Source organism: Streptomyces sp. NPDC001002 (genome assembly GCF_053599215.1).
In genome coordinates this window covers 1-56,283 of the sequence record NZ_JBSFLV010000042.1, presented here as the reverse complement: position 1 = coordinate 56,283, position 56,283 = coordinate 1, and the positions used below count along the sequence as shown (strand labels likewise).

The following is a 56,283-nucleotide window of genomic DNA, read 5'->3' as shown; positions in this document are numbered from 1 at the left end:
CCGGGGACACCGAGGAAAAGGAAGAGGATCTGGGCGTAGAGCGCGTCCTGGCGCGCGGAGTCGAGAGCCGCGCCGAGATTGTTCCCGACGAGCGCGCCGCCGGCCGACTTGGCCTCCACGTTGTGGGCGGCGCCGGTCACCGAGCTGAAGGCGGCGGCCGGATCGGACGGCAGCTGTGCGTTGCGGGCCACGTGGATCTGCGTGGTGACGCCGGTGGCTCCGCGTGTGAGGGCGGCGAACCGTGCTGCGGGCAGCAGGACGACATTGTCCGGAGGAGCGGTCGGCTGGGACTGGGTGGGCGCGCCGACCTTCTGGAACAGTGAGTCGGCCTGGGGCAGGTCGACCACGCCGTCCACCCGCAGCTGCCGCAGCCCGGCGCCGGGCAGCCGTACGCCGATGGTGTCGCCGGGAGCTGCGTGCAGGTTGGACGCGGCCTGCTGGGCGAGCAGGACGCCGGTGCCCGAGCCGGACAGGGTGCGCAGTTCGTCGGGGAACTGCCCGCGGTAGCCGGCCGGGAGGCCGAGCGCCACGCCTGGACCCGTGGTCTGCGTACTGCCCTGCACGGTGGCGGTGAAGCCGGTGGTGCGGGCGAACTCCACGGGCAGCGCGGTCTTGGTGCCTCCCGCTCCCTTCACCAGGGACAGCACGGCGTTCGGGTCGGCGCCCGGCTGGACCTCGACCTGCCAGTCCACAGCGACCGAGCGGACCGCCCGCTGAGTCATGGTCGCCTTGGACGCGGTGAGGAAGGATCCGAGCGCGGCGACCAGGGCGACCGCGAGGGCGATCCCGGCTGCGGCCGCGAGGAGCCGTCCGATGCGGTGGCGGGCCAGTCCGCGCACCCAAGCGGTGATCATGGCAGTTCCTTCGTCGCGCTCGGTACATCCGGGCTGTCGGGCGAGTGCGCTGGGTCCGGCGGGAGCAGTCGGCCGGCGCGCATGATCCGGCGAGTGGTGAGCCGGGTGGCCACCGCCGGGTCGTGGGTGGTGACGACGAGAGCGGCGCCCGTCCGGTCGGCCGCCGCCAGCAGGGCGTCCAGAACCCGGGCGCCGGTGGCGTGGTCGAGGCGGCCGGTGGGCTCGTCGGCGAGGATCAGCCGGGGCGCGTGCGCCAGAACCCGGGCCACGGCCACTCGTTGGGCCTGACCGCCGGAGATCTCGTCGGGCATCCGGTCGGCCAGCCCGGCAGCGCCGACCACGTCGAGCGCCTCGGCGACCGGGCCGCGGGTCTCCTTCTCCGGACGGCCCGCCAGCACCAGTGGCAGCGCGGTGTTCTCCGTGACGTCGAGAGCGGGGATTAGGCTGTCGGCCTGGAAGACCAGGCCGATGTCGCGCGACCCGTTCAGTCCGGGGCGGTCGATGCTGCCGCTGGTGTGGCGTTCGAGACCGGCCAGCAGATGCAGCAGGGACGACTTCCCCGACCCGGACGGGCCGACGATCGCCAGCCGGTCGCCCGAGCGGACGTCCAGGTCGGCGCCGTGGACGGCTACCACGGCGGTGGGCCCTTGGCCGAAGGCGAGCGCGACGCCCCGGCAGGAGACGAGCAGATCAGCGCAGGACATGACCGTGCTCCTTCGCCTCGGCGGAGCCCGGTTGTTCCTCATGGGCCCGCCCGTCGTCCAGCGTGACCACGCGGTCGGCGCCCCGCACCGCCTCCGCGCTGTGGGTCACGATCAGCACCGCACAACCCTCCGCGGCCCGGTCCCGCAGCATCCGCAGCACCAACTGCTCGGTGTCGCCGTCGAGTTCACCGGTCGGCTCGTCGGCCAGCAGCACGTCCGGGGAATTGGCCAGGGCCACGGCGAGCCCGGCGCGCGCCAGCTCACCGCCGGACAGCTGCCGGGGCAGCGCCCCCGCGCGCCGCTCCAGCCCCACCTGCCGCACCAGCGCCTGCGCGGTCGCGGCGGGTCGGCCGCGCACGGCACGCTGGGCGAGCCGGATGTTGTCCCGCACGGTCAGATGCGGCAACAGGTTGCGCGACTGGAGAAGGACGCCCACGTGCCGGGCGCGCAGCCGGGCGCGTTCGGTCTCGGGCCGGTGGCTGATCCGTACGCCCGCCACCCGTACCTCGCCGCCCGACGGCTCGTCGAGTCCGGCCAGGCATGCGAGCAGGGTCGACTTGCCCGCGCCCGAGGGGCCGACGACAGCAACTGTCTCGCCCGACCGGACCCGTAGCGACACCGCGCGCAGCGCGAGCGTCTCCTCCTCGCCGGCCCGGTAGAAGCGGTACAGCTCCCGGGCATCCAGCCTCACGTCGTCGTACGCGCTCCAGGCGGCCATCCCGCTCACCGCCACGCGAACGAGTCGCTGACGGTCCGCCACGGGTCGACGTTGTCGGCGCCCACCGGGCCGGACAGGGTCAGGTCCACCTCGTGCCCCTGCCGGTGGAAGGCGTACCGCTCGAACGCGTCCCGCACCACCTTGCCGGTGACCGGGTCGGTGGCCGAGTCGCCCTGGTAGGTGAGCAGCACGGTGGAGCCCGCGTGCCGGTCGACCCGCGAGACCTTCGGGGAGGTGAACTTGGTTGTCTGTGCCCGGAGTTGTGACACGACGGTGTTGGAGACCGAGGTGACGGTCGGAGCGGTGGAGGCGGCGGCGGTCGTGATGGTGACGCTGTTCAGCTTGTCCGTGAACACGGTCGTTCCGCCCTTGTCGGTCCGCGCCCGTCCCTCCGGAACCTTCACCTGGAACGGGCGGCCCTCTCGGGCGCCGTGCGCGTCAGCCCGGACTACGTGACCGGCGACCCCGTGGAACTGCCCGCGCCACCGGCCGGCGGACGCCTGGGCCTGTACGACCCCGCGCTGCACCTGCGGGCAGGCAGCGGTCCCCGCACGGGCGACGCAGCCGTGCGGCGGGCGCTGGGCGCGGAGGTGGTGCGCGGCCGGTCGGGCGGTGACCTGGTCGTCGCTGTGCCCGTCTCGCACGACGAGCGTGTGATCGGCGTCGTACGGGCCGCGTCGCCCGCATCCGACGTACGCGACCGCGTTCTGCTCGCCTGGCTGGTCCTCGCCGGTGTCTGCGCCCTCGCGCTCGCGGTGGCCGTGCTCGTCGCCCGCCGGCAGGCACGGGCGCTGGCCGCACCGCTGGAGGATCTCTCCCGGCACTGCCGGGCGGTCACGGCCGGCGACCTGAGCGCCCGGGCCGCGCCCAGCAGCGTCGCCGAGATCGACCAGGTCGCGCGCACCCACAACGAGATGCTGCACAGCCTGACCGAACTCCTGCGCCACGAAAGGGACTTCACCGCGAACGCCTCCCACCAGCTGCGCACCCCGCTGACCGGGCTGCAACTCGGCCTGGAGGCGGGCCTCGCCCAGGACGACGACGCGAGATTGCGGCCTGCTCTGGAGGAGGCCCTGACCACCACCCGCCGGTTGTACGGCACGGTGGAGGAGGTGCTGCGCCTGTCCCGCTCCCACGGTTTGCCGCGTCGGCCCGAACCGGACACATCGGTGCCGCGGTTGCTGCGCGAGACCGACGAGCGCTGGCACGGACTCTTCGCCCGCGAGGGCAGGCGCCTGGAGTGCGGAGGTCTTGAGGTGCCGGACGACGTCCGCGTTCCCGGCGCCCCCGTCACCGAGATTCTCGGCGTCCTGCTCGACAACGCACGCGTGCACGGCCACGGCTCGGTCCGCCTCACGGCCCGCGATCTGGGGGACGCCGTCGCCTTCGACGTCACCGACGAGGGAGCCGTCGACGGTGAGACGGACCGGCTGTTCGACCGTGGTCCTGCCGGGGCGGGACCGGGATCCGGTATCGGCCTGTCCCTGGCCCGTGACCTGGCTGTTTCCCTGGGCGGCAGGCTCTCCCTGACCGGTCGCCGCCCGGCCGCCTTCACCTTGCTCGTTCCGGTGCGCCAGGAGGAAGCGGGCTCGGCGGACGGCGGGTGACGATGCGGCTCGCCGCGGTCTTCTGCAGCAGCCCGTAGGCGAGGACCGGCAGCAGCAGGTGCGGTTTGTCGGGCAGCGACGTGGTGATCAGGACGGCGCTCGCGCTGCTGTTGTTCATGCCGCAGGCGAGCGTCAACGACGAGGAGGTTCCCGCCTCCAGGCGCAGCAGTCGGGCGGCGGTCCGGCCGAGCGCGAAGGAGAGCAGGCACCCCAGTGCGGCCACGGCCAAGGCAGCGGCGAACAGCAACGGGCGCGGCCGACTGAGGACGGAGCCGAGGGCACCGCTGGCGTTGATGTAGGTCAGCAGCACGGAGCCCATCAGGGCCGGCGGCGTCACCGCCAGTTGAAGGTGGTGCAGCCTGCGTGCGGGCAGGGCGAGCGCGCCCGCGAGGCCTGCGGCACAGGGCAGGACCACGGTGGTCAGGCCGAATCCGCTCTCAGCGAGGTGGCCGGTGGTGGCCAGGGTGTGCGCGTAGCCGCCACTGAGCAGGGGCGCCAGGGTCCGCAGCAGAAAGGGGGTGGTGAGCGGGCTCAGGAGGGTGGAGGCCAGGACGAGCCCCACCATCGTCGGCTGATCTCCCTCGCCCCTGTCGGTCCACACGGTGGCCCCCGCGGCGACGGGCATCGCCACGATCAGGATCAGTGCCGTGAGCAGTCCGCTGCCGCCGTCGCTGTCGGGCGTGTGCGACAGCAGGAAAGCGATGAACGGTACGACCGTCAGCGGGATGGCGAGATGCAGCACGATGCCGGCGAGCAGCGCCTTCGGGCGTCGCAGCAGGCGGCCCAGCGCGCGGGCGGGAACCTGGAGCCCGGCCGAGAACAGCACCAGGGACAGCAGGAGCGGCGCGATGTGCAGTGTCAGGTGCGCCGGCGGTAAGAGGAGAGGGCGGCGGAGCCACAGACCGGGTTGGGGTACGAACAGGGCGAGGACGTAGGACAGGATCACGGCGCGGCCGAGTCGGTGTCGCAGCCAGGACGCGGTACGGGAGTGCATGAGCCCAAAGTGATCAGGCCGGACTCGGTCGGGTGCGGTGCGCCGCGCGGCAGTCAGGATGCGTTCAGGCAACCCCTGGCAGCGTCACGCCCCATGACCCATGAACTCTCCGATACACCTGAGACCGAAGCGGGCACGGGGGCCGGCGCCCGGCCTTCCCACCGCCTGCGCTGGAACAAGGTTCCCGAGGTCACCGCCTACTTCTGGATCATCAAGGTCCTGTGCACGACCGTCGGCGAGACCGCGGCCGACCTCCTGAACGAGAAGGCAGGCCTGGGCCTGACGGGCGTGTCCGTGCTCATGAGCGCGCTGCTCGCCGTCGTCCTGGTCGTGCAGTTCCGTACGACCGCCTACCGCGCGGGCGTGTACTGGCTCGCCGTCGCCCTGATCAGCGTGGTCGGCACCCTCATCAGCGACAACCTCACCGACAACATGGGCGTACCGCTGGAGACGAGCACCACGGTGTTCGCGCTCCTCCTCGCGATCGTGTTCGTCGTCTGGTACCGGCGTGAGCGGACCCTGTCCATCCACAGCATCGACACCACGAGCCGTGAGTCGTTCTACTGGCTGGCCGTGCTGTTCACCTTCGCGCTCGGTACGGCCGCCGGTGACCTGGTGTCCGAGCGCATGAACCTCGGCTACTGGCTCTCCGCGGTGCTGTTCGGCCTGGCCATCGCCGCGGTCGCGCTCGCGCACTTCACGCTCGGGCTGGACGCGGTGTGGGGCTTCTGGATCGCGTACATCCTCACCCGCCCGCTCGGCGCCTCGATCGGCGACTACCTGTCCCAGCCGACCGGCGACGGGGGAGTGGGTCTGGGCACCGTCGTCACCAGCGTGCTGTTCCTCGCGGTCATCCTCGGCCTGGTCGTCCATCTGGCCGTGACCCGCAAGGACGTCGCGAGCGCGGCGCGCCAGGGGACTTGAGCTGATGGTCAGGCGGTCGGGGTGAGGCGGCGGTCGCGGACACTCAGACCAACCCGGCCAAGTCGGTTGACCTGCGGTGCTCGGACTTCAGGTGTTCCCGCAGCCACCGCTCGGTGCTGTTGACGTGCATGAGCGCGGCTGCCTGGCTGAGAGAGGCGTCGCCGACGGCCAACGCGTCGTAGATGGCTTCATGCTCGGCCAGCGTCCGTCCCGCCGCCTGGGAGTCGACAAGTCCGCGCCAGATGCGGGCACGCAGAGTACTGCCGGAGATCCCGTCCAGGATGGTCAGGAGCGTTTCGTTGGCGGTGGCCGAGGCGACAGCACGGTGGAAAGCCGCGTCATGGGCGTTCAGCAACTCGACGTCCTCACGGGCCTCGCGCATCGCGTCCAGGTGCTGCTTCACCTCGGCCAGCGCTTCGTCCGACATACGAACGGCGGCCAGCGCGGCGGCTGGAGGCTCGAGCAACCGCCGTACCTCCATGAGATCCAGCAGCGCACCCGAGTCGCTCTGGAGCAACTCCACTGCGCTGCCGAGGCCTTCGAGCAGGACGCCGGGCTGAAGGCTGGTGACGTAGGTGCCGTCGCCGCGTCGTACCTCCAACACCCGCGCTACGGCAAGGGCCTTGACCGCCTCGCGCGCCAGGTTGCGGGACAGTCCCAGCTGAGCGGCCAGATCCGGTTCCGGCGGCAGCTTCGACCCGGGAGGCAGCGCTCCTGTCCGGATCAGCTCCCGGATCTGCTCGATGGCTCTGTCCGACAGGGACAAAGCGAACTCCTTGCCTAGGCGGCGTCCCGGGAATTCCTCCGGCGGGTTCTGAAGAGGGCGACGTTGATGATAGCCGGGTGTTTGAACACGCCGACGGCCACGACTGTGTTGGTCACCCCCTGGGGAGATGGCGGCGCCTCGTCCAGGACAGCAGCGTGCATACATGGCATGTCTATCGGGGGATGAACAGAAGCATACATCGCCATCACGTCTAAAACGCCGTCACCTGGGCGGGATTCATCCCTGCAAAGCCGTTGACACCAGTGGGTCACATGCTCGAACTTCATGCGTAACACCTGGCGCTTGGGACCCGTGAGCGCGGCGCCTCAACGCCCGCTCGACCGTTGGGCTTTCCCTGCGCACTCTGCCCTGGCACGCACGGTCTCTTCCCCGCCATATGGAACTGGGAGTGTGATCATGTCTTCTGGAAGACTGCACCGGCGAACGCTGTTGGGCGCCGCAGGTGTCGCGGCGGCGGCGACCGCGCTGCCTGTGCTGCCGGCCTTATCGGGCCTGGTGGCCGAGGCGGTGGCGGCCGGCCCGCAGACCAATCTGAGCAACTTGGTGAACATGCGGTTCGGCATGTTCAACCACTTCAACATGGGCACGTTCACCAACGAGGAGTGGGCCGCGCCGAACCAGAACCCGAAGCTGTTCGCCCCGTCGGCGGTGGACTGTGCCCAGTGGGCGGCGACGGCCGCGGCGGCGAAGATGACCTACGGGGTGCTGACGACCAAGCACCACGACGGGTTCTGCCTGTGGCCGAGCGCGTACAACGACTACAACGTCGCCAACAGCTCCTACCCGCACGACATCGTCGCCCAGTACGTCACGGCGTTCCGGGCCAAAGGCCTGAAGGTGGGCCTGTACTTCTCGATCTGGGACCGCAGTTACACCGTGCAGGCCTACGACACCCGTCACGGCGTGGCCGCGGACCAGGTGATCCAGCCGACTGATCTGACGTACATCCTGAACCAGATCACCGAACTGCTCACCAACTACGGCGCCATCGACATGTTCGTCACCGACGGCTACGCCTGGCAGATGGGTCAGTCGGCCGTCTCGTACCAGCGCATCCGGGAGCACGTGAAGTCACTCCAGCCGGACATCGTCATGATCGACCACGGTGGGCTGTCGGTGCCCTTTCTCGGGGACGCGATCTACTTCGAGGAGCCGTTGGGCGTCACCTCCCCGGCCGGTAACACCTACGCGTCCCTGCAGGGCCAGACCGTCAGCGACGGATGGTTCTGGCACCCCTCCACGCCGACCACCGACCCGTTGAGCAAGTCGTCGATCCTGTCCCATCTGGCGGATCTGGAACCGAAGTACACCTCGTTCATCCTCAACTGCCCGCCCAACCGCGACGGTGTCCTGGACACGAACATCGTGACCCGGCTCTCCGAGGTCGGAGCAGCCTGGAGCCCCGACACCTCACGGCCGGCGCTCCCGACGCAGATGCTGCGCGCGGAGCACCCGGTGACCCCGGTCAGCGCGTACGCGACCGGCTTCCACACCGGCGAAGGGCCCATGAACGCGATCGACGGGCTGAGCGACAAGGGCTTCGAGACCTGCTGGTCGACCTGGAGCCTGTCGCTCCCGCAGGCGATCACCATCGACCTGGGCGGAGTGTGGAGCGACATCTCGACGCTGGAGTACCTGCCCAAGCAGTGGAGCCGTACCGGGACCACGGACGGGGACATCACTTCCTACACCGTCCACACCAGTACCGATGGCGTGACGTTCACACAGGTCGCGGCCGGTACGTGGACGGGCGACCGCGCCACCAAAGTGGCCGAGTGGCCGGCCGGGCCCGCGGGGTACGTGCGTATCCGGGCCGCCGCCGGCACCGGCGGCTACGCCAACGTCGGCGGGATCAGAATCGGCGGCAGGACCGCCAAGCCGGTCCTGCAGTCGCGAGTCCTGCCCGGCGACTCGACGGTCTACCGCCTGGTCAACCGCAAGAGCGGTCAGGTGGCCGACGTCTACAACTTCGGCACCGCGAACGGCAGCAACGTCCAGCAGTGGCCCTGGCTGAACAACACGGCACAGAAGTGGACCTTCATATCCACCGGCGACGGCTACTACAAGATCAAGAACGTCAACAGCGGGAAGCTGATGGAAGTCGCCGGCCTCTCCCGCGCCGACGGCGGCAACGTGGGTATCTGGTCGGACGACGGTGTGCCGCAACAGCACTGGGCCGTGACTCCCACCGGCGATGGCTACTACTACCTGACCAACCGCTTGAGCGGACTCTCGCTCAATGTGGACGGCGGGTCCACTGAGGACGGGGCCAACGTCGATCAGTGGACCTACGACCGAGCCTCCCAAGAACAGTGGCAGATCCTCGCCCTATAACGAGCCGGAGGCGGTGAGTTGATGTCAACCGAAGGGCGTCACTGGATGGTCCAGAGCTGGTTGGTCTGGTTCAGTGGTGTCCACTGGCCGAGCGCGGTTCCTGCGGTGGTCGAGTCGCCGGGAACCTCCAGGGCCTGTCGGCTCTCGAAGTTGCGGATGACGTATCCGCTGCTGGTCGGTTGGAAATACCAGAGCTGGTTGTTGCCACCGTTGTAGGTCATCTGGACCAGCGCCGCGCCCTTGGCGTGGGAGGCGTTGGAGATGCCGAGGGCCTTGGCGCTGTTCCGGTTGACGATCTTGTAGAGGTTGCCGCTGACCCGCAGGACGTTCCACTGCTGGTTGGCGCCCGAGTTGCTCTGCCACTGGACCACGCTCGCGTTGTCCGCGGTCGATCCTTGGTAAACGTCGGCCAGCAGGCCGCTGTTGACGTTCTTGATCGTGTAGTACGTCGACGCGTTGAAGGATGGAGTGGTGGGCGAGTTCTCCAGCGCGCCGCCGGCCTGCTGCACGCTGAAGTCGCCGATGTAGAAGTAGCCGCCGTCGGTCTTGGCGACGCGCACGTACCGGAACCTCTGTCGTGCGTCGATCTTGGCCGTCAGTGTCGCGTTGTACGGGAGGACCGTGGCGTCCTGCCGTCCCAGCACCGTGTAGTCGGCGAACGTGGGGTCGTTGGAGCCGCGTATCTCGAAGTTGCTCCGGGTCTCGGGCTGGTCGACGTCCTGGCGGGTGGTGAACGAGAACTGACCGAGTGTGTACGCACTGCCGAGGTCCACCTGCCACCAGGCCGAGGTGTCGCTTCCGGTGGGGGACCAACCGGTCGTCTGGTCGTTGTCATTGGCCTTGGGCGGTGCCCAGTTGGAGCTGTAGACGGAGGACGCGGTGGCTGTCCTGCCGTAGGCGAGATTGATCTTTGCCGGCAGTCCTTGATAGGCCGACTGAAGACCCGAGGCCTGGATCACGGCGGTGCCCGTGGTCGTGTTGTTGGAGAGGGTGACGTTGGGGCCGTTGACGTTCCGGATGATGAAGTCGTCCGTGTGCGACAGGACGTTGTTCGCCACGGTCATGTTGCTGGAGCCCTCGTCGAGGTAGATGCCGCCCGCGCCGGAGGAACACGCGGTGGGCGTGCGGACCACGTCGTGGATGTAGTTGTTGTTGATCACCGTTCCGGGGTCGTTGGAGAGGTGGTAGATGCCCGCCGTGTCGCACAGTTGGTTCACGACGTTGCCGATGCGGTTGTAGCTGACGGAGTTGTCGCCCTCCGCGTTGGCAGCGGACTGCCAGCCCCAGCCGAGGGAGATCCCGGCCCAGGGGGAGTCGGAGATGTCGTTGTGGTCGATGGTGGTGCCGTGCACGAAGCCCGCGTTGATGCCCGCGGTGCCGAGATAGTCCTGACCGGTGCGGTTGATCAGGTTGTTGGTGACGGTGACACCACTGACGACCTCACGCGCGTCCTCACCCGCGGGTGAGGTGGGCGGGTTGTACACGGTGTGGTACTCGACGTCGGGATCCGAGAACTTGCCCACCGTGATCCCGTTGCCGGCGATGTCCTGGACGACGTTTCCGGTGACCGCGGAGTTGTGGACGCCGTGGTGCAGGTCCAGGGCGGTCGAGCCCATCTTCGTGAAGGTGTTGCCGGCGAAGGACAGGTTGTCGGCGTTCGCGGCGTAGACCCCGGCCGGCGGGCGGTCGACGTACTGCTTGTTGCTGGGGTCGGCGGAGATGTTGTAGTTGCCGCCCTGACCGTTGAGGAGGCCGTTGTCACTGGCCTCGGTCCAGTTGGTCTGGGTGAAGGTGATGCCCGAGAACTCCAGGTTGTGGACGGGGGAGTTGAGGCTGTCTCCCTTGATGTCGAAGAGCGTCTGCAGAGTCGGGACCTGCACGGTGGCCGACGCCATGGTCTCGCCCGCCCGGGGGAGGTAGTAGAGCGTCTGCGCGTCCTTGTCGAGGTAGAACTCGCCGGGCTCGGTGAGGAATTCGTGGGCGTTCTCGAAGTGCAGGGGAGAGCCGTTGGACAGCAGTGGATACGGCCGTTGGAAGAGGATGCCGGCCTCGTGGTCCTGGATCGAGACGCTCGCCAGGCCGCCGCTCGTGGTGTACGACTTCAGCCGCAGGTAGTTCTCGGCCCACTGCAGTTGCAGCACCATCTCGACGCGGCTGAAGTGGTCCCAGTTCGCCATCTGGGAGCTGAGGACCTTCAGTACCTGGGCCGTCTTGTCGCTGCCCTGCAATTGGAAGTTGGAGCCGACGTCCGGGTAGCGGGCGCGCGTGGCCCGTACGCCGTTGACGTAGAGCTGCCGGAAGTCGAGGTTGCCGACCGATGCCTTGTACTGGCCGTTGCCGGCCGATGTCCAGCCGGTGATGGACTTTGCGCTGGAGACGACCGGGGTCTCCGAGCCGTACGCCTTGTAGATGACGTTGTGGCCGTTGGTTCCCGAGTCGGCGGTGGTGAAGTCGACCGGGCCGGTGAGGGGGTACGTGCCCCCGCGCAGATTCACGACGATGTCCCCGGACATGGCCGAGTTCACCGTGCGGACCATGTCGCGTGCCTTGGCGATCGTCTTGAAGGCCGCCGATGTGCTGGTTCCCGAGTTGCTGTCACTGCCGTTGGTGGGGTCCACATAGAAGCTGGTGTCTGCCGCGTGCGCCGCCTGTGCGGGCAGGACGACGGCCGTTGCCACCAGCAGGGTCTGCAGCAGTCCCACGATGAGCCGTGCGGGTCTCATGGTGTTGATCTCCTTACCTCGTTGCGCGGCGCAGCTCCGGAAGCCCGTACGCCGCCTGTGTCCTAGGAGGGGTTGTTGGTGCCTCGGTCGGGCCACGGTTCCTGGGCGACCCGTTTCACTCGCCGACCTCCCCGCTGGGAAGGTCGGCGCCGGACTCCATGGGTGCATCCGCGGAGAACGGCGTGCGGTAGGTGGGTGTCCGCGACCGCAGGCTCAGCCGGAGCGTGAGCCGTATGCGGGTGGAGGCAGGCAGCACAACGGTCAACAGGGAGCTGCCGACAGGCGCTTCCGCCTCGGTGACGGCCGGCTCACCGTGGCCGTAGTCGTACATGTCCCCGACCCACGAGTCGTCCTCGCATGTCGTGTAGCGCACCGAGGTGATCGTGTGTTCGGCGAAGGCACCGGCCTGGACGACGACCGTCCGAGCGCGGTCGGCGGAGAGGTTGACCAACTCGATGACCGTGGCCTCAGGGGCGATCGAGGTCACCAGGGCAGCCACCTCGGGCGGCAGTCCCGCGCGGCGCGCCTCGCCGTCGTAGTAGCGCACTCGTGCCTGCTGCAGACCACCGTTGTAGAGGACCTGGGGTCCGCCCCACGTCAGCTGTACCAGCGCCTCGGTGACCATCGGGTTCGACTGCTGCCATACGTGGATGTCCTCCTCGGCCACGTCCAGGTCGCGGTAGCGGTCCATGCGGGCGAGACGGTGGCGGACCTGGGCCTGGGCTGCGGCGAGGATCCGTTCCGGGTAGCCGGGATCGTCGCCGGCGAGGAAGGCGAACCACGCCTCCTCGTGCCCGGACTCCTCCTTGGCCCGGAAGGCTCGAACGTCACGCCAGTCGAGTCCGCCGGCATCGCGCAGTCCCTCCAGCCGGGCCCGGTCGGCAGCAGCGGCCGTGTGATGCCACAGCGCCACCGGGACGGCGGGGGTGACGGGGTTGTGGTCGAACCATCCGGAGTCGTTGTGGCGGAAGGGGATGTGCAGGGTGGGTGTGTGGATGTCCGGACCGAGTTGGGCGAGCCACTTGGCGGGAAGGCTGGAATCGGCCTCGGTGAAGGCCATCACCTTGCCGTGACCGATGAGCGTGTCGAGGCTGGTCGTGACCATGGAGAGGTAGTCGTCGTCACCGGTGACCGTCGCCGCCGCGAGTGCCGCCACGCAGGCCGCGTGGCCGACGCTGTGCCAGCCGTGCGGCCAGGACCAGCCGTAGTGCCCGCCGTACCAACGGCCTTCGAGGAGGCCGCCGACCGTGCCGTCCGGGCCGACGTTGTCGGGTATCACGCCCCCGTTGGCCTTCGCGCGCTCACGCCATGCGCCGACGTACTCGACGATCCAGTCGCGGTAGCGTGCCTCGCCGGACAGGATCCAGGCGTTGAGGACCAGCCCGGCCGCGGCGAGGTTCACCGCGGTGTCGCCGCTGCCCATGCGGTCGCGCATCTCGCTGCCGAGGCGCGGGTCCGTGGACAGCGGGGGTACGGGGCTGTCGGCCGACTGGATCCAGTCGAGCGGAAAGCCGTACAGCTCCGCTTCCTTGGGCAGCCAGGGGTAGGAGTCGCTGTCGGACAGACCGCGCCGTTCGGGGTCGCTGCCGTTGTGCGGGCGCTTGATGATGCGGTGCTCGGGGTCGTAGTTGCCCTTCGCCGGATCGACGTACAACTCGGCGAATCGCAGGGCGCGTTGCGACCAGCGCTCCGGGGCCGCCATGCACAGGAAGTACAGCAGCAGCAGACTCTCGCCCTGGTGGAACCAGTCGTAACCGCGCTCGAACTCGTCCTGGAGCATGCCCAGTTCGGTCAACTGGCGGGTGACGCCCTCCCAGTGCCTCTCGCTCGCAGGCAGCAGGTCGTCCGCGCCGCCGAGCAGATACAGCTGGGGCCAGTTGAAGAACGCCTCGTAGAAGTCGTCGACGCCGTCACGGGTGGAGAGCCGCCCGTTGTAGTTCAGGCGCCCGTCCGGGCCGGTGAACTCCCGCTCGAAACGGCGCCACGCGTGGTCGAGCAGGTCGAACAGCGCGCGCTGTGCCGGCGCCCAGCCGGGAGGTTCGAGCAAGGGCACACTGGCTCGCACTCCGGCGGAGGACACCGGGCCGTCGGAGGAGGCGGTGTCCTCGCCGGCAGTGCGATCGGCAGGACTGAAGGGCATGGGAACGTCTCCGTTCGGCAGAGGAACACAGGGGAAGCGCGCGGAGGTTGGCGGGACGACGGTCCGCTCCCTCATTCCTTGGTGGCGCCGGCGAGCATTCCGGTGACCAGGAAGCGCTGCGAGAAGAGGAAGACGACCAGGACCGGAGTGATCGCGACCAAGGTGGCCAGGGCGAGTTGAGGCCGCTCGATGGCGAGGGATCCGACCGTCGGGTTGAAGGAGGGCACGCTGCTGAGCAGGGTGCCGACACCCACCTGCACCGGCATCTGGTCGCTCTCGGGCAGCATCACGTAGGGCAGGAAGTAGTTGGTCCAGTTGGCCACGAAGCTGAAGAAGCCGACGAGCGCGACGACGGGCGACGCGAGGGGAAGGGCGATGTGCCGGAAGACCCCGAACTCGCCGCAGCCGTCGATGCGGGCGGCCGCCAGCAGATCACGGGGCACCGCGGTGGTGAAGTAGATGTACGTCAGATACACCCCGAACGGATAGAACGAGTACGGCAGGATGATCGACCACATCGTCCCGATGAGATGCACCGCGTTGAGCTCCAGGAACAGGGGAACCACCAGCGTCGCGTTCGGCATCAGCATCACGATCAGCGTGGCGACGAGCAGAGCGCGCCGGCCGCGGAACTCCGTCATCGCCAGCGCGTAACCGGCTGGCACGGCTACGCAGAGCGTGATGACCAGGGAAATGCCCGCGTAGATCGCAGAGTTGCGCAGCCACAGCAGGATCGCGTTGTCCTGGAAGGCGGTCAGCGCATGCCAGTTGGCCCTGAGCGCGTGCCAGGAGCCGAAGGAGAGCGGGTTGCCGTGCACGAGTTGGTGGTCCGTCTTCGTGGCGGCCAGGACGAGCCAGAGCACGGGCAGGACGAAGAACACCGTGAACGCGACCAGTACGACGGCCACCAGCGCCCGGGACGCGTAGCGCCGGGCGGGAGGGCGGCGGCGGGTACGCGCAGGCCTGCGTGGCGTGGGGCTCGCGCTGACTTCTCCGTGACGTGGACGCACACCGGGGTGCGTGGGAGTTTCACTCGGCATCGAAGAATCCCGACCGTGCGACGAAGAGGGCGGCGGCCGACAGACTCACGACCAGGAGCTCGACGGAGACGGCTGCGGCGCCGTTGATGTTGTTCATCTGGAAGGCGAAGTCGTACGACAGCTGGTTGAGCGAGTAGTCGCGTCCCGCCACTCCCACACTCGCCAGGGACAGCAGTTGGGGCTCGACGAAGAGTTGGGCGCCGCCGGCGAAGGCGAGGATCACCATGTAGACGATCCATTTGCGCAGCATGGGGATCTGCACCCGCCAGGCGGTCTGCCAGGCACCCGCCCCGTCGATGCGGGCGGCCTCCATCACGTCCTTGGGGATGTTGTTGAGCGCGCCGTAGATGACGACGATCCAGCCGCCCGCGCCGGTCCAGAACGCGATGACCGTGAACAGCAGAGGCAGGTGGCCGGGGGCGATGACCTCGCCGAACGTGTCGTATCCGAGGGCGCCCAGGAGTGAACTGACCGGGCTCACCGTGGGGTCGAGCATGAAGAGCCACACCAGCACGCTCGCGGCGCCCGCGAGGGCACCGGGAATGTAGAAGAGGAATCTCAGCGCCTTTCCGGTGCCGCCGGAGGCGAGCCGGTGCAGCAGCAACGCGAGGCCGACCACGATCACCACGAGCGAGACGAGCCAGAACAGCAGGTAGAGCCCCACGTGCCCGAGGGCCGGCACGAACCGGAAGTCCCGCATCGTGGTGACGAAGTTGTCGAAGCCGGTGAACGCGCCCTGTGCGTTGCTGAAAGCGAAGTAGACGGCGTAGGCGGTCGGGACGACACCGAACGCGATCAGCAGCACGAGGTAGGCGGCGACGAACGCGGCGCCCGCCCGGCCCTGCCGCCGGGCGCCCTGGGGACGCCGACGGACAGAGCCGACGGGGGAGTGGGTCGCGGTCACTTGGAGACCTTGTACCCGTTGGACTGGGCGTACTTGACGATGGAGTCCTGCCAGGCGGGCAGCAGCGAGACGATGGTCTTGCCCTGCGTCAGACCGGGCTTGACCGTCGCGGCCCAGATCGCCTCCTGGCTGAACTGGCCCGAGCCCCAGCCCGGCCAGACCTGGGTGGAGGCGTCCTTCAGCACGTGGAGGTCCCCCGCGAAGTAGCCGGATGCGTTCTGCTGCTTCAACCAGCTCTCCGCCGCCGGGGCGTAAGCGGGGAAGCCGGGTGCGACCTTGCCCTGGTAGGCGTCGTCCGTCGTGACCCAGGTGAGGAAGTCGGTGGCTGCCTTGATGCGTTCGGAGTGCTGGGACAGCAGCCAGGTACCGCCGCCCACGTTGCCGGTCGACGGTGACGTCTCACCGCTCCACTGGGGTATGGGCGCCGCCGCGATCTGCTTGGCCGGCGTCTTGAAGGTGTCCTTGAACACCGCGCCGCCGTACCAGGAGGGGCCGGGCATGATCAGCACCTTGTCGGCCTTGTTCTTGCCGAAGTCGGTGCTGAAGACCCCGCTGATGGACATGGACTTGTTCTTGATCAGTACGTCCATGAGCGCGGCCATCTTCGTGCACTCGGCGCTGGTGGTGTTCACGGAGACGGCCTTGGCACCGGTGATGTGGTTGGCACCGCATTTGCCGGCCCACAGGTAGATCTCCGGAGTGAAGGAGTCGCCGGCGTCGCCCACCAGGTACCCGGGGTGCTCGGCGGCCACCTTCTCGCCGAGCTGCTGGTACTCCTCCCAGGTCGTGGGCACCGTGTAGCCGAACTGCTTCATCAGCGGCGCGTTGTACCAGAGCACGGCCTGCGAGAGGTCGTTGCGCAGGCAGTAGACCGTGCCGCCCACCGTGCAGACGTCGTTGGCGCCCTCGGCGAACTTCCCGAGGGTCTGCGCAGGGACCAGCCCCTTGTTCAAGGGGGCCGCGAAGTTGGCGTCGACCGCCCAGGTCACCTCGTTGTTCTGCGAGCTGAAGACGACGTCCGGCCAGCCCTTGCCGGTGCGGTTGAAGAGCTGGACCTTCGTCTGCAGGTAGTTCGATCCGTTGGCGTCGCCGTCGTAGGTGACGATGTTGAGCTTCACGTCCGGGTGGAGCTTCTGGTAGAGCTTCGCGGCGGCCACCCGGGTCGAGTCCACCCACACGGTCAGGGTCCCGTCCTTCTGTGGCACCTGGTTGAAGCCGTCCTTGCTGTTCGTGCTTGTGGCGCCGCCACCGCAGGCCGTGGCCGCCGCGACCACGAGGGTCACGCACCCCGCGAGGAGAACCGATCGTCGTTTGGCCAGCGCCTTGCTTGGGACAACAGACTGCTTCATCGCGGTCATGGGTGACTCCATTACGTGGCGGGCGTCCAGGGGGTCGTCGCTCCGAAATTAGGCGCCTTATATGAGCTCTGGTCAAGGAGATGTGCAGGCCAAAAATTGGATTCACTGACCACTTGACCTGTCAGTTCGCACCAATTCTTAGAGTTTATGGCGAAATTTGCGGCGCGCGGTGTCGAGTAGTTGCCGGAGTCCCTGCAAGATAAGTACGATTCATTTGACCGAGCGAAGTGTTCAGTAGAGTGACCACGCAGGGGCGGGCTCGCTCTGTGAGACCAGCGACAGGGGTGACGGCTTTGGGTGGAGGGGCGGACACGGGGCGCGACTACCGTCCGGGCTATGAGCTCGTAGCGGAGCGGATCCTGGAGTTCATCGCCGAGTCGGGTCTGGCCCCCGGCGACCGGCTGCCGACAGAGAACGATCTGGCCGGGCGGTTGGGCACCAGCAGGGCGGTGGTGCGCGAGGCCGTCAAGATCCTTTCCGCCCTCGGGCGGATCCGGGCGCACAAGGGCCGTGGTCTCTTCGTCGCGGACGACGAAGGCATGCTGAGTGCCAGTCGCTGGGGCGGGTTCTTCCGGCCCACCGACCTGGACCACATCTTCATGCTGTTCCAGTTCCGCAGGATCCAGGAGATGGCCGCGGCCAGCATCGCGGCGACGAGTGCGACCCCTGCTGAACTCCGGGCGATGGAGGTGGCCGTGGAGACGTGCCGTCACGGTTTCGTCCACGGGCAGGTCGAGGTGTTCAACCAGGCCGACGACGACTTCCACGCCGCAGTCGCGGCAGCCTCCCACAACAGCTTCCTGGTGGACGCCGTGCGCGACGCACGTCGGCTGCAGAGACAGTCCAGTGCCCTCGGTATCCACGACACGCTCACTGCTCAGTCCGAGGCTGCCGTCGAGGAGCACGCCGCCATCTACGAAGCCGTACGTGACGGCCGGCCGGAAGCCGCGGCGCAGGCCACCGCCGTGCACCTCGACAGGACGCTTGAGGACTACCGCCAGGAAATCAAGCGGAGGGTCTTCGGGTAGGCGGAGGGTCTTCGGGCAAGGGGAGTGCGGGCCAAGTGCCGCCGGTCAGAACCCTGTTGACGCTGTCGTAGGCAACGCCTTGGGCGGGTAGCTGCGCAGGACGAGCGACGTGGTGACCGGTCCGTATCGGGCGAGGGAGTCGACGACCTGTTCAAGGCGTTCGGCGTGGGAACAGTGCACGTCGAGCAGCAGGCAGTCCTCGCCGGTCACCCGGAGGGTCGAGGTGACCTCGGGCGTCCGGGCGGCAAGGGCGAGGGCTTGGGACAACTGCGCGTGGGTGGTGCGCAGTCGGACGACGGCATGGATGTTCAGTCCGACCGCGGCCGGGGCGACGACGGCGCGGTAGCCGGTGATGATCCCGTTCTTCTCCAGGCGCTGGATGCGGGCGCCGGCCGCCGGTTGGGACAGCCCGACTCGGCGTCCGACCTCGGCTCCGGTGAGCCGGCCGTCGGTCTGGAGCAGTTCCAGGATGGCTCGGTCGATCTCGTCGAGTGATTCCATCGTTGTGACCGCCACTTTCTTTGAGATCACTTGCTGAGCTCGATCGTTGCCGCTGGTCCATCGAGACTCACCCCGGGGTGCCCCCGCGATGTGCGGAGGTCACGATGGGAAGAGGGGCAGGCGATGGTCGCGTACGTCATCATCCCTGGGATCGACGGTTCGGATGAGAAGCACTGGCAGACCTTGTGGGAGCAGCGATGGGGTCCCGCAGCGGTCCGGGTCGCGCCGGCCTCGTGGAGTGCGCCGGACCTGTCGGACTGGGTTGCCGCGATCCAGGCCGCCTACGGGATCGCCTCCCGGCGCGACCGGCAGGTGGTGTTGGTGGCTCACAGCCTGGGCTGCTGGGCAGCCGCGCACTGGCTGGAGCAGGCGCGAACCGGCACGGAGGCCGCGTTCCTGGTCGCCCCGCCCGATCCCCGGGGATCGGCGTTCCCACGTGAGGCCGCATCGACGTTCGTGGACCTGTCCGCTCGCCCGCTGCCGTGCCCGAGCCTGGTGGCGGCCAGCGACGACGACCCGTATTGCGACCCGACGACGTCCGCCCTTTTCGCGCGCGAGTGGCGGGCGCAATGGCATCTCATCGGAAGCCACGGCCACATCAACTCCGGTAGCGACGTGGGCGATTGGGAGACGGGCCTGGGACTCCTTCGCGGGCTCGTCGACGGTTGAGATGGTTGATCCGATACGGAGGCCCTCCGCGGCGACGTCGGCTCTCAACGGACCATCGCGGACCGCGGGTTCTCACCCGGCTCGACGGGCCCGCCGGCCGGCAGCCACAGCCCGCCTTGCGGTGTGCGACGAGCAGCAGCCGACCCCGCGTGTCGTCGAGGGCGACGAAGTAGCACACCAAGTGCATCGCGGGACCGCAACCATGCGCCCAGGTACCAGACGGCCACCGTCGACGCGGACGTCACCGCAGTGGTCAGCCGGCCCCTGTAGATGTCCGCGAGGCGGGAAACAATCTGGTACGTCAGCGGAGCCCCAAGGCATCGTTCCCCGGGGCCTCCTCGTGAGCCTGTGAGGTCGTGGACGGACTGCCGTTTCGCGTGTGCTCAGCAGCAGTCGAGCGTGGGGCTTAATCAGTTGACCGGGTGGCAACGGCTGGGCAGGCTCCAGCACGAGCCGCCTGCCTCTACCAGGAGAGCTACCGATGACTTCTCAGCTGCACGCGCTCTGCTTCGATGCGCACGACCCGCTCCGTCTCGCGCGCTTCTGGGCGGACTTTCTCCGCTGGGAGACCTCTGACGACACCTCCGACGGCATCACACTGCTTCCCAGCGATGACACCGGGTTCCGGCTCCGCTTCCTCCCGACCCAGGAGCGGAAGACGGGTCAGAACCACATGCACTTCGATCTGACGAGCACGTCCCTCGACGATCAGAAGCACGTGGTGGAGAGGGCGCTCCAACTTGGCGCCCGGCACATCGACATCGGCCAACGCCCGGAGGAGGGGCATGTCGTGCTCGCCGACCCCGAGGGCAATGAGTTCTGTGTCACCGAGCCGGGCAACAGTTTCCTCGCCGAGTGTGGATTCATCGGGGCGCTGGCGGGCGACGGTTCGCAAGAGACCGGGTACTTCTGGAGTCGAGCGCTGGGCTGGCCGCTGGTCTGGGACCAGGACGAGGAGACCGCGATCCGCTCACCGCAGGGTGGTCCGAAGGTCACGTGGGGTGGTCCACCCCTGATGCCGAAGACGGGGAAGGAACGGCTGCACTTCGACCTCGCTCCACCGGCCGGCAGTGACCAGCAGACGGAGGTCGACCGGCTCGTCTCCCTCGGGGCAACGCGGATCGACATAGGCCAAGGGGACGTCGACTGGGTGGTGATGGCCGACCCCGACGGTCACGAGTTCTGTGTGCTGAGCCCTGCCGACATCGCCGACCGGCAGTCCCCGTCAGCTGGGACCGCCGTGGTCAAAGGCGGAGGACAGACTGAGTAGTTGAAGAAGTGGGCCTGTATTCCGCCCGGAGCAGGGCCCGTTCGGGTGCCTTGTTGTCGCCTCGCGAGACGGTCCTTCGTCGCAGAGCGGGCTTTGTGCGCTGGCTGTCGACCTCCCGTGATCCGATTCGATGGAAGATCGACGGCAACCTTTTCGCCTCGCGCGGCTACTGAGCAGCGAAACACCGGCTCGCTCTTCCGAACGGATGCACATGCAGGGAACAAGACAGGCCGCGCGGCAGCGCAGACGCCGACGCGGACTGATGATGGGCACTACCGCGGTGTTGGTCGCCGCTGGACTTCTGGTCTGCCTGGTCGTGGCAATGAAACCCGACCGCAAGGCCGATGAGGGGCAGGCCTCGGCCACGGCCGTTGCCGAGTACAAGGGGACGGCTGCGCCGACGTCGCCAGGGCGGAAGCCGTCCACGCCGTCTCCGTCCGCTGCCTCACCGAGTGCTCGGACGAGCCCCGCGGCCACGCCGAAGACCTCTCCTACCGCCTCGCCGGCGCGGTCATCGGCTCGGCCACGGACGGGTCCCGTCACGACATCCTTGGCCGGGCGAATCCGGCCCAAGACCACGTACCAGGGAGTCGCCACGGTCTACAAGGCCGGGGTAGGGGACGGCGCCTGCTCGTACGGGCCGAGCGGCGACATGATGATCGCGGCGATGAATACCACCGACTACGAGACGTCCAGAGCCTGCGGGGCATACGTGCTCGTTCGGACGGCGAGCGGCGCCTCCGTCACGGTCCGGATCACCAACGAATGTCCGCTGCCCTGCGCGCCCGGTCAACTCGACCTCAGCGAACAGGCTTTCGCCAAACTGGTCCCTGTCTCGACGGGCCGGATCGCGATCACCTGGAGCCTGTTGAGCCCCGACACGGCGGGCACGATCTCGATCCGCTACAAGAACGGCTCCAGCCCCTACTGGTGCGGCATCCAGGCAATCGGCCACCGCAACCCGCTCGCTCGGCTGGAGGTCCGCGTCGGCGGTGGCTGGCGCCAACTTGCCCGCACCGACTACAACTACTTCCTTTCCCCCGACGGCAGCGGATGCGGCGGCGCGATCAGGCTCACCGACATCTACGGAGAACAACTGACCGTCAACGGGATCACGTTGCGGCCTGATGCCGTCCAGCCCACGCGGGTCCAGTTCGCCCGCCACTGACCTGCCCGCCGATCCCGTTGGCCTTCTGCGTGTCAACGGGATCGGCGGGGCGGACACGGGCTTGTCCTACCAGTCCAGCGCGAGCCTAGGCCGGTCATTCGTAGGCTCGGTGAGCCCGAGGGCTCCGGGTTTGGCAGTCAACTTGTCGCCGTTCGATGGCTGAGGAGACGCTCCCGGCGAACCTCCTGGTCGACCGCGGCCGAATCAGTGCCGTGATCGGTGCCGCCCTTGGACAGGCGTACGGCGGTGCGGACGACGCAACGCCGGAGCGGACGATGGCCTGTTCGATGGTGTCGATGCGTAGGTGGACCGCGTCGATGCGCGCGGCCAGCAGTCGCGCCAGGGTGGGCTTGCCTGTGCCGGGCAGTCCGCCGATCACGATGAGCGTGTGTTCATCCTGCCGGGTTCAGCGACCCAAGCCTCCACTGTCTCGTTAAACAGAACAGCTCGCTCGCTATAGAGGACAGGTTCGCGTTTTGGGGGTATCGTCATCGCTCGCACCAGCAGTCTGAGCGGACACTGTGGGCGCAACGCCGCTCCCTGCGCGTCTGCCGCCGGCCGTGCTCGCCATACCTCCGTGTGGAGATGTCCCATGCAAGAAGGCTTCTACCTGCAGCCGGCGCAGGAAGACTCAGGACCGAAACATTCATCCGGCGGGCACGGCGTTCCTCGCAGGAAATGGCACCTGGAGACCAGATATCTAGCTCCCAACATCGCACTCCTCGCGGTCGAGATCGTTTTCGGTACATCCGGGAATCTGTCAGGTATCCGTACGTTCGGCACTCCGGGCATCCCCTTGGGGATCCTCCTGTGTCTCACTCAGGTGGCGACCCTCCTGGCTACCTTGCATCACCTGGACAGAAGAAGCAGACGCGAGGAAACGACATGGTGAACAGTCTCGATTTCGTGCTGGCGGCAGACCTTCGGGAAAATTCTCCCATCATAGTCGTCTTTCTGCTGTTCATCGCGATCGTCCTCTTCCTTTCCGTCTTTTCCGGTCTTGAATCGGACACTCCGAAGGAATTCTATGTGGGAGGCGGCAAACGCTCGCCGCTGGTGGGCGGTCTGGCGATAGCGGGCAGTTTCGTGTCGGCGCCGTTGCTGCTGAACAGCACCGCGACGGTGGCAACGTTCGGGTTCGACGGAATGACGGACGTCACGAACGTCCTGCTGTCCTTCGGGCTGCTCATCGTGCTGGCCAGGCCCATCCGACTGCGTGACGCCCAGACTCTCGGAGACATCTTCTCGGTTCAGGCCCCTGGTGCCGCACCGCGAATTGCCGCCGCCGTGACCACCCTGGCCATCGCCGGCCCGTTTCTGGTCGTGCAGCTCATCGCGGCGGGCAGCGTGACCGCGGACCTGCTCGGGTTCCCGGGCACGGGAGCGCAACAGGTCTGCACTGTGGTCATCGGTGGTTTGATGGTGACCTGCGTGATGCTGAGCGGTATCAAGGGACTCACGGCTGTGCAGGTCCTCGCCGCAGTCGTGGTCCTGCTGGCCATGGCAGTGACCGCTCTCGCAGTTGTCGCCAAGTTCCACGGGAACCTCGGGTCCCTCCTTTCGCAGGCGGACTCCGGCAGTGCCAAGCCCGGTAGCTATTTCAGCTCGGGCACGATGAACGGGACAGGGACGGCAGCGCATCTCAATTGGCTTGGGGAGCGATTCATCCTCATCCTGGGCAGCGCATGTATGCCGCATGTCCTAGTCCGAATTCACGGTGCAAAAGATCCTGCTGCCGCGCGACGCTCAGTCAAGTACGCGACGTTTCTCATCGCCCTGCTGTCCTTGGCCATCGTCATTGTCGGCATGGCGGCTTCCGCCCTGGTGGGTACCGGAAGGATCTCGTCCGGGAACGGAGAGGGCGACGGGGCTCTGATGCTCCTGGCGCACAACCTGGACGGCGGGCGCACGTTGTTCACCGCAGTCGCCTGCGCGGTTTTCCTCAGCGTGCTCGCGGTCGTCGGTGGAAGTACCGTCGCCGCGGCTGGCGCGATAGCCAAGGACGTCTATGGCAATTTCGGAAGAGACGACGAGCAGCATTCCGGGAAAGAGATCCTGGCGGCTCGTGCCAGCGTCTTCGTCTTCGGCACTGCTGGAATTGTGATCGCCGTGATGTGGCAGGGTCACTCCGCGGTATTTCTGGGCGCCGTCAGCGCCGCGACAGCCGCATCCGCCGTGGCCCCAGCTCTTCTGTACAGCTTCTTCTGGAAGGGTTACAACCGCACCGGGCTGCTCTGGACACTGTATGGAGGGACAGGTCTCACGGTGTTCCTGTACATGATGTCCCCCTCATTTTCCGGAATCCCCGCAGCGCTCTTCCCTGGTGTCGATCTCACGCGTCTCGACCAGATCGGCCCGGCCATCATCGCCGTTCCCGGCACCTTCTTCCTGGGATGGGCTTCCAGCATGGCGGGACGCCGTCGCAGTGCCCGTCACTCGGAGGCAGCGCCCATGCAGCCCGTTTCCTGAAGGGCACGCCCATCACCTCGCCCGAGCGGAGGCTGAGAGCGTCGGAGTGTCGCTCTCACCCTCCGACGACGGTCAGGCGGTCAGTGATTCTCCCGGCCGTGGCCAGCACCTTCCGCGTCAGTTCCGCCTCCGCCTCGGGAAACACCCTGGAGGCGAGCGCGGCGACGCTCACCGCGGCGACCACCCTCTGCTCGGCGTCCCGGACCGGTGCCGCCACGCCCGTCACATCGGGGTCGAACTCACCGCGGGTGACGGAATACCCGGCGCGACGGATGTGCGCGAGCCGGTCCATGAGGGTGTCCACGTCGGTGAGCGTGGCCGGCGTGAAACGCCTCAGCTCGGCTGCCTCCAGCAGTCGGCGCGCCTCGTCCTGCGGGATCCAGGCCAGCAGGACGAGCGCGGAGGCGCCGGCGTTGAGCGGGAGGGTGCTGCCGCGCTCGTAGGAGATGCGTACTGCCCGTGTGGTGGCCTCCGTGCGGTCGACGCAGACGACCAGTTCCCCGGAACGGCGGGTCAACAGCACGGTCTCGGACACGTCCTCGGACAGTTCGGTCATCGCCGGAACGGCGATGTCGGAGAGTCCGTAACTGCGCCGTGCCAGCCGGCCGATCTCCAGCACGCGCAGCCCGAGCCGGAAGCCGCCACCCGGCGCCTCTTCCAGGAACCTGCTGCTCACCAGGGACTGCAGGTACCGGTAGGCGGTCGAACGGGCGACCCCCAGGCGCTCGGCGACGGCGCTACCGGAAATGACGAGATGGGCGTCGTCGAACATCATCAGGATGTCGAGGGCCCGGTCGGCCGTGGAGTTGCGTTCGCGATAGCTGGGGGACGCTGATCCTGACATAGGGGACACCATACCGTGCAGGTGTCTCCCGCCAGCCTCAGGTCACAACTGGTCCTTGACGACGGTGTTGCGCAGCTCGCCCACGCCCTCGACGAACGTGACCAGCTCCTGCCCGGGGCGCAGGAAGACCTTGGGGTCGCGTCCCGCCCCCACTCCGCCCGGTGTCCCGGTGGCTATCAGATCGCCGGGCACCAGCGTGATGATGGTGCTGATGTAGGCGATGATCGCGGCGACGTCGAAGAGCAGGTCGGACGTGTTGGACTTCTGCATGGTGTGGCCGTCCACGCTGCAGCCGACGGTCAATCCCGATGCGCCCGGGGGGAGTTCGTCCGGAGTCACGAGCGCAGGACCGACCGGGGTCGTCGCCTCGAACGTCTTCCCGGAGAGGAACTCCCGGGTGCGATGCTGCCAGTCCCGTACGGTCACGTCGTTGACCACGGTGTAGCCGCCCACGTGGGCGAGCGCGTCGTCCCGGGTGACGCGCCTGGCTCGGCGTCCGATCACGACACCGAGCTCCGCCTCCCAGTCGAGGTCGTCGCTGACGGACGGCATGTGGACATCGTCGTGGGCACCGACCAGCGCCCCGTCGAACTTGGCGAAGAGCGTGGGGTGAGTCGGGGTGGGGCGGCCCATCTCCTTGATGTGCGTGGCGTAGTTCAGGCCGAGGCACACGATCTTGTTGGGGTGCGGGACGACGGGAGCGAAGGACGCCCCGTCCAACCACATCCGTTCGCCGTCGGCCGCTGCGGCGCGATGGTGCCAGTCCTCTCCGCTCGCCAGCAGGGCGCCGATGTCCTCGTACGGCAGCAGGACCAGTTCGTCGCCGTCATGGCGGGCAGCAGCAGTGAGCGGCACGTCGGGATCGGGAGAGGGCAGACGGACGGTACTCAGTCTCATGAGGGTTCTCCTGAGGAAGCGGATGAGGCGGCGGCGAGGATCGGCGCCTCGGTCGATTGGGGGGCGCCGATCTCGCGGTACGGGCGCAGCAGTTCACGCACCAGAGCTGCGGCTGCGCACCGGGATCCCGGCGCCCGCGGCGTCCCGAGGACGCCACCGTCATTGAACCGGCTGGTAGGCGGCGCCACCGTCGGAGAGGAGGTGTTCGGCCTCGGCGAGCACGGCGGCGGGATCCTGGTCGAGGTCGATGGTCTTGCGGAACGGCTGGCGCACATCGCGTTCGATCCGCAGATACACCTCGTTGCGGTTGCCCTCGGGATCGAAGAAGTAGATGCCGATGGCGTTTCCGTGCGTGACCTCCTGCTGCACCTCGATGCCTTCGGCACGGAACCGGTGGTGGAAGTCGATGATCGTCTCCAGTGAGTCGACCCGCCACGACACCTGGTGGGTCAGCTTGGACCCCGGCGGTGCGGTCCGGCCCCGCTGGAGCACGAACTCGTGGTGCTCCTCGTCGGGCCGCGAGGAGAAGAACACGATGCCGAGCTCCGTGTCCTCGTCGGTCACGGTCAACCCCATGACACGGGTGTAGAAGTCACGCATCGTCTCCAGGTCGTCCACCCAGAATCCGGTGTGTCCCAGGCCGGTGATAGCCATGGACGTCTCCTTTCAAAACGTCGAACGCGCAGTGCGGTGGGCAGGTCAGTTCGCGTCGCCGCGGGCGGCCACGGCCTGGTCGAGCGTGGACTGGTCGGCCCAGTTGCCGTGGAAGCCGAAGGGCACGCGGCTGGGCAGCTTCACCCGGGCCAGCGGGGTGCGTCGCAGGTCGGCGGCGTCGTGGATGAGGAGTTCGCTCAGGCCGGTCTCGCGGTTCCACCACAGGGTGAGCAGGTAGCCGTCGTCCTCGGCGGTGGCGTTGTCGCGGGCGACGAAGACCGGCTCGCCCGGGTTGGTGAGGTGCTCCGGTCCCTCGACGATCGTGGTGCGGTCGCGCAGGTGGTCGTGCTTGGCGAGACCGTCGCTCATGGTGTCGTCGGCCAGGTAGCGGGTGGTGACGAAATATCCGTAGCGATGCGGGCGGCCCGTGTAGGCGTCGTTGATCCTCGGGAACTCTCCGGCGACGCCGCCGACCATCTCCTCCGTCGCCCGGCCGGTCGCCAGGTCCACGCGCCAGCGGTGGGGGAGCGCGGGAGGGAACCAGGAGTGGGACGTCACCGGAGTCTCCAGCCGGTCGGCCGGCGTGCCCAGGCGGGTGATGCGGTGCCCGTCGATGACGACCTGGCCGTTCTCCTCGTAGGCGTTGTAGAAGTGGGAGTTGGCCCACTGGCCGCCCACTTCGTGCCAACTGACGGCGTGTGTGCGCCGGTTCATGAGCACGATCTGCACGCCGTGCGGCAGTGACGCCTCGTCCCAGACCACGCCCGGCTCGCCCCGCATGATGTGGTCGAGGCGGAACTGGGCCGGTGTGACGAAGAAGATCGCGTAGTTGTCGCTGACGGCGAAGTCGTGCATCAGCACCGGCACCTTGATGTCGAAGCTGTGGCTGTCGACGACGTGCCCGGTCTTCACGTCCGCCCGGTACCAGGTGATGGTCGGTCCGGTGGCGGCGAAGAAGAGCATGTCGCCGCTGTCGGGGTCGATCTTGTAGTGGGCGGTGCACAGGACGTCGATGCCGCCGTGGAAGTCGTGGGTGCCGTACGTCTCCAGGGTTTCGGGGTGCATCGAGTACGGCAGGCCGCCCTCGAAGTAGACCAGCAGGTGGTCGTCGAAGATGCCGACGTTGGTGTTGGCGACGTTCTTCGCGGGCGGGGCGCCCTGGGGGAGCGGCGCCGTACTGCCGCCGTTGGCGAAGCCGCTGTAGACCGCCTCGCCCTGCTCGACCTCGAACTTCATGGAGTCCGTCAGCACCCAGCGGGTGCGGTAGGCGGCGCGCCCGTCGCGCAGGTAGATCCCGCAGACCATGCCGTCGCCCTCCCACCAGTGGTAGCGGTCGGGATCGCGCGGCGTGAAGCGGGGGTTGGCGGAGATACGGAACAGCGCACCGGCGAGGTCGCCCGGGATCTCGCCGTCCACGTCCAGGTCGTACGCGTTGCTCTCCTCCGTCCAGGGAGTGAAGGGTCCTTCCAGGAACTTGTTGCCGGGTGCCCAGCTGGCGGCGTCCTGGGCGAGTTGTGGGGTGGGCGGGTGTGCGGTGGCGCGCGGAGCGATCGTCATGGGATCGGGCAGGGACGGGCCTGGTCGCGGAGGAGGTGTCATCGGGATGCTCCAAGTGCGGGTGAAGCGGGGGTGGGGTGCCGGGACGGAGGATCGGCGCGGGGTCAGAAGGGGTAGTCGGGGATCTCGCCGCGGACGGTGACCCACTGCTGTTCGGTGAAGGCATCCAGATTGGCGACGCTCCCTCCGTGCCGGGAGCCGTTGCCGGACTCGCCGACACCGCCGAAGGGGACGGTCGCCTCGTCGTTCACGGTCTGGTCGTTGATGTGGACGAGCCCGGTGGGGATCCGGTCGGCCAGCGCCAGGCCCTTGGCCACGTCCCGAGTCAGGATGCCCAGCGACAGTCCGTACTCGGTGTCGGTGGCCAGCCGGACGGCTTCGTCGAGACCCTGGAAGGGCACGACCGGGGCGACCGGACCGAAGATCTCCTCCGTGTAGGCACGGGCTTCCAGCGGTACGTCGGCCAGCACCGTCGGCCGGTAGAACAAGCCCTCGTAGGTGCCGCCGGCGGCCAGCCGCGCACCGGTCGCCACGCTGTCGGTGACGATGGCGTGGGCCGCCTGCAACTGCCGGTCGTCGATCATCGGACCCAACGCGACCTGCCCGGTGGCCGGGTCCCCGACCGGGGCCGCGTTCGCGTGCTGGGCCAGCAGGTCGGCGTACTCGCCGGCGATCGAGGCGTGCACCAGGTGGCGGCTGGAGGCCATGCACACCTGCCCGGCGTGGTGGAACGAGCCGAACGCGCCGGCCGAGACGGCCTTCTCCAGGTCCGCGTCGTCCAGGACGACCAGCGCCGAGTTGCCGCCGAGTTCCAGGTGGACACGCTTCAACCGCTGCGCCGCCGAGGTGGCGATCGCCTTTCCGGCCCGCGTGGAGCCGGTGAAGGCGATGACGGGCACGCGCGGGTGGTCCACCAGCGCGGCGCCTACGTCCGCGCCGCCCGGCAGCATGTGCAGCACACCGGCGGGCAGGCCCGCCTCCTCGAAGACGCGGGCGATGGTGACGCCGCCGCAGACGGCGGTGCGCGGGTCGGGCTTGAGTATGACGGCGTTGCCCAGCGCCAGGGCGGGGGCGACGGCGCGCATGGCCAGCACCATCGGCGCGTTGAACGGGGAGATCACCCCGACCACGCCCACCGGTCGACGCCGCGACAACGACAGCCGGTCCTCGATGGACCGCAGCACCTCTCCGTACGGAGCGGCCGCCAGCGCTGCGGCCTCGTAGCACTCCTCGGCCGCTCCGTTGGCGGTCTGGAAGTCGGCGAACGGCCGCAGGGCACCGGACTCCCGCACGATCCATTCCGCGATCTCGGCGTGGTGCTCCTCGAACAGGCGCGCCGCCCGCCGCAGCACCTGGGCCCGCTCGACGTAGGGCCGCGCCGCCCAGTCGCGCTGAGCATGCACGGCGCGTTCCACGGTGCGCTCCAGGTCGTAGGGCGTGGCGGCGGCGACTCGGCCCAGGGTCTTGCCGGTCGCCGGCTCGGTGGAGTCGTACGACTCCCCGGTCGCCTTGGTCCACTCTCCCGAGAAGATCCGCTCCTGCCAGACGTCGGCATCCAGAAAAGTCATGAGGTCCCCTTCTCCGCAGGACGCCTGCCAGCGTCCTGTATTTCCGAACAGATGAGTCAACTTCTAGGACACTCCCGCTCGCGAGGGGAAGTGTCGAGGCTCAGGTTGACTTGAACTGTACGGTACAGTTTAGTTGCTCGTATGGCTACATCACTCGAGCAACAGCCACGGATCAACAAGCTTCTGGTCGGCCGGTTCCTCACCGATGTCTTCGGCGCGAGAAACGCCGACGCGGTTACCGACTACGTCGCTCCGGACCTGGTTCAGCACGGTGCCGACGTGCCTGATGGGGCGCAGGCGTTCGCCGAGTTCCTGCGCCACGAGTTCGGCCGTGAAACGACGGCGGATCAGGGTGTGGCCGATGCCGCCGAGCCGCGGGACCCGGTGTTCGTCATCGGGGAGAACGACCTGGTCTGTGTCTGCCACTACCTGCCGCAACCGGACCCGGACGCCCCTGGCACCACCTTCGATTACTACGCGTTCACCACCTACCGGGTCCGCGACGGCCGTATCACCGAGCGGTGGCCGTCCCTCAACAAGATCGCCCCACCGCGGCCCCCAGCACCGGGTACGGCGACGCGAACGACCACCGTCTCGTCATCCCCCTCGCTGGACATCGAGGCGAACAAGCGCCTGGTCGTGGACTTCTACCGCTGCGTCTTCGACGCTCAGAACCCGGATGCGGTCAAGGAGTTCGTCGCCGCCGACTACCTCCAGCACGTCTCCCACTATCCGCCCGGCAGGGCGGGACTGGAGGAGTTCGTGCGCAGCCGATTCCCGAACGGCCCTCTCCCGCCGCCCGCCGAGCCCCTCATCCCGCCGGCGCTGATCGTCGCCGAGGGCGACATCGTCGTCATCGCCGCACTGCTTCCCCAGGTCGAACCGGACGGAAGCGGCGCGCTCTACCCGTACTACATGTACGACGCCTACCGCGTGCGCGGGCAACAGCTCGTCGAGCACTGGAGCGGCATCAACAAGTCCGCCCCGCCCATGCCTCCCGGCCCTCCGCCCGCCGGCCGACCCTGACCGGTCGTCGGCTCCCTAGGCCTGTTCGTACTCGAACACGGACACCCTCAGAAAGGCTCAACCATGCCGAAGTTGCACGTTGTTGTCGGAAGCACCCGTCCCGGCCGACTGGGACTGCCCGTCGGGCAGTGGGCGGCCCAGACGGCGAAGGAGCACGGGGGCTTCGACGTCGAACTCGTCGATCTCGCCGAGATCGGCCTGCCGCTCCTGGACGAACCCGGTCATCCGCGTGCGGGTCTGTACGCCCATGAGCACACGCGCAGGTGGAGCGCGACGGTGGACGAGGCCGACGCTTTCGTGTTCGTCACCCCCGAATACAACTCCGGCCCTCCTGCCGCGCTGTTGAACGCCCTTTCCTTCCTGTACGCGGAATGGCTTTACAAGCCCGTCGGCTTCGTCAGCTACGGGGGCGTCGCGGGCGGCCTGCGCTCCGTGCAGGTGCTCAAGCAGGTCGCGACGGCTCTCAAGATGATGCCGATCCCCGAGTCCGTGGCCATACCGTTCGTCTTCAAGCACCTGGGTGAAGGGGGTTTCCGGGCCGATGAACAGATGGAGGCCGCAGCCACGATGATGCTCGACGAACTGCTGCGCTGGAGCGAGGCACTTCGGCCCCTGCGCCTGAATCCGCCGCCGGTCCCCGCCGGGCCGCCGGCGCCGGGAGCCCCGGTGTCGCGGGTCTAGCCGCAGCAGGTCGTGCGCCGGAGCGGCACCGGTTCGGTGCGCTACCGGCGCGCGCTGATGCTCCCGGTGACCGGGGCGGTTTTCAGTGATCGTGGACCGGCCCGTGTCACCCCAGGTTGTCGAGCTTTTCGTAGAAGGACAGGAGGCCGTCCGCGAGCTCGTCGGGGGCTTCCATGGCCGCATAGTGGCCGATCCTCTCGAGAGAGAGGGCGCTTACGTCCTCGGCGACCTGACGCAGGGTCGCCGGGGTGAACTCGCCCGATCCGCCGCCGACGGCGAGTACGGGCGTGGTGAGTTTCCGGGATGCCAGTCGGCGGATCTCCTCGCCTTCGCGGAGCATCGATCGATACAGTCCGGCCGCACCGTTGAACGCGTCGGGACGCATGTAGGAGCGGGCGAGTTCGTCGATGTCGTCATCGGTGAACGCGTCGGGAGTCACGCAGAGCGACGGGATTGCGTACTGCGCGAGAAATGCCCGTTCTCGGCCGGCCAGCAGCATTTCGGGGATGCCCGGGGCGGCGAGCGCGCCGATGTGCCAGACGCCGCCGTGGGTCACGTCCGCGAGTGTTTCGAGGCCGAACCCCGGCAGCCCGGTCTCGATCGCCGCATAACTCCGTACGAGGTCGGGACGGGTGGCGGTGACTCGGAAAGTGGTGGGGCCGCTGATGTCCTGGCCGGTGAGGTGGACGGGGCCCGCGTCGAGCCGCGCTATCAGTTCACTCAAGTCCTGAGCCGCGGTCACGCTGTCGTGCGTGGCGGTGGCGGTGGCGGAGTCGCCGAAGCCGCGAAGGTCGGGGGCGAATACGCGGTGGTGCTTGCTGAGCAGAGGGATCAGCTTGTGGAAGACCCACCAGGTCTCGGGGAAGCCGTGGACCAGCATGACGGGAGAGCCGACGGTCCCGGCCGATATGTAGTGCAGCTCGGTCCCGTTCAGGCTGACCTGATGGTGTTCGACTCCCGGGATGGTGGCGCCGCCGGCAGTGGGGTTCATCGTTCTCCTGGATTCGATCGACAACATGGTTGTCAACCTACAGATAGACAACCATGTTGTCGACCTCGTTTCTCGTATGCTTCGTCGCATGGCACGTTCACCGGGCGCTGAACTCGCGCTTCTTCTCCTCGGCGGTTTCCAGGCGATGGTGGACGACGTGCACGGCGAGCTGGAGCTCCGCGGGCACCCGGGCGTGCGCGCATCGCACGAGTTCGCCCTGCGTGCCATCGACGAGGGAGCGGACACAGCCTCAGAACTCGGCCGCCGGCTCTCGGTCTCCAAACAGGGCGCCGCCAAGACGATCACCGCACTGGAGAAACTCGGATACGTCGAGCGGGAACCCGACCCGGGCGATGGCCGCCTCAAACGGCTGCGGGTCACCAACCACGGCCACGACATGATGACACTGGGCGCCTCGCTCTTCGACGATGTGCGCGAGCGCTGGGCGGCACAGATGGGGCCCGAGCAACTCGAGGTCCTTGAAGCGCACCTGGCCCGACTTGTCGCAAGCCGGACGTCGAGCGTTGACGCTGAGGCAGGGCTCGTAGGTGTATTTCAACCCGGCTCGTTGAGTGATCCTGGGCCCGGCTGGTGAGTGCGTTCGTTGTCCAGAACACCTTCACTCGCGGCGAGGACCCAGCAGGCCGGGGAGAATTGGCCGGCCGTCACCTGTGGGGCAACCTCATGAGTACCTTCCGCTGAGTCGACGAGGATGGCCCTCGACCATGATCGTGGTCGAGGGCCATCTCCATGCCTGCACGGGCGACGGCAACGGACCGGCACCTGACTGGGCTCAGCGTTGGGTCACGAAGACGTGCGCGGCGGTCTGCGTGGAGAGTTCGGCGGCCTCCCCGCTGTTGCCGACCATCACGCCGCCGGGCGATGGCCTCACGCTCACGACCGCGCCGGGCCGCACCCCGGCCTGCCGCAGGGTGTACATCAGTTGGGGGTCGGTTTGGATCAGCTCCCTTATGCGCCGTACGACCGCCCTCGCGCCGTTCGGCCCGGGCTGGACGTCGCTGAGTCTGACCATGCTTTCGTCTGGAAGCAGATCCACGGTGTTCTTCTCGCCGAGTTCCTCCAGGCCCGGGATCGGGTTGCCGTACGGCGACTCGGTGGGGTGGTCGAGCAGTTGGAGCGCGCGCCGCTCCACGGCCTCGCTCATCACGTGCTCCCAGCGGCAGGCTTCGGCGTGCACCTGTTCCCACTCCAGGCCGATCACGTCGACGAGCAGGCACTCCGCGAGCCGGTGCTTGCGCATCACGCGCGTGGCGAGCCGACGCCCCTCCGACGTCAACTCCAGGCGTCGATCGAGCGCGACGTGCAGCAGCCCGTCACGCTCCATCCGGGCCACGGTCTGGCTGACGGTGGGGCCGCTCTGGTGCAGACGTTCGCTGATGCGGACGCGCAGGGGGACCGCGCCTTCCTCCTCGAGCTCCAGGATGGTGCGGAGATACATCGCCGTGGTGTCGATGAGTCGAGACATGTCGATCGTCAGGCGGGGGTCTCGGCGGTGGCGGTCAGGACCGCGCGGCCGAGGATGTGTCCGGCCATGGTGAAGCCGAGGACGGCCGGGGTGGCATCGGCCGCGACGCCGATGGACTCGACGCCGAGGGCGTGCACCACGACGAAGTAGCGGTGCGGGCCGTGCCCGGCCGGCGGGGCGGCGCCTATGAAGCGGGCGGCGCCGGCGTCGCCCGGCAGCTGAAAGGCGCCTTCGGGCAGGCCCGAGCCGGTGTCGTCGCCGGCGCCCTCGGCGAGCTCGGTCACGGTGGCGGGGATGTCGGCGACCGCCCAGTGCCAGAACCCGGACCCGGTGGGGGCGTCGGGGTCGTAGACCGTGACGGCGTAGCTCTTGGTGCCTTCCGGAGCGCCGCTCCAGGACAGCTGCGGGGAGACGTCCTTCCCGCCGGGGACGCCGAAGATGCCGGAAAACTGCTCGGGCGACCAGGCGGCGCCGTCGGTGACGGTGGTGCTGGTGACGGTGAAGGAGGCTGCCTCGGGGAGGCGGGCGAACGGGTCGTTGGCGCTCATCACATCGTTCCTTCCAGGTGTACGGCTGGTGTTCCTCTCCAGCACTGAATCGACGATAACACGGATAATCGATTATCGTCCGGATCGTCTATGCTGAGGGGCATGACCGAGACGGCCCACACCTCGACCTCGCAGCCGGGGAAGCAGATGCTCTCCGAACAGGTCTACGCACACCTACGGGACGCGATCATGCGCGGAGACCACGCCCCCGGTGACGCCCTGAAACCGCAGGACCTCGCCAAGGAGCAGGGCGTGAGCCTGGCCGTCGTGCGCGAAGCGCTCGTACGGGTGGTCGGCGAGGGCCTCGCCGACCGGCTGCCCAACCGCGGGTTCGCCGTCCCCGCCATTTCCGACCGCCGCTGGCAGGAGATCACGGAGGCCCGTCGGACCATCGAACCGGTCCTGCTGCGCATGTCCGTCGAGCGCGGCGACGTCGACTGGGAAGCCCGCGTACGAGCCGCCCACCACCGTCTGGCCCGCACTCCTGCATTCGAACCTGAAGAGGGCGAGTACTACAGCAGCGCGTGGTCCGAAGCCCACCGGGTCTTCCACCGCACCCTGCTGGAGGGGTGCGGCAACCCCGTTCTGCTGGAGACCTTCGACCGGATGTGGACCGCGAGTGAACTGGCTCGTCGCTGGTCCGCGCACCACAACCCCGACCGGGACGCCATCGGTGAGCACCGTCGCCTGGAGGAGGCGGCGCTCGCCCGCGACGCCGACACGGCGGCCGAGGTACTGACCCAGCACCTCACCCAGACCGCGGCCGTACTGACTGGCCGCGCCCAAGACGAACCCTCCAAGAAAGCCTGATGAGCCTCGCCGACACCTCACTCGCGTCGGCGACTTCCACAGCTCCGATGTCAGTGATCAGGTGTAGTCGTCCGGCCGCCGACGTCTCGGCTCTGGATGGTCGCAGCCGCACGGTGCAATTCCGTGAGCACCATCCGTACGGCTCGCCGTGCGGCACGTTCGGGGCGGTGGAGCACATCGATGTGGCGTCGGGCGTGCACGCCGCTGAGCGGTCTGAGGATCACTGCGGGGTGCGGGCGTGTGGTCCAGCGTGGCATCAGGGCAACGCCACCTCCGGCGGCCACGACTTCGGCGACCACCGCGAAGTCGTTGATGCGATGGACGATGTCGAGGCGTCGGTTCGCGGCGGTCGCGATGGCGTCGACGGTGGCCATCAGCGGGAAGCCGTCGTTGACGGTGATCCAGGGCTGATCCGCGACGTCTCGCGGCGTGAGGCGTCGTTTGGCGACCAAGGGGTGGCCGGTCGGCAGCGCGATGTCGAGTGGTTCACGGAGCAGCGTGCCGGCGGTGACCGTGGTCGGCCACGGCGGTGCCGGGTCGAGACGGTGGGCGAGTACGAGGTCGTAGTCCCTGGTCAGTCGCGGGAAATGGTCTTGTGCGACGTCCTGGTCGGCGAGCGAGAGCTGCGGGCGTCCAGGGCCGGCCTGGGCGAGCAGCAGTGGGAAGAATGACGCGGCCGCACTGTGGAAAGCCGCTACAGACACATCCGCGTCCGGCTGGTCGACGAACTCCTCAATGGTGTGCCGCGCCCTGGCCAGCGCGGTCTCCACCTCGATCGCCGCACCGGCCAGGGCTTGGCCGGCATCGGTGAGCACCAACCGCCGTCCGTCACGTTCGGTGAGTGGGACCGGGATCGAGCGTTGCAGCAGCCGTAGTTGTTGGGAGATTGCCGAGGGAGTCATCAACAGCGCCTCGGCGGTCGCGGTGACGCTTCCCAGTTCGCCGAGTTCCCGCAGGATCTGCAACTGCCGTTCGTTCATCGTCTCAATGTAGTGATGCTTCAGGAATGCTGAAGAACCTCGCCCTTGGCTTCAGGGTCGAAGCGGCGCAGCGTATAGGCATGACCAGTGACAACAGCACTGACAACGGCCCGGACGCAGGTGCCGGCCAGGCGGGCGTCGTTCGGGCAGGCGTGGTGCAGGCTGCCCCGGTTCCGTTCGATCCGGTGGCCACCTTGCGTGTGGTGGAACGGTGGCTGTCCGAGGCGGCCGAGCGGAACCTGGATCTCGTGGTGTTCCCTGAGGCGTTCATCGGCGGGTACCCCAAGGGATCGACGTTCGGGGGAGTGGTGGGCGACCGGACCACTGCCGGGCGAGAGGAGTTCGCCCGGTACTGGAACGGCGCCGTGGAGGTGCCCGGCCCTGTCACCGACCGCCTGGGCGAACTGGCGGCCGAAGCCGGCGTGCACCTGGTGATCGGCGTCGTCGAACGGGAATTCGGCACGCTCTACTGCACGGTCCTGTTCTTCTCCGACACCGGAACTCTTCTCGGAAAGCGGCGCAAGCTCATGCCCACCGGCGCCGAGCGGATGATCTGGGGGTTCGGCGACGGCTCGACCCTCGACGTGCACCCTACGAAGCTCGGCCGGCTCGGCGCCGTGATCTGCTGGGAGAACCTCATGCCCGCGACGCGAATGGCCATGTATGCGCAGGGCATTGAGCTGTACTGCGCGCCGACGGCGGACAGCAGGGAGAGTCACCATGCGACCATGCGCCATATCGCGCAGGAAGGCAGATGCTTCGTACTGACGGCGAACCAGTGCCTGCGCACGAGGGACTTCCCCTTGGACCACCCCACGCCGTACGGCGACGACCCGGAGTACCTCGTCTCCCGGGGCGGCAGCAGCATCATCGGCCCGCTGGGCGAGGTGCTGGCCGGGCCTGTCCTGGATCAAGAGGCCTTGCTCACCGCGGACCTCGACATGGCACTGATCCCACGCGCTCGCTACGACTTCGACCCCGTCGGCCACTACGCGCGGCCCGACATCTTCCGTCTGCAGGTGGACACCACGGTCCGCCGCGCCGTACACACCAACCACCGCCCATGAGTGCCCAACCCGTCAACATCCCCTCCCTGAACGACATCGCGTCTGCAGCCGGACGGATCCGCGACATAGTGCGACGCACACCGGTGATACAGGTGGCGGCCGGGGACCTGGACGTACCCGTCCCCGTCACTCTGAAGTTGGAGTTCCTCCAGCACACCGGCTCCTTCAAAGTCCGTGGCGCATCGAACGCTCTAGCCCTCCTGGGCGCCGCGGAATGCGGCGCCCCGACCGCCGGCGTCTGCTGCGCGTCGGGAGGCAACCACGGGGCGGCCGTGGCCTGGGCGGCGCGCGAAGCGGGCCTGCCCGCCACCGTGTTCGTGCCCGACTTCTCGCCCAAGGCCAAGACCGACGCCATCGAGTCTTTCGGTGCACGCCTGTGCCGCGTCGAAGGCTTCTACGCCGACGCACTGGCGGCCAGCCACGACCATGCCCGGCACGAGGGCGCCTTCCACATCGACGCCTACGACGACCCGCAGACCGTGGCAGGGCAGGGCACGCTCGGCCTGGAGCTCGCCGAGCAGATACCCGAGGGACAGCCGGTGCTGGTCGGGTGCGGTGGGGGAGGTCTGTACGCCGGGGTCGCCCTGGCGCTGGACGGACGTAACCGCGTGATCGCGGCCGAACCGTCGTCAGCGCCCTCGCTCACCTCGGCGCTGGAGGCAGGGAGACCCGTGGACGTGGAAGTCGGCGGGATCGCACTGGACAGCTTGGGTGCCCGCCGGGCGGGCCGCATAGCCACAGCCGTCGGCCTCTCGCTCGGTGCAAAGACCCTCACCGTCGCCGACGAGGATGTCGCCGCCGCCCGAGCACTCCTCTGGCAGCGGTTGCGCATCGTGGCCGAACCCGGCGGAGCCACAGCCCTCGCCGCGCTGCTCACTCACCCCGGACACTTCCCGGACGGGGCCACGGTCGTCGTCTCCGGGGCCAACACAGCACCCGAGTCGAGTACGGGCTGCTGAGGAGCCGTGGCCCTACCGAACGGGTGACCGTCACAAGTTGGCCGTGCGGTCATCGACGTGACGGGGTTCAGGCTCGTCGGTGTCCGGGCTCTTGGCGGGGCTCGGATAGCGGGGCAGGAAGAGCGACAGGGCGAGGACGATCAGGCTTCCGGCGGTGAGCGCGATGAGCGTCGCCGTGTAGCCGCCCGTGCTGTCCGCGGCTCCCTGTGCCAGCACGGGGAAGAGTCCGATGCCGACCAGACTGACGATGCCCAGCGTGATGCCCTGGATCTGGGCGAAGGCCCGCATACCGAAGTAGCACCCGACGAGGAACGGTCCGGTCGTGGACTCCGCGCCGGTCACGACACCGAGCAAAGCCATGGTGAGGAACAGGGCCCACATGTCGCCCGTGGCGGCGAAGACCATGACCGTACCCAGCACCAGGCACACCATGAACGGAACGAAGGCACGAGGTGTGCGCGACCGGTCGAGGACCACGCCCGCGAGGATCTGCCCGGCGAGGGAGGCCACCAGCATGACCGACACCGACAGCGACACCTCCGTAGGGGAGTAGCCCCGCCCGCCGAAGAGGGACACGGCGTTCAGACGCACACTCATCGCCACGCCCGCCGCCACGGTCAGGACCAGCACCATGTACCACCAGGCCCGGCTCTTGAGCGCCCGGCCCAGGGGGAGGCCGGGCAGTTCCTGGTGTGCGGGCAGGCGCTTTGCCTTCCGCGGTACGACGTTCTTACGGTCCAGCGCTGCCGACGCGGGCTCGTACATCAGGAAGTACTGGGCCGGGAAGGCGATCAGCAGGATGGCTCCGCCGATCAGCAGGTAGGTCGTCCTCCACCCGAGGTGGTCGATGGACAGTTGGCTGAGAGGTGACAGCGCGGCGCCGGCGAGGCTGGAGGTCGCGCCTATGAGCAGGGAATAGCCCAGCCCGCGGTGGTGGGGGAACCACTCCGAGACGACCTTGTACACCACGCCGAGAATGGAGGTGTAGCCCAGGGCCGTGCTCACGAGCAGGAGCACCGTCAGCACGACGCCGTTCGCGCCCACGAGCGCCACCGCGGCCGTCGCGATCGCGTAGAGGGCGGTACCCGGAACGGCGACCGCCCGGGCGCCCCAGCGGTCGACCAGACGGCCGGCCAGGGGGAGTACGAAGGGGGCGGCAACGGTGGGAATGTTGAAGATGCTGAGGGTTTCCGAGGGGGACCAGTTGAAGTCCCTTGCGACCGGGGCGATGAGGAACGTGACGGTCGTGACCAGGGCTGGGGGACTCAGCACCATGGCGAGCACGCAGGCGATCGCTGCTTTCCACGCCGGTGCGGGGTAGCCGCGCAATGCGGACAAGGACTCCCGCAGGGGGACGGGGGAAGGGGCACCCGGCTGACCGGGCAGAGCGAATTCAGGGTGGGGCGGGGATGGGGACATCATCGTCCTTCCTCAAGCAAGGAGATGGCGGCCGCCGGCTGAGCGGGCGGGGCGGTCTCGTGCTGCCAGTGGCTCGCTGAGGCGCCGAGTGCTGAGGGGCACTCCGATTGATGAACTGTACGGTTCAGTCCAGTTCATCGGTCAAGAGGCTTGCATGAGGTGATTTGCCATCGCCGGCCCGTGGGGGAGTGCGGAGGCCGGAGTGTGGGGTGGTCGGGTACGCGCCGGAGATGCTCAAGGCCGCCGTGGCGCGGAGGGATTCGCCCACCACGCCACGGCGCAGGTCAGGAGGTCGCCCGCGACAGTCGGGGGAAGACCTGGCTCATCGCGGAGTCGGGGGCGTTCGGAAGGTCACCGGCGCGCAGGCCCCGCAGGAAGACGGCGGTCGTCCATCGGGCGTACGCCTCGAAGTGGGCCGGGTTGCGGTCTGCCTCCGGATCCAGCAGCGCGTCCATCTGTGGTCCCGCCGCCGTCATGCGCACGAACAGTCCTGCGTACGCCTCCGGGTCGGGCAGGGTGTAGCCGCGCTGCCGTGCGTCATCGCGCAGAGCCACAGCCACCAGGTCGACCACATGGGGCACACCGAGGGACCGAATCGCCTCCGTCAGCTCTGGGCGGCGGCCCGCTTCGACGGTCAGGACGCGAATGAAGGCCAGATAGGTCGGGGCGGTCGTGGCCTGGAGGAGCTTCAGGACGATGCGTGCCAGCCTCTCCTGCGGATCGTCGACGGAGGCGAGCATCGTCTGGTCCAGGTCGAAGTCGAGAGAGGCTCCTCCGCGGGCGATCACCGCACGGAACAGCTCCAGCTTGTCGCCGAAGTGGGCGTAGACGGTCGTCTTCGAGACGCCGGCCTTCGCCGCCACGGCGTCCATCGAGGTTTGATCGAAACCGAGTTCGAGGAACAGCTCGACGGCCGCGTCGAGAATGGGTGCCCGCTTGCTTCGCCCGCTCGAGCCTGCGCGCTGGGGGTGCTCCCGCTCAGCCATCTCACTCCTCGCTGAATCCCGGCCCTGGTGGGAACCGGTACGCATCTCATCACTTGACCTTTCACTGAACCCTACCGTACGGTTCAACTGAACTGAACGGTGCAGTTCAGTCTGAAAGGAAGGCGCTCCATGAGCAAGCCACCCTCTCCCACCCCTTCCGGAGCCGACGTCACCGCGTCGACCGAGCGGCGCTCCTCTCCCCGCCTCAGTGACCGCGGGCGGCAGATCCGGGACCGGACGCGCGCCCTCACCCCTCTGTTGCGGGAGGAAGCGCAGGAAGGAGAGCAGCTCGGCGCCCTGCCTCCTGAGACGCTCAGAGCGATACACGAAGCGGGTGTCTTCAAGATCGCCCTTCCTGGCGAACTGGGTGGCTTCGCCCTCGGGGCGCGAGACACCGTGGAGATCATCACGGCGCTGGGCGAAGGCGATGGATCCGCCGCCTGGACGGTCTTCGTGGCCGGCGGCATCCGCAATGTCCTCGGCTTCCCCCAGCAGACCGTCGACGAGGTCTTCAAGGAGATCGACACCTGGATAGGGCCGCTGGTCGTCGGTGCATCGGTGTTCTCCACGAGCGTGGGATCGGCACGTCGTGCGGACGGCGGTTGGCTGGTCTCCGGGAAGTGGGCGTTCGGCAGCGGGTGCAAGCACGCGGCCTGGGCGGCCGTGGGCGTGACCTACGAGGACGCGGAAGGCCGCCCGCACCGGGGGATGGCCCTGCTGAGCCGCGAGCAGTACACGATCCTGGACGACTGGAAGGTCATGGGCCTGAAGGCCACTTCCAGCAACAGCATCACCGCCGAGGAGGCGGCGTTCGTCCCCGACCACCGCTTCGTCGACCTGGCCGACTTCCCCGCGGTCATGGACAGCGTGCGGGAGCGCTACGCCGGCCTCGGGTTCCGCAACGACACGCGCGCGCTCATGCTGATCACCTGCCTCAGCAACGTGGCCGTCGCGCTCGGCATGGCCCGCGGCACCCTGGACTGCTTCGTCGAGCAGGCGAAGGTCCGCAAACCGTTCAACCTGCCTTACCCCACCGTGGCGGACATGCCGTCGACCCAGGTGGCGGCCGGCACGGCCCGGGCGATGATCAACGCCGCGGAGGCGACCATCCTCGGCCACGCCGACGAGGTGGACCGCCGTGCCCTGGCCGGGATCGAGTTCACGGGCGCCGAGGAGTCCGAGATCACGATGGACCTCGTCTACGCGGTGCGGCTGTGCGCGGACGCCATCGACAAGCTCCAACTGGCCATCGGTTCCTCCACGGTGAGCCTCAAGAACCCGATCCAGCGCTTCGCGAGGGACGTGCGCGTGCTGGCCACTCACGGCGCGATCCGCTTCGACCCGTTGGCCGAGCTCAGCGGCCGCCAACTCCTTGGACTCGCACCGTTTCCCATGTTCGCGGGCGGCGTGCCCCAAGTGGGCTGAGCCGACCGCCCCACAGGAAGAAAGAACGTGATGACCATGTCGATCAATGAGCCCAGGTCCCATGAGCCCACGGGGGCGGGCTTCGGTCTCGAGCCGCAGCCCACCCCCGTGGCACCGACGGACGCGCAGGCCCTGCGAGAAGCGTTCGGCCGTTTCCCGAGCGGGGTGATCGCGGTGTGCGGAATGGTGGACGACCGCCCTGTCGGAATGGCGGTCAGCTCTTTCACTTCCGTATCGCTGGCCCCGCCCCTCGTCTCGGTCTGCATGCAGACCTCGTCCCGCACCTGGCCCAAGCTCAGGCAACTGCCATGGCTGGGCCTGAGTGTCCTGGGCGAGCAGCAGGGCGAGGTGTGCCGCGCGCTGGCAGGAGCGGAGGAGAGCCGCTTCGCCGACGTGCACTGGGAGACGACCGGAGAAGGAGCGGTGGTCCTTCCCGGGGCGGTCACCTGGTACACCTGCACGCTCCGCGCCGAACTCCCGGCGGGCGACCACACCATCGCCCTGCTGGAGATAGATCGCCTGTGGACGCTGCCGTCGGCCGAGCCCCTGGTCTTCCACGGAAGTCGCTTTCGGCGGCTCGACGACAGCGACAGGTCGGCCGTCGCCGCCTGAGCGGGGCGGCTGCCAACTCACCCACCCCTACTGATGAGTTCGTTGTTCTCGCTGAATCTCAATGAGGAGATCCGATGTCCAAGCACATCGCCCCGGAGGTCAGGGCCGTCGAGTCGCCGTGGTTGACCGACGCCGGACGTGAGCTGCGCGGCTGGGTCCGGGACCTCGTCCCTCTCATCCGGTCGCAGGCGCGTGAGGGGGAGCGCATCGGGGCGTTGACCCCCGACGTGCTTCAGGCACTGGACGAGGTGGGCGTCTACCGCATGACGATGCCCGTCGAGTGGGGCGGCAGCGCGTTGGGCGCCCGCGACATCGTCGAGGTCGTCGCTGCCTTGGGTGAAGCAGACGGCTCGGCCGCCTGGAGTGCCTTCGTCGGCGTCGGACTGCGCAACTTCCTCGCCCTGCAACCGCAGGTGGTCGAGGAGATCCGCAAGGACATCGAGGGCTGGGTGGGGCCGGCACTCGTCGGCGCCTCCGTGTTCGCGACCACGGTCGGCAACGCCCGCAAGGTCGACGGCGGTTGGATGGTCAACGGTCGCTGGGCCTTCGGCAGCGGCTGCAAGCATGCCCGCTGGGCGCTGGTGGGAGTGGCCTTCGACCCCGCGGAAGCCGGCGGTACCGGTCGCGGTGTCGTGGTGCTGGAGCGGGAGCAGTTCGAGATCCTCGACGACTGGCACGTCATGGGGCTCTCCGGAACGTCCAGCAACAGCCTGCGAGTTGTCGAGGACATCTTCGTCCCCGACCACCGCTTCCTCGACCTCGCCGAGTTCCCGCCGAGGCTCGACCGGATCCGACACCACTACAGTGGCGCCGCCTTCCGGCAGAGTGGCCGAGCGCTCCTGATGACGGTGGCGCTCAGCAGTACCGCGATCACGCTGGGCATGGCGCGCGGCGCAGTGTCCTGTTTCACCGAGGAGGCGATCAGGCGCAAGCCGTTCACCCTGCCCTATCCGAGCGTCGCCGAGATGGCTTCGGCGCAGGTGGCCGTCGGGCGCGCGCAGGCGATGATCGTCCTGGCCGGCTCGACGATCGAACGCTACGCGGACCAGGTCGACGCTCGCACGGACGCCGGTCTCGAATTCGGCGACGACGAGGAGTCGGAGATCAGCCTCGCGCTCGCGTACGCGGCCAACCTCTGCGAGGACGCCATCAACCTCCTCCAGAAGACGCTCGGTTCCTCGACCGTCTCGCTGTCCAACCCGATCCAGCGCTTCGTCCGCGACGCGCGTGTGGTCACCTCGCACGGGGCGATCCGCGTCGATCCGCTCGCCGAGCAGAACGGCCGACGCATCCTCGGACTCGAACCGTTCCCCATGGTCGGCGCCGCGGTGCCGCAGCGCGGCGTCAACGCCCCGCACCCTCCGCTGGGTTGAGCCGACACCTCCGGGCGACCTCGCGCTCTGTTTTTCCCGAACTATCCATCTTCATGTCTACAGAATGCACTGGACTGTTCAGTGCATGTAAGAGAAATCATGGTGCTTCGATGACTGCAACACCCCCACCACCGCCCGCTTTTGACGGCCAACTGCCGCCGTTGCCACCCCCGGTGCCCGCCTCACCCGTGGTCTCTCCGTGGATCTCCGACGAGGGCCGCCGGATCCGTGACCGCGTGCGCGGGCTCATCCCGCTGATCCGCTCCCAGGCCCGCGAGGGAGAGAAGATCGCGGCGCTCACCCCCGAGGTGCTCGAAGCGATCAATGACGCCGGTGTCTTTCGCATGTCCATGCCCGTCGAGTGGGGCGGGTACGGGCTCGGCGCACGGGACCTGGTCGAGGTGATCGCCGCCCTGAGCGAGGGCGACGGCTCCGCCGGGTGGGCCGGGTTCGTCGGCGTGGGCGTGAAGAACGTGCTCGCCATGGATGCGCAGGTGGTCGGCGAGGTGCGCGCCGAGACGGCGGACTGGGTCGGGCCGGCCATCGTGGGCGCGTCCGTCTTCGCGACCAAGGTCGGCTCTGCCCGTGCCGTCGACGGCGGATGGATGGTGCAGGGCAAGTGGGCGTTCGGCAGCTGCTGCAAGCACGCGAGCTGGGCGCTGGTCGGCATCGAGTACGACCCCGCCGAAGCCGGAGGGGGCAGCGGACGCGGCATGGTCGCACTCCGCAGGGAGCAGTACGAGATCCTCGACGACTGGGACGTCATGGGTCTGTCGGGATCGGCCAGCAACAGCCTGCGCGTGCAGGACGAGGTGTTCGTCCCGGCGCACCGCTTCATCGACCTCGGTGAATTCCCGCTACGACTGCAGCAGTTGCACGACCGCTACACGGGCTTCGGCTACGGGCAGCGAGGCCTGGCGCTGCTGCTCTGCGCGACGCTCGCGAACCTCGCGATCACCCTGGGCATGGCGCGGGGCGCGCTCGACTGCTTCACCGAGCAGGCGAACAAGCGCAAGCCCTTCACCCTGCCCTACCCCACGATCGGCGACATGGCGTCCGCCCAGGTCGCGGCGGGCAAGGCACTCGCGATGATCAACGTCGCCGCCGCGACGATCGAGGGCGCGGCCGACCAGATCGACGCGCGGACCGCGGAGGGACTCGACTTCACCCCGCCGGAGGAGTCCGAGATGAGCCTCTCCATCGCCTACGCGGCGAACCTGTGCGAGGACGCGATCAACCTCCTGCAGAAGACGATCGGCTCGTCCACGGTGAGCCTGTCCAACCCGATCCAGCGGTTCGTCCGCGACGCCCGCGTGCTCACCTCGCACGGCGCGATCCGCATCGACCCGCTGGCGGAGCAGAACGGACGCCGGCTCCTGGGCCTGGCCCCCTTCGCCATGATCGGCGGCGCCGTCCCCGAGCGCCGCGCCTCGACAGACCCGTCCCGAGACAAGGAGCCCATCCGCGCATGAACGACTTCAGCATTATCGACGGCGTCGCGCACATCAACGATCCCGAGCTGTACGAGACCTGGCTCGACCGCGAGGACTACAAGGCGGCCGTCGCCCAGGCGGACACTCCCGAACGGACCGCCGTCAAGCGTCTGTTGGTCGACTTCGAGGCGGACCTCGCGCGCATGGTGCGCGACGGCACCGTGCAGGAGAACGTCGAAGACGTGATGAAGCGTTACATCGTCGAGGACTATGTCCAGCACGACCCGAACGCCCCCGGCAACGGCCGGGACAACATCATCGAGCACTTCCGCCACGTCCCGACCGGCGCCGGCACTCCGCCGCCGGTGGTGAGCGTGGTCCTGGACGGCGAACTGGCCTGCGTGATGATGAAACAGCCGACGCCGGACCCGGAGAGCCCCGGGAAGACCTACGACTGGTACATCGTGACGGTGTTCCGCGTGCGCGACGGCAAGCTCGCCGAGCACTGGAGTGCCTTCCGCAAGATGGCCGCGCCGCTGCCGGGGACCTGAGGGGCGAGTTCGGTCCAGTCGCCGACTGTCGCCGCAGCTCCCGCTGCCGATCTCGAAGACCCTCCCTCCACCCGTCTTGGACGCAGCCGGGCCGAGGTGTTCCCGCCCCGCATCGCGATCAGTCGCCAACGTGCGCAGCGATGAACGCGTCGGCGATGCCCAAGGATGAAGAAAGAGAACTGAGATGACCATGACGTTGCCCAAAGTGAGCAGGTTCCCCGAGTCGCCCCATATCAGCGAGGAGGGACGGCACATGCGCGACGCGGTGCGCGCTGCGGCTCCCGGCCTCGCCGAACGTGCCCGCGAGGGCGAGTTGCTGGGCACGCTCGCACCCGAGACGGTCTCGGTGCTGCACGAGATCGGCGTCTTCCGCATCACCATCCCGGTGGAGTTGGGCGGGTTCGCACTAGGTGCTCGCGACACCACGGAGGTCGTGCGTGAACTCGGACGCGTCGACGGGTCGGCCGGCTGGACGGTGATCGTCTCCAGCGCGTCCCGCAGCGCGCTCGCACTCGACGAGCGTGTGAAGGACGAGGTCTTCGCCGACATCGACACCTGGCGGGGACCACTCCTGTTCGGCGCCACCGTTTTCGCCCCGAAGGTCGGCGACGGCCGCAAGGTCGAGGGCGGCTGGATGGTGAAGGGCAAGTGGGCGTTCGGCAGCGGCTGCAAGATCGCGAAGTGGGGCTCGGTCGGGTTCGAGTACGACGACCCCACGACCGGAGAACGGCGTCGTGCGATGGGCCTGCTCTCGCAGGACCAGTACACGGTCGTCGACGACTGGCAGGTGATGGGCATGAGCGCCACGTCGAGCAACAGTGTGCGGGCCGACGAGGAGGTGTTCGTCCCTGAGTACCGGGTCATCCACACCATGGACATGCCCGCCCGCATGGACGCCCTGCGCGGCAAGTACCAGGGGCTCGGATTCATGCACTCCGCGACCGGAACCATGGTCGCCACCACGACGGCCTTCGCAGCGCTCGCCCTTGGCATGACCGAGGGCGCACTGCGAGCCTTCGTCGAACAGGCCGCCAAGCGGCCGCCGTTCAACCTGCCGTATCCGACCATGGCCGACATGGCCTCGACGCAGGTCGTGGCCGGCAAGGCGAGGGCCGTCATCAACACCGCCGCTGCGGTCATCGAGCGGCAGGCGGACGAGATCGACCGGCGCGCGCTGGCGGGCGAGGACTTCCACCCGTGGGACGAACCGGAGATCACGATGGACCTCGTCCATCAGATCCACGCCTGTCTCCAGGTGATCGACGGGCTGCAACTGGCACTTGGTTCCTCGACCGTCGGCCTGGCCAACCCGATCCAGCGTTTCGTCCGGGACGTACATGTGCTGGCGACCCACGGCGCGTTCCGGATCGACCCGATGGCGGAGATCAACGGTCGGGACATCTTCGGGCTGGAGCCGCTCCCGGTGATAGCCGCCCTGGGCTCGCCGCCTCCCGGAAAGCTGCCCCCGCACGCGGCCAACGGCAACGTCCCGGGCCCGGTGCCGCGCCCCGCATGAACAAAGCGGCGGTGTCTCCGCCGGTCCCGTAGTCGGAGTCGATCGTGCACCGGGATCGGTGCGCGATCGGACTCAACAGACCGACGCTAAACGCCAGTTGACGTCGGCCCCTCCGATCGCCGGAGCCGCTTCCGCAGCGATCGGAAGCAACGCGTTCCACCGCGTCACACCCTCAGTCCATGACCGATTGAGCCGCCCTCTGCACCAGCTCGCCGCGCCAATGGGGCCGCGGCGTTTCCGTAACGGAGGCTTTCCCATGACCACTTCCGTGCCGACGGACGACACCGTCCCGTCTTCGTCCGAAGCAGGCTGGAAGTCCTACCTCGCCGACCTCTGGAAGGCACCACCGGGCGCCAAGGCCGCGCTGGCCGGCTGTCTGCTCCTTGTTCTGGTGAGTCCCTCCGGACTCTCCGCGATGACCACGTTCATCGTGCCGTCGTTCTCCCACGACACGGGTACCGCCAAGGCCGCCGGCATTCTCCTGTTCGTCTCGCTCCCGCTGTTCATCGGCCCGATCGTCCTGCCGTTCGCGGGCCGTTGGGTGGATCGACTGGGCGCACGCAGGGTCGCGATTCCCTCCGCCGTCCTCTACGCCGCGATGACCGCTCTCATACCGCTGTGCGGGTCCAGCGTCCCCTTGCTGGCGATCGTGCTGATCCTGGCGGCCGTGTTCGGCTTCATGTCAAGCCTGGCTGTCGTCTTCAAAGTCGTCTCGACCTGGCTGCCGCAGCACAAGGGCGTCGGATTCGCCCTCATCGGGATCGCCTCCAGCGTGGCCGCCGCCGTGCTCTCGCCGGTGTTCCAGTGGCTGATCAGCGGCAGCGCGGGTCTCGGGTGGAAGGGCACCTACCTCCTCGTGGGCGTGGTGATCGCCCTCGTGGCGATCCCGACGGCTGTCCTCCTCATCTCGGAGCCGGCGGAGCCGCGGGAGCCGATGGGACCTCCTTTGACGGGACCTGGAGTCGAGCTGCCCCGCTTGCCGGGCATCCCGCTGCGCAAGGCGGTCCGGACGCGGATCTGGATATCCATCACGGTCTCCCTCGCCTTCGCGGCGGCCGGCCCGATGACCGTGCGGCAGAACGCGGTCGACTTCTTCGGCGAGCGCGGCTTCGGCGAGGCGACGGTCTCGCTGTCCCTGTCCGCACTGTTCGCCGCGTCGGTCGTCGGCCTTCTCGCCGGTGGGATGATCCTGGACCGGACCGACCGGCCCCGAGTGGTCGTCCCGATGCTCGCGGCGGTGCCGGTCGGGCTCCTGATCGCACTCGTGAACCACGATTCGGCGCCCCTGCTGTTCATCGCGATGATCCTCCTCGGCTTCGCCACCGGCGCCGAGTCGTCGCTCGGTCCCTACCTCATCGCGCGGTACTTCGGCCTCGCCTCGTTCGCGCAACTGCAGGGACTGACGCTGGCCATCTCCACCCTGTCACTCGGTATGTCGCCGTTCCTGGTCAGCGCGGTGCAGACCGCGACCGGAAGCTACACCGTGCCGGTCCTGACGCTCACCGCCCTGACGATGGTCGCCGTCGCTCTGGCGGCGGTACTGCCCAAGTTCCCGGCACCGTGGACGATCGGGAAGTTTCCCGACAACACCGTCGAGCCGGCATGACGGCGTGAGGACCCTCCGGCGGCCTGATGCCCTGTCAGTCATCAGGCCCGACCCCAGTTCGCCTCCCCCACCCCGGAGAACCGATGAGTGACTCCCTCTCCGTGGCGCGCTCGCCGGAGGAAAAGCGGCACTCCTTCGACGGTCGGAGCCGGTTCGGACTCATATACGCCGGCCTGATGGCCGTGATGCTGCTCGCCTCGCTCGACCAGACCATCGTCAGCACCGCACTGCCCACCGTCGTAGGCGAACTGCACGGTGTGACACACATGGCGTGGGTGACCACGGCCTACATCCTCGCCGCCACCGTGGTGATGCCGGTGTACGGACGCCTCGGTGATCTGCTCGGCCGCAGGCACCTCTACCTCGGTGGAATCATCCTCTTCCTGGCGGGTTCCGCGATCGCCGGATCCGCGCAGGACATGGCGATGCTGATCATCGGCCGGGCCGTCCAGGGCCTGGGCGGCGGCGGCCTGATGATCACCTCACAGGCGATCGTCGCCGACCTGGTACCGCCTCGCCAGCGCGCGAAGTACATGGCTCCGATCGGCGTCATCTTCGGACTCTCATCCGTCGTCGGCCCGCTGCTCGGCGGTTGGTTCACCGACAGCATCGGCTGGCGTTGGTGCTTCTGGATCAACCTGCCGGTCGGCCTGCTCGCACTCGCCGTGTGTGCCGTGGCGCTGCGCCTGCCGCGCAAGGCGCTCAAAGCCACGATCGACTACGTCGGCATCACGCTCATGACGGCGGCCGTCACCTGCACCGTGCTGGTCGCGGACTGGGGCGGCACCGACTACGCCTGGAACGACCCACTCGTCCTCGGTCTCGCCGGCGCGGGCGTAGGAACCTGGGTCCTGTTCTTCTACTCGCAGAGCCGCGTGGCCGAACCGATCATCCCGCTGCGCTTGTTCCGCAGCTCCATCTTCGACATCGCCACCCTCATCGGCATGATCGTGATCGGTGTCGGCATGTTCGCGGTCGTCAGCTACATGCCCACGTATCTGCAGATGGTCTACGGCGTCACCGCCGCGCAGTCCGGCTGGCTGTTGCTGCCGATGGTGGTCGGCCTGATGGGCGCCAGCCTGCCGGTGGGCCTGCAGATGAGCAGGACCGGGCGCTACAAGATCTATCCGATCGCCGGTTCGCTCATCATCGCTGTCACAGCCCTGATGCTCTCCACTCTCGAGGTGGATACCCCTCTCGCCCTGATCTGCGGCTATCTCTTCCTGATGGGTGTGGGCATCGGCCTCATGTCCCAGACCCTCGTCCTGGCCGTCCAGAACGCCTTCCCCGCCGACGACGTGGGCACCGCGACCTCCGCCAACAACTTCTTCCGCGAGATCGGCGCGACGGTCGGGACCGCCGCGGTCGGCGCGGTCTTCACCAGCCGGCTGACCGACCAACTCGGCACCCGGCTGTCCTCGACCGGCCGTACGACAGTCGGCGACACGGAGTCCCTGACTCCCGCCCTCGTCCATGCACTGCCAACTCGGGTCCAGGACGCCGTAGTTGCGGCCTACCAACACGCCCTGACACCGGTCTTCGCCTACCTGGTCCCGCTGTTCCTCGTCGGTGCCGTGCTTGCCGTCGTACTTCCCGAGAAGCGGCTGGCCGGCGGCGACGCCGGCGAATCAGAACTCGGTGAGCTCAGAGGTTGAAGACCCGTCGAGCGTTGCCGGACAGGAACAGCTCGGTGGCCTCCTCGTCCAGGCCCAGTTCACCAAGGTGCTCCAGCGCCCGCTCCGGGGTGATCATGGGGTAGTTGGTGCCGAACAGCACCTTCCTGCGCCCCCGGCCGCGCAGGTAGTCGACCAGCTCGCGCGGGTAACGGCGTGTGGTGTAGGCGCTGGTGTCGATGTACACGTTGGCATGCTTGTCGGCCACCGCGATCATCTCCGTGGTCCACGGATACCCGATGTGCCCGCAGACGATGGTCAACTCGGGGAAGTCCAGCGCGACTTGGTCTACGTAGGGGATGGGGCGGCCGGTTTCGGACGGCCGCAGCGGGCCGGTGTGCCCGACCTGCGTGCAGAAGGGGATGCCGAGGTCGACGCAGGCGGTGTACAGCGGGTAGTACAGCCGGTCGGTGGGTGGAAGTTGCCACAGCCAGGGCACGATCCGCAGGGCCACGAAGCCGAGTTCCTCCACGGCCCGGCGCAGTTCCCGCACCGCTTGAACCGGGCGGGTGAGGTCCGCGCCGGCCACCCCGCGCAGCCGCCCTTGGGACTGGGCGACGAACTCGGCCACCTCGTCGTTGCTGATCAGCGTCCCCTGAGGTCCGTACCAGGCCGCCGACAGGCCGATCTCGACGTCCGCCGCGGCCATCGCGGCCACCGTGGCCTTCACCGGCAACGGCTCCTCCAGCAGATCTCCTCCCGTCCACCGGCGCAACGACTCGAACATCTCGTGGTTGGAGTGACGGAGCGTGGGGTGCTGCATCCATGCGTCGATGACCGCCATCAGACTCCCTGCCTCTCCCGGCGCCGCCGACCGCGCTGCTCCCGAAGGGCTAAGCGGTCGCTTACCAAAACCCTAACCTCCGAGTGGTGCGTACAACCACCCCTCTCTCATGGGGGTGTCCGATCTGAGTCGGTGTGCCGTTCCCCTACGGCCTCCAGGGCCCGCCGGTCCGTGTGGCGGACAGGCGGGCCCTGGCGGCTGAACGTGTGTCAGACGGCGGCGCAGGCCGACCCGTTCAGGCTGAAGCCGGAGGGCTTGGTAAAGGCTCCGTCGGCCGTGCCCTGGAACCCGAAGGACACCTGACCGCCGGCCGCGATCTGGCCGTTGTGGCTCACGTTGCTCGCCGTGACGGCTCCCGAGGACGAGGACAGGTTCGCGTTCCAGGCATTGGTGATCCGCTGCCCGGAGGGGAGGGCGAACGCGAGCTGCCAGCCGCTGACGGGGGAGGAGCCGGTGTTGGTGATGGTCACGTCGGCGGTGAAGCCGCCCTGCCAGACGTTCGTCGCGTACGCCACCTTGCAAGCCGTGGAGCCGCCGGGGTTGCCCGGGTTGCCACCGGACGAGCCGGTGTTCACGGCGGAGGAGAACGAGTTCACGGCGAGACCGGTGCCGTTCTGCCAGGGCTCGAACCCGGCCTGAACACTCGTCAGGTACCAGTTGTTCTGGGCCAGTCCGCGCGAGACGGCCTGCCGGGCGAAGTCCATGACGTCGAAGGACCAGCTGGAGAGCGCCGACGGTGCAACGAACGACAGCACGTCGTTCGAACCGTTGCTGCCCGACCACACCTGCCAGTCGCGCCCGCCCACGTTGGCGTTGCCGACGGGGGAGCCGATCGGCTGGATGGATCCGACCCTGTTGAACCAGATCATGATCTCGGTCCTGTTGACGCCGTCGGTGCGTGGCGTCGGGTCGAGCCAGATGTCGTACGCGGCGTCGTACACCGCGTCGTTCACGTAGCTGTAGGAGATGCTCGAAGGTGCGGTGGAGATGGTGCTGAGCTGGGCGGGGAGGTTGGTACCCGGCGAACAGTTGGTGTAGTGGCAGCCGTTGTAGACCGACGGATACGACTTCGGAGCGCCGTTCGTGGGGACGGATCCGTCGGCCTGGGTGATCCTGAACCCCGAGTCCGTCACGTTGATGCACTGGGCGGCACTGGTGCCCCAGCGGTTGTTCTGGACCACGTAGCGACCCTGGATGGTCGTCGTGCCGAAGGGCTGGCAGATCGTGGTGTCGGCCTGTGCCACCGACGCCGTGGTCAGAAGCGCGGCGAGCGAGACGAGCGAGGTGAGCAGCGCGCCGAGCAGGCCACGCGCGCTGCGGGCATGGTGCGTTGAAGGACGCATGCGGATCCTCTTCAGAGGGATGGGGGGTAGTGGGGGCAGTACTCCCGTAACCAGATGAATGGGAGCGCTCCCAAACCTTGGCTCGGCAGGACTGTAGGGATGGTCCAGGTCCATGACAAGACTGTGAGCGCGAACCCGTTGAACCGATTCCGGGAGCCGCAGGTCGGACGCGGAGACGAGACACCGTTCGCCGAACCGTGGTGCTTTCCCCGGCGGATGTGGCGAGGGAGGTCAGGTCGAGTCGCGGACCACAAGCTCCGTACGGAGGATGACGTGACGCCAGGCCACGGCGCCCTCCTCCATCTCCTCCAGGAGCAGTCGGATCATGGCCCGCCCGATCTCCTCGATCGGCTGACGTACCGTCGTCAGACGCGGTTCGGTCTGCTGGGCCAGCGGAAAGTCGTCGAAGCCGATGACGGCGACGTCCTCGGGTACCCGGCGTCCGGCCGCGCGCAGGGCCTCCAGAGCGCCCGCGGCCGTGGTGTCCGACGCGGCGAGGACACCGTCGATGTCCGGATGGCGCTCCAGGAGCTGAGCCATGGCGCGGCGCCCGCTGTCCGCCGTGAAGTCGCTCTCGGCGGCAAGGGACGGCTCGCCCTTCAAGCCCGCGAGTTTGAGGGCCTGTTCGTAGCCGCGCAGCCGGCATTGGGCGGCGTACAGGTCGAGCGGCCCCGTGATGGTGGCGATGACTCTGCGGCCCCGTTGGACAAGGTGGGAGACGGCACTGCGGGCACCGCCGATGTTGTCCGCGTCGACATAGCTGACGTACTCCTCTCCGGAGCGGCGCCCGAGCAGCACGGTCGGGAGCCGGGCGTCGGCGAGCATGTCCGGCAGGGGGTCGCCGGCGTGCACGGACATCAGCAGGACGCCGTCGACCCGGCCGCCGCGCGCGTACTCGAGGAAGCGCTGCCGCTCGGTGTCCGAGCGGACCAGGGTCAGCAGGAGCTGCATCCCGGTGTCGGTCAGCGCGTTCCCGAGCGAGTTGACGATCTCGGAGAAGAAGGGCTCCGCGAACTGCCGCCAGTCCGGTTCCGTCATGACCAGGGCGATGGCGTCGGCCCGTCGGCCCGCCAGGGAACGGGCAGCGAGATTGGGCACGTAACCCAGTTCCTCGATGGCCTGCTGTACGGCCCGGCGCGTCGAATCCTTCACGCCCGCCGCGTTGTTGATGACGCGGGAGACCGTGCCCCGCCCCACCCGCGCGTGGGCAGCGACCTCTTCCAGCGTCGGTGTCCCCGGGCGTCGCCTGCCCATGACCACCTCCCCCAAGAGATCACCGATCTTACCGGCCGGAGGGGGATGAGCACACGAATTCACCACTGGCATAGTTGCGGGCGGAGTTTGCCTCCCTTCAAGGATTGGGAGCGCTCCCGATTTGTGAGTGGCCCGACTTGTCTTGGGATGGCCGGGCGGCCCCCTACGCGGGTGGGGGACGCCCGGCCGGTGACCCCGTCGTCAGGTGACGGGGTCCGTACGCGGAGCGCCGGCGGGGGGTTACTCAAGCAACTCCGCGTACGAGCCCATGGCCAGGGCGATGTCCGCCTGGGCCCAGAACCGGTGGTAGGTGAAGACGGGCGCGGCGCCGCCCTTCAGATAGGCCTCGACCTTCGACCAGGCCGGGTCGTTCTTGTAGAAGGCCCGGATCGAGGCGAACGTCGAGGACGAGTTGATCGCTTCGCCGTTCGGCATCTTGCCGGTCCAGCCGCTCGGCACGTAGACCGGGTCGTTGAACCGGCTGTAGTCGGCGCGGGTCTCCGGAACAGCGATACCGAGACTGTCCTGGTAGTTGTCCCACATCCCGTCCAGCAGCGCCTTCGCCGTCGACTTCGCCTTCGCGTCACCGGACTTGGCGCCGTAGTACGTCAGGGTCTTGGCGTACGCGGCCGCCACCCCGACGTCGTTGGTGTAGTCGGCGACGGTGACGTGAAGTCCACTGTTGGCGCCGGGAGTTGACGCGTTCCAGGTGTCGGGCTGGCCCGACCACTGGAGGGTGGAGGGAATCTGGTAGGTGCCGTCCGGGTTGATGGTCGTCTTGGACAGGGCCCACTTGACCCACTTGTCGAGGACCGCCTTGGCCTGTGGGTCCCCGGTCTGCTGGTAGTACTCGGCGACCCGCTCCATGGACCACGCCTGGAAGCCGAACCACTGGTTGGACGGCGGGTCGTGGTACACGGGCTGCTGGTCGTAGTGCATGCCGTAGAAGGTCGACTTCCCGGCCGGCGGGGTCGCGTAGCGGCCCGCCCAGCTGTTGGTCGAGCCGCCGGCGATGGCGCCCTCGTCCGACTGGAGCCAGCGGTAGAACTCCAGTTGCCGCTGGAGTGACTTCCCCCAGTCGGCCGCGCCGGTCGTCGACTTGGGCTTCAGGTCGGCGTCGGCGCTCAACGCGTATGCGGCGAGCGGGTTCTGGTAGCCGCTGTGCGCGTAGCTGGAGCCGATGCGCCAGGCCCAGCCTCCACTGGTGTCGGCGGAGCCGCCCCAGGCGTAGTACCAGGAGAGCAGGTAGTGCGAGGAGTCCTTGCCGGTGCCGGCCGCGCAGGTGGACGGGCCGACGCAGTTGCCGATTTTCTTGAAGTACTTGTCGTACATGGCGTAGCGCAGATAGTCGCCCATCTTCGCCGCCTTGCCCACGGTCGCGGAGACAGCGCTGCCCTTGCCCTGCTGCTTCGCCCAGGTGTCGGCCCAGTACGCGGCCTGCACGGCGCGCGCGTCGGCGTCCGGGGCGGTGGTGTACTTCCACTGCTTGGCGTACGACTTGTCCCCGGTGAAGAGGTCCAAGTACCCGTTGGTTCCGCCGTACTTGAAGGCGTCGCAGGTCGGCTGCGGCACGGTCTCCCACACCGATTCCTGCGGGCCGCGCTGGAAGGTGTTGAGGTAGGACGGTCCGGTCTCGGCCGGGCCGGCCTCGCACTTGCCGCCCGGGGTGTTGCCGAACCCGTAGGTGTTGTCGACGTCCTGGATCCAGTGCATGCCGTAGACGTCGTCGGTGTTGTACGCCGACTTCAGTTCACCGGCCAGCGGGTCCGAGCCGACGGGCACGGACGAGTCGAGCGCGGTCGGGTACTGGTTCGGCGTGTCCTCCTCGGGCGCGTAGGTGGCCGGCTTGGAGGCGTTGTAGAAGGAGTTGGTGGGCTGGTCGGCGTGGGTGGGGATCATGTACTTCTCCATGATGTCCCATGCGCCGTTGAACTTGGTCCAGTCGGGGTGACTCGGTTCGAGTCGGCCACGGTGGCGGACGCGGCCTTCGTCGCGGTGCTGATGTTCACGGTCACCAGCCGGGTGATCAGCCCGCAGTACATGGTCTG

Annotated in this window: 48 protein-coding genes and 2 pseudogenes (1 of these 50 only partly in view); 22 read left to right on the top strand and 28 right to left on the bottom strand. The window is 68.2% G+C overall.

Features of this window, described 5'->3' with window-relative positions; genetic code table 11:
• The 4 genes in view from ACWDR3_RS20700 to ACWDR3_RS20685 are tightly spaced (at most 5 nt apart) and all read right to left on the bottom strand, a layout consistent with a single transcriptional unit that may run on beyond the window.
• Window positions 1-854 carry the 5' portion of an FtsX-like permease family protein gene (locus ACWDR3_RS20700; protein WP_450353955.1) on the bottom strand. It extends 1,789 nt beyond the left edge of the window, so 854 of the gene's 2,643 nt are visible here — the first part of the coding sequence; its start codon is at window positions 852-854; the stop codon falls past the left edge of the window.
• Window positions 851-1,558: an ABC transporter ATP-binding protein gene (locus ACWDR3_RS20695; RefSeq protein ID WP_450353954.1), complete on the bottom strand. Its 708-nt coding sequence runs from the start codon at window positions 1,556-1,558 to the stop codon at window positions 851-853. The genes ACWDR3_RS20700 and ACWDR3_RS20695 overlap by 4 nt, the downstream gene beginning before the upstream one ends.
• Complete coding sequence (locus tag ACWDR3_RS20690) at window positions 1,545-2,276, bottom strand: ABC transporter ATP-binding protein (protein WP_450353978.1); 732 nt, start codon at window positions 2,274-2,276, stop codon at window positions 1,545-1,547. The genes ACWDR3_RS20695 and ACWDR3_RS20690 overlap by 14 nt, the downstream gene beginning before the upstream one ends.
• A 5-nt stretch (window positions 2,277-2,281) precedes the next feature.
• Window positions 2,282-2,632 (bottom strand): hypothetical protein, encoded by a 351-nt coding sequence (locus ACWDR3_RS20685; protein WP_450353953.1) that lies wholly within the window; start codon window positions 2,630-2,632, stop codon window positions 2,282-2,284.
• 75 nt (window positions 2,633-2,707) lie between these two features.
• Between ACWDR3_RS20685 and ACWDR3_RS20680 the strand changes: the two genes are divergently transcribed.
• Window positions 2,708-3,883: a HAMP domain-containing sensor histidine kinase gene (locus tag ACWDR3_RS20680; RefSeq protein ID WP_450353952.1), complete on the top strand. Its 1,176-nt coding sequence runs from the start codon at window positions 2,708-2,710 to the stop codon at window positions 3,881-3,883.
• Here ACWDR3_RS20680 and ACWDR3_RS20675 read toward each other — a convergent pair.
• Window positions 3,828-4,877, bottom strand: coding sequence for a sodium-dependent transporter (locus tag ACWDR3_RS20675; protein ID WP_450353951.1), 1,050 nt, complete (start codon window positions 4,875-4,877; stop codon window positions 3,828-3,830). The two genes, ACWDR3_RS20680 and ACWDR3_RS20675, sit on opposite strands and share 56 nt — an antisense overlap.
• Window positions 4,878-4,970: 93 nt before the next feature.
• On the opposite strand from ACWDR3_RS20675, the gene ACWDR3_RS20670 reads away from it, so the two are divergent.
• Window positions 4,971-5,801, top strand: a complete 831-nt coding sequence (locus ACWDR3_RS20670) for a COG4705 family protein (protein ID WP_450353950.1) — start codon at window positions 4,971-4,973, stop codon at window positions 5,799-5,801.
• 43 nt (window positions 5,802-5,844) lie between these two features.
• Here the strand turns inward: ACWDR3_RS20670 and ACWDR3_RS20665 are convergent, their stop codons facing one another.
• Window positions 5,845-6,567 carry a FadR/GntR family transcriptional regulator gene (locus ACWDR3_RS20665; RefSeq protein ID WP_450353949.1) on the bottom strand — a complete coding sequence of 241 codons (723 nt, stop codon included), beginning with the start codon at window positions 6,565-6,567 and terminating at the stop codon, window positions 5,845-5,847.
• A 417-nt stretch (window positions 6,568-6,984) separates the two neighbouring features.
• Here ACWDR3_RS20665 and ACWDR3_RS20660 point away from each other — a divergent pair, with 417 nt between their 5' ends.
• On the top strand, window positions 6,985-8,922 hold the full coding sequence (locus ACWDR3_RS20660; protein WP_450353948.1) for an RICIN domain-containing protein: 1,938 nt from the start codon (window positions 6,985-6,987) through the stop codon (window positions 8,920-8,922).
• A gap of 38 nt (window positions 8,923-8,960) precedes the next feature.
• Here ACWDR3_RS20660 and ACWDR3_RS20655 read toward each other — a convergent pair whose 3' ends face one another.
• The 5 genes from ACWDR3_RS20655 to ACWDR3_RS20635 form a co-directional block, all read right to left on the bottom strand.
• Window positions 8,961-11,645: an RICIN domain-containing protein gene (locus ACWDR3_RS20655; RefSeq protein WP_450353947.1), complete on the bottom strand. Its 2,685-nt coding sequence runs from the start codon at window positions 11,643-11,645 to the stop codon at window positions 8,961-8,963.
• A 115-nt stretch (window positions 11,646-11,760) separates the two neighbouring features.
• Window positions 11,761-13,785, bottom strand: coding sequence for a hypothetical protein (locus ACWDR3_RS20650; protein ID WP_450353946.1), 2,025 nt, complete (start codon window positions 13,783-13,785; stop codon window positions 11,761-11,763).
• Window positions 13,786-13,856: 71 nt separating this feature from the next.
• The gene (locus tag ACWDR3_RS20645; protein ID WP_450353977.1) at window positions 13,857-14,693 is read right to left on the bottom strand and encodes a carbohydrate ABC transporter permease; all 837 of its coding nucleotides are present in this window, start codon (window positions 14,691-14,693) and stop codon (window positions 13,857-13,859) included.
• A 121-nt stretch (window positions 14,694-14,814) separates the two neighbouring features.
• Window positions 14,815-15,729, bottom strand: a complete 915-nt coding sequence (locus ACWDR3_RS20640) for a carbohydrate ABC transporter permease (RefSeq protein WP_450353945.1) — start codon at window positions 15,727-15,729, stop codon at window positions 14,815-14,817.
• A complete protein-coding gene (locus tag ACWDR3_RS20635; RefSeq protein WP_450353944.1) occupies window positions 15,726-17,087 on the bottom strand; it encodes an ABC transporter substrate-binding protein in 1,362 nt (453 codons plus the stop codon). Before ACWDR3_RS20635 ends, ACWDR3_RS20640 begins: the two co-directional genes overlap by 4 nt.
• A 293-nt stretch (window positions 17,088-17,380) precedes the next feature.
• On the opposite strand from ACWDR3_RS20635, the gene ACWDR3_RS20630 reads away from it, so the two are divergent.
• On the top strand, window positions 17,381-18,115 hold the full coding sequence (locus ACWDR3_RS20630) for a FadR/GntR family transcriptional regulator (protein ID WP_450353943.1): 735 nt from the start codon (window positions 17,381-17,383) through the stop codon (window positions 18,113-18,115).
• A 45-nt stretch (window positions 18,116-18,160) separates the two neighbouring features.
• Here the strand turns inward: ACWDR3_RS20630 and ACWDR3_RS20625 are convergent, their stop codons facing one another.
• Window positions 18,161-18,616 (bottom strand): Lrp/AsnC family transcriptional regulator, encoded by a 456-nt coding sequence (locus tag ACWDR3_RS20625; RefSeq protein WP_450353942.1) that lies wholly within the window; start codon window positions 18,614-18,616, stop codon window positions 18,161-18,163.
• A 123-nt stretch (window positions 18,617-18,739) separates the two neighbouring features.
• Here ACWDR3_RS20625 and ACWDR3_RS20620 point away from each other — a divergent pair, with 123 nt between their 5' ends.
• The 3 genes from ACWDR3_RS20620 to ACWDR3_RS20610 all read left to right on the top strand — a co-directional run bounded on the left by ACWDR3_RS20620 (window position 18,740) and on the right by ACWDR3_RS20610 (window position 21,723).
• Window positions 18,740-19,285 carry an RBBP9/YdeN family alpha/beta hydrolase gene (locus ACWDR3_RS20620; RefSeq protein ID WP_450353941.1) on the top strand — a complete coding sequence of 182 codons (546 nt, stop codon included), beginning with the start codon at window positions 18,740-18,742 and terminating at the stop codon, window positions 19,283-19,285.
• A 481-nt stretch (window positions 19,286-19,766) separates the two neighbouring features.
• Window positions 19,767-20,555 (top strand): VOC family protein, encoded by a 789-nt coding sequence (locus ACWDR3_RS20615; RefSeq protein ID WP_450353940.1) that lies wholly within the window; start codon window positions 19,767-19,769, stop codon window positions 20,553-20,555.
• A 550-nt stretch (window positions 20,556-21,105) separates the two neighbouring features.
• On the top strand, window positions 21,106-21,723 hold the full coding sequence (locus ACWDR3_RS20610) for an expansin EXLX1 family cellulose-binding protein (protein WP_450353939.1): 618 nt from the start codon (window positions 21,106-21,108) through the stop codon (window positions 21,721-21,723).
• A gap of 256 nt (window positions 21,724-21,979) precedes the next feature.
• Here the strand turns inward: ACWDR3_RS20610 and ACWDR3_RS20605 are convergent.
• Window positions 21,980-22,105 (bottom strand): annotated as a pseudogene (locus tag ACWDR3_RS20605) (AAA family ATPase); the annotation flags it as partial.
• Window positions 22,106-22,608: 503 nt separating this feature from the next.
• On the opposite strand from ACWDR3_RS20605, the gene ACWDR3_RS20600 reads away from it, so the two are divergent.
• Complete coding sequence (locus ACWDR3_RS20600; protein WP_450353938.1) at window positions 22,609-24,192, top strand: sodium:solute symporter family transporter; 1,584 nt, start codon at window positions 22,609-22,611, stop codon at window positions 24,190-24,192.
• A 55-nt stretch (window positions 24,193-24,247) separates the two neighbouring features.
• On the opposite strand, the gene ACWDR3_RS20595 is transcribed toward ACWDR3_RS20600, so the two are convergent.
• The 5 genes from ACWDR3_RS20595 to ACWDR3_RS20575 all read right to left on the bottom strand — a co-directional run bounded on the left by ACWDR3_RS20595 (window position 24,248) and on the right by ACWDR3_RS20575 (window position 29,712).
• The gene (locus tag ACWDR3_RS20595; protein WP_450353937.1) at window positions 24,248-25,036 is read right to left on the bottom strand and encodes an IclR family transcriptional regulator; all 789 of its coding nucleotides are present in this window, start codon (window positions 25,034-25,036) and stop codon (window positions 24,248-24,250) included.
• A gap of 42 nt (window positions 25,037-25,078) precedes the next feature.
• The gene (locus ACWDR3_RS20590) at window positions 25,079-25,933 is read right to left on the bottom strand and encodes a fumarylacetoacetate hydrolase family protein (protein ID WP_450353936.1); all 855 of its coding nucleotides are present in this window, start codon (window positions 25,931-25,933) and stop codon (window positions 25,079-25,081) included.
• Between the two features lie 159 nt (window positions 25,934-26,092).
• Entirely contained in the window at window positions 26,093-26,587 is a 495-nt protein-coding gene (locus ACWDR3_RS20585; protein WP_450353935.1) for a VOC family protein, read from the bottom strand.
• Window positions 26,588-26,632: 45 nt separating this feature from the next.
• Complete coding sequence (locus ACWDR3_RS20580) at window positions 26,633-28,144, bottom strand: carotenoid oxygenase family protein (RefSeq protein WP_450353934.1); 1,512 nt, start codon at window positions 28,142-28,144, stop codon at window positions 26,633-26,635.
• Between the two features lie 104 nt (window positions 28,145-28,248).
• Window positions 28,249-29,712 (bottom strand): benzaldehyde dehydrogenase, encoded by a 1,464-nt coding sequence (locus ACWDR3_RS20575; RefSeq protein ID WP_450353933.1) that lies wholly within the window; start codon window positions 29,710-29,712, stop codon window positions 28,249-28,251.
• Between the two features lie 141 nt (window positions 29,713-29,853).
• On the opposite strand from ACWDR3_RS20575, the gene ACWDR3_RS20570 reads away from it, so the two are divergent.
• Both ACWDR3_RS20570 and ACWDR3_RS20565 read left to right on the top strand, forming a co-directional pair.
• Window positions 29,854-30,738 (top strand): nuclear transport factor 2 family protein, encoded by an 885-nt coding sequence (locus ACWDR3_RS20570; protein ID WP_450353932.1) that lies wholly within the window; start codon window positions 29,854-29,856, stop codon window positions 30,736-30,738.
• Window positions 30,739-30,801: 63 nt separating this feature from the next.
• Window positions 30,802-31,419 (top strand): NADPH-dependent FMN reductase, encoded by a 618-nt coding sequence (locus tag ACWDR3_RS20565; RefSeq protein ID WP_450353931.1) that lies wholly within the window; start codon window positions 30,802-30,804, stop codon window positions 31,417-31,419.
• A gap of 106 nt (window positions 31,420-31,525) precedes the next feature.
• Here the strand turns inward: ACWDR3_RS20565 and ACWDR3_RS20560 are convergent, their stop codons facing one another.
• On the bottom strand, window positions 31,526-32,410 hold the full coding sequence (locus ACWDR3_RS20560; protein WP_450353930.1) for an alpha/beta fold hydrolase: 885 nt from the start codon (window positions 32,408-32,410) through the stop codon (window positions 31,526-31,528).
• Between the two features lie 88 nt (window positions 32,411-32,498).
• Here ACWDR3_RS20560 and ACWDR3_RS20555 point away from each other — a divergent pair, with 88 nt between their 5' ends.
• Window positions 32,499-33,005 (top strand): MarR family winged helix-turn-helix transcriptional regulator, encoded by a 507-nt coding sequence (locus ACWDR3_RS20555; protein WP_450353929.1) that lies wholly within the window; start codon window positions 32,499-32,501, stop codon window positions 33,003-33,005.
• Between the two features lie 198 nt (window positions 33,006-33,203).
• Here ACWDR3_RS20555 and ACWDR3_RS20550 read toward each other — a convergent pair whose 3' ends face one another.
• A complete protein-coding gene (locus ACWDR3_RS20550) occupies window positions 33,204-33,896 on the bottom strand; it encodes a metal-dependent transcriptional regulator (RefSeq protein ID WP_450353928.1) in 693 nt (230 codons plus the stop codon).
• 8 nt (window positions 33,897-33,904) lie between these two features.
• The gene (locus ACWDR3_RS20545; protein WP_450353927.1) at window positions 33,905-34,444 is read right to left on the bottom strand and encodes a YbhB/YbcL family Raf kinase inhibitor-like protein; all 540 of its coding nucleotides are present in this window, start codon (window positions 34,442-34,444) and stop codon (window positions 33,905-33,907) included.
• A gap of 102 nt (window positions 34,445-34,546) precedes the next feature.
• On the opposite strand from ACWDR3_RS20545, the gene ACWDR3_RS20540 reads away from it, so the two are divergent.
• Entirely contained in the window at window positions 34,547-35,254 is a 708-nt protein-coding gene (locus ACWDR3_RS20540; protein WP_450353926.1) for a GntR family transcriptional regulator, read from the top strand.
• 50 nt (window positions 35,255-35,304) lie between these two features.
• Here the strand turns inward: ACWDR3_RS20540 and ACWDR3_RS20535 are convergent, their stop codons facing one another.
• Window positions 35,305-36,234 (bottom strand): LysR family transcriptional regulator, encoded by a 930-nt coding sequence (locus ACWDR3_RS20535; protein ID WP_450353925.1) that lies wholly within the window; start codon window positions 36,232-36,234, stop codon window positions 35,305-35,307.
• A 26-nt stretch (window positions 36,235-36,260) separates the two neighbouring features.
• On the opposite strand from ACWDR3_RS20535, the gene ACWDR3_RS20530 reads away from it, so the two are divergent.
• Both ACWDR3_RS20530 and ACWDR3_RS20525 read left to right on the top strand, forming a co-directional pair.
• A complete protein-coding gene (locus ACWDR3_RS20530) occupies window positions 36,261-37,301 on the top strand; it encodes a carbon-nitrogen hydrolase family protein (RefSeq protein WP_450353924.1) in 1,041 nt (346 codons plus the stop codon).
• Window positions 37,298-38,260: a serine/threonine dehydratase gene (locus ACWDR3_RS20525; protein WP_450353923.1), complete on the top strand. Its 963-nt coding sequence runs from the start codon at window positions 37,298-37,300 to the stop codon at window positions 38,258-38,260. Before ACWDR3_RS20530 ends, ACWDR3_RS20525 begins: the two co-directional genes overlap by 4 nt.
• 30 nt (window positions 38,261-38,290) lie before the next feature.
• Here the strand turns inward: ACWDR3_RS20525 and ACWDR3_RS20520 are convergent, their stop codons facing one another.
• Window positions 38,291-39,598, bottom strand: coding sequence for an MFS transporter (locus ACWDR3_RS20520; protein WP_450353922.1), 1,308 nt, complete (start codon window positions 39,596-39,598; stop codon window positions 38,291-38,293).
• 365 nt (window positions 39,599-39,963) lie between these two features.
• Window positions 39,964-40,665: a TetR/AcrR family transcriptional regulator gene (locus ACWDR3_RS20515; protein ID WP_450353921.1), complete on the bottom strand. Its 702-nt coding sequence runs from the start codon at window positions 40,663-40,665 to the stop codon at window positions 39,964-39,966.
• 129 nt (window positions 40,666-40,794) lie between these two features.
• Between ACWDR3_RS20515 and ACWDR3_RS20510 the strand changes: the two genes are divergently transcribed.
• The 8 genes from ACWDR3_RS20510 to ACWDR3_RS20475 all read left to right on the top strand — a co-directional run bounded on the left by ACWDR3_RS20510 (window position 40,795) and on the right by ACWDR3_RS20475 (window position 50,836).
• Window positions 40,795-42,090, top strand: a complete 1,296-nt coding sequence (locus ACWDR3_RS20510) for an acyl-CoA dehydrogenase family protein (RefSeq protein WP_450353920.1) — start codon at window positions 40,795-40,797, stop codon at window positions 42,088-42,090.
• Between the two features lie 36 nt (window positions 42,091-42,126).
• On the top strand, window positions 42,127-42,702 hold the full coding sequence (locus tag ACWDR3_RS20505) for a flavin reductase family protein (protein ID WP_450353918.1): 576 nt from the start codon (window positions 42,127-42,129) through the stop codon (window positions 42,700-42,702).
• 74 nt (window positions 42,703-42,776) lie between these two features.
• A complete protein-coding gene (locus ACWDR3_RS20500) occupies window positions 42,777-44,075 on the top strand; it encodes an acyl-CoA dehydrogenase family protein (RefSeq protein ID WP_450353917.1) in 1,299 nt (432 codons plus the stop codon).
• A gap of 110 nt (window positions 44,076-44,185) precedes the next feature.
• A complete protein-coding gene (locus tag ACWDR3_RS20495) occupies window positions 44,186-45,547 on the top strand; it encodes an acyl-CoA dehydrogenase family protein (RefSeq protein ID WP_450353916.1) in 1,362 nt (453 codons plus the stop codon).
• Entirely contained in the window at window positions 45,544-46,059 is a 516-nt protein-coding gene (locus ACWDR3_RS20490; protein ID WP_450353915.1) for a nuclear transport factor 2 family protein, read from the top strand. The genes ACWDR3_RS20495 and ACWDR3_RS20490 overlap by 4 nt, the downstream gene beginning before the upstream one ends.
• 184 nt (window positions 46,060-46,243) lie before the next feature.
• Window positions 46,244-47,575 carry an acyl-CoA dehydrogenase family protein gene (locus ACWDR3_RS20485; protein WP_450353914.1) on the top strand — a complete coding sequence of 444 codons (1,332 nt, stop codon included), beginning with the start codon at window positions 46,244-46,246 and terminating at the stop codon, window positions 47,573-47,575.
• 256 nt (window positions 47,576-47,831) lie between these two features.
• Window positions 47,832-49,181, top strand: coding sequence for an MFS transporter (locus ACWDR3_RS20480; RefSeq protein WP_450353913.1), 1,350 nt, complete (start codon window positions 47,832-47,834; stop codon window positions 49,179-49,181).
• Between the two features lie 83 nt (window positions 49,182-49,264).
• A complete protein-coding gene (locus ACWDR3_RS20475; protein WP_450353912.1) occupies window positions 49,265-50,836 on the top strand; it encodes an MDR family MFS transporter in 1,572 nt (523 codons plus the stop codon).
• On the opposite strand, the gene ACWDR3_RS20470 is transcribed toward ACWDR3_RS20475, so the two are convergent.
• From ACWDR3_RS20470 to ACWDR3_RS20455, 4 genes and pseudogenes are all read right to left on the bottom strand, one after another.
• On the bottom strand, window positions 50,826-51,638 hold the full coding sequence (locus ACWDR3_RS20470; protein WP_450353911.1) for an amidohydrolase family protein: 813 nt from the start codon (window positions 51,636-51,638) through the stop codon (window positions 50,826-50,828). The two genes, ACWDR3_RS20475 and ACWDR3_RS20470, sit on opposite strands and share 11 nt — an antisense overlap.
• Window positions 51,639-51,847: 209 nt before the next feature.
• Complete coding sequence (locus tag ACWDR3_RS20465; RefSeq protein WP_450353910.1) at window positions 51,848-52,981, bottom strand: GH12 family glycosyl hydrolase domain-containing protein; 1,134 nt, start codon at window positions 52,979-52,981, stop codon at window positions 51,848-51,850.
• Between the two features lie 231 nt (window positions 52,982-53,212).
• Window positions 53,213-54,235, bottom strand: a complete 1,023-nt coding sequence (locus tag ACWDR3_RS20460; protein WP_450353909.1) for a LacI family DNA-binding transcriptional regulator — start codon at window positions 54,233-54,235, stop codon at window positions 53,213-53,215.
• A 240-nt stretch (window positions 54,236-54,475) separates the two neighbouring features.
• Window positions 54,476-56,179: pseudogene (locus ACWDR3_RS20455) on the bottom strand (glycoside hydrolase family 48 protein); the annotation flags it as partial.
• Window positions 56,180-56,283: the final 104 nt, after the last annotated feature.

What these genes read in the sequence shown, in the direction of transcription:
- ACWDR3_RS20695 (WP_450353954.1), bottom strand. Translation starts at nt 1,558, where the DNA reads ATGTCCTGCGCTGATCTGCTCGTCTCCTGCCGGGGCGTCGCGCTCGCC.
- ACWDR3_RS20690 (WP_450353978.1), bottom strand. Translation starts at nt 2,276, where the DNA reads ATGGCCGCCTGGAGCGCGTACGACGACGTGAGGCTGGATGCCCGGGAG.
- ACWDR3_RS20675 (WP_450353951.1), bottom strand. Translation starts at nt 4,877, where the DNA reads ATGCACTCCCGTACCGCGTCCTGGCTGCGACACCGACTCGGCCGCGCC.
- ACWDR3_RS20670 (WP_450353950.1), top strand. Translation starts at nt 4,971, where the DNA reads ATGACCCATGAACTCTCCGATACACCTGAGACCGAAGCGGGCACGGGG.
- ACWDR3_RS20660 (WP_450353948.1), top strand. Translation starts at nt 6,985, where the DNA reads ATGTCTTCTGGAAGACTGCACCGGCGAACGCTGTTGGGCGCCGCAGGT.
- ACWDR3_RS20655 (WP_450353947.1), bottom strand. Translation starts at nt 11,645, where the DNA reads ATGAGACCCGCACGGCTCATCGTGGGACTGCTGCAGACCCTGCTGGTG.
- ACWDR3_RS20650 (WP_450353946.1), bottom strand. Translation starts at nt 13,785, where the DNA reads ATGCCCTTCAGTCCTGCCGATCGCACTGCCGGCGAGGACACCGCCTCC.
- ACWDR3_RS20635 (WP_450353944.1), bottom strand. Translation starts at nt 17,087, where the DNA reads ATGACCGCGATGAAGCAGTCTGTTGTCCCAAGCAAGGCGCTGGCCAAA.
- ACWDR3_RS20625 (WP_450353942.1), bottom strand. Translation starts at nt 18,616, where the DNA reads ATGGAATCACTCGACGAGATCGACCGAGCCATCCTGGAACTGCTCCAG.
- ACWDR3_RS20620 (WP_450353941.1), top strand. Translation starts at nt 18,740, where the DNA reads ATGGTCGCGTACGTCATCATCCCTGGGATCGACGGTTCGGATGAGAAG.
- ACWDR3_RS20615 (WP_450353940.1), top strand. Translation starts at nt 19,767, where the DNA reads ATGACTTCTCAGCTGCACGCGCTCTGCTTCGATGCGCACGACCCGCTC.
- ACWDR3_RS20600 (WP_450353938.1), top strand. Translation starts at nt 22,609, where the DNA reads ATGGTGAACAGTCTCGATTTCGTGCTGGCGGCAGACCTTCGGGAAAAT.
- ACWDR3_RS20595 (WP_450353937.1), bottom strand. Translation starts at nt 25,036, where the DNA reads ATGTCAGGATCAGCGTCCCCCAGCTATCGCGAACGCAACTCCACGGCC.
- ACWDR3_RS20590 (WP_450353936.1), bottom strand. Translation starts at nt 25,933, where the DNA reads ATGAGACTGAGTACCGTCCGTCTGCCCTCTCCCGATCCCGACGTGCCG.
- ACWDR3_RS20585 (WP_450353935.1), bottom strand. Translation starts at nt 26,587, where the DNA reads ATGGCTATCACCGGCCTGGGACACACCGGATTCTGGGTGGACGACCTG.
- ACWDR3_RS20580 (WP_450353934.1), bottom strand. Translation starts at nt 28,144, where the DNA reads ATGACGATCGCTCCGCGCGCCACCGCACACCCGCCCACCCCACAACTC.
- ACWDR3_RS20575 (WP_450353933.1), bottom strand. Translation starts at nt 29,712, where the DNA reads ATGACTTTTCTGGATGCCGACGTCTGGCAGGAGCGGATCTTCTCGGGA.
- ACWDR3_RS20570 (WP_450353932.1), top strand. Translation starts at nt 29,854, where the DNA reads ATGGCTACATCACTCGAGCAACAGCCACGGATCAACAAGCTTCTGGTC.
- ACWDR3_RS20565 (WP_450353931.1), top strand. Translation starts at nt 30,802, where the DNA reads ATGCCGAAGTTGCACGTTGTTGTCGGAAGCACCCGTCCCGGCCGACTG.
- ACWDR3_RS20560 (WP_450353930.1), bottom strand. Translation starts at nt 32,410, where the DNA reads ATGAACCCCACTGCCGGCGGCGCCACCATCCCGGGAGTCGAACACCAT.
- ACWDR3_RS20555 (WP_450353929.1), top strand. Translation starts at nt 32,499, where the DNA reads ATGGCACGTTCACCGGGCGCTGAACTCGCGCTTCTTCTCCTCGGCGGT.
- ACWDR3_RS20550 (WP_450353928.1), bottom strand. Translation starts at nt 33,896, where the DNA reads ATGTCTCGACTCATCGACACCACGGCGATGTATCTCCGCACCATCCTG.
- ACWDR3_RS20545 (WP_450353927.1), bottom strand. Translation starts at nt 34,444, where the DNA reads ATGAGCGCCAACGACCCGTTCGCCCGCCTCCCCGAGGCAGCCTCCTTC.
- ACWDR3_RS20540 (WP_450353926.1), top strand. Translation starts at nt 34,547, where the DNA reads ATGACCGAGACGGCCCACACCTCGACCTCGCAGCCGGGGAAGCAGATG.
- ACWDR3_RS20535 (WP_450353925.1), bottom strand. Translation starts at nt 36,234, where the DNA reads ATGAACGAACGGCAGTTGCAGATCCTGCGGGAACTCGGCGAACTGGGA.
- ACWDR3_RS20530 (WP_450353924.1), top strand. Translation starts at nt 36,261, where the DNA reads ATGCTGAAGAACCTCGCCCTTGGCTTCAGGGTCGAAGCGGCGCAGCGT.
- ACWDR3_RS20525 (WP_450353923.1), top strand. Translation starts at nt 37,298, where the DNA reads ATGAGTGCCCAACCCGTCAACATCCCCTCCCTGAACGACATCGCGTCT.
- ACWDR3_RS20515 (WP_450353921.1), bottom strand. Translation starts at nt 40,665, where the DNA reads ATGGCTGAGCGGGAGCACCCCCAGCGCGCAGGCTCGAGCGGGCGAAGC.
- ACWDR3_RS20510 (WP_450353920.1), top strand. Translation starts at nt 40,795, where the DNA reads ATGAGCAAGCCACCCTCTCCCACCCCTTCCGGAGCCGACGTCACCGCG.
- ACWDR3_RS20505 (WP_450353918.1), top strand. Translation starts at nt 42,127, where the DNA reads ATGTCGATCAATGAGCCCAGGTCCCATGAGCCCACGGGGGCGGGCTTC.
- ACWDR3_RS20500 (WP_450353917.1), top strand. Translation starts at nt 42,777, where the DNA reads ATGTCCAAGCACATCGCCCCGGAGGTCAGGGCCGTCGAGTCGCCGTGG.
- ACWDR3_RS20495 (WP_450353916.1), top strand. Translation starts at nt 44,186, where the DNA reads ATGACTGCAACACCCCCACCACCGCCCGCTTTTGACGGCCAACTGCCG.
- ACWDR3_RS20490 (WP_450353915.1), top strand. Translation starts at nt 45,544, where the DNA reads ATGAACGACTTCAGCATTATCGACGGCGTCGCGCACATCAACGATCCC.
- ACWDR3_RS20485 (WP_450353914.1), top strand. Translation starts at nt 46,244, where the DNA reads ATGACCATGACGTTGCCCAAAGTGAGCAGGTTCCCCGAGTCGCCCCAT.
- ACWDR3_RS20480 (WP_450353913.1), top strand. Translation starts at nt 47,832, where the DNA reads ATGACCACTTCCGTGCCGACGGACGACACCGTCCCGTCTTCGTCCGAA.
- ACWDR3_RS20475 (WP_450353912.1), top strand. Translation starts at nt 49,265, where the DNA reads ATGAGTGACTCCCTCTCCGTGGCGCGCTCGCCGGAGGAAAAGCGGCAC.
- ACWDR3_RS20470 (WP_450353911.1), bottom strand. Translation starts at nt 51,638, where the DNA reads ATGGCGGTCATCGACGCATGGATGCAGCACCCCACGCTCCGTCACTCC.
- ACWDR3_RS20465 (WP_450353910.1), bottom strand. Translation starts at nt 52,981, where the DNA reads ATGCGTCCTTCAACGCACCATGCCCGCAGCGCGCGTGGCCTGCTCGGC.
- ACWDR3_RS20460 (WP_450353909.1), bottom strand. Translation starts at nt 54,235, where the DNA reads ATGGGCAGGCGACGCCCGGGGACACCGACGCTGGAAGAGGTCGCTGCC.